We start from the raw sequence: 55386 nt of genomic DNA on the forward strand, positions 1-55386 counted from the left end.
TCCCGGAGAAATCCGCCCTTCGGCTCCGTCATGCGAAGCAGGCCGGTGATCTCGACCTCACCGTCGGGATTGCCGCCCCTGCGCGTCGACGCGTCGCGTCGCTCGGGGGGCACGAAGCCGCGATTGACCAGCACCAGCGTGCCGTCGCTGCTCTTCAGCGGCGTCAGCACCCAATAGCCCGGACCTTCCTCGGTGACGGCCTGAACGAGAGTCTCGCGGTCATGCAGGAAGCGGCCGCTGACGCTGACGTGTCTGTATTCATCGCTTGCGGCGCTGATGGTGGGCCATGACGCGGGCGCGGGGACCGGCTGCGCCGGGGCGTGAACGCGCTGCTCGACGCGGTCGATCAGCGCCAGCTTCCAGGCCCGGCGTTCGATCTGCCAGACGCCGAGCGCGACGAGAACTGCAAAGGCGATGAGCAAGAGGGCCGTGAGCCACAAGGAAGGGGCGCGCACAGCCTCGCTGCGCATCCCCCCTGGCTTGCTCGTCACGGTCCCGGTCTTGCTCACGTCGGAGTCTCGCTCAGTTCATTCCCGGCATCTGGTGCATCGGCATCATGTTGCTGTTGAGGTGGCTCATCACCCACAGCGAACCGGACAGCGCGATCACCACCATCACGATGGTGAAGATCAGCGCCATCATGCTCCAGCCGTTCTCGGAGGTCGTGTTCATGTGGAGGAAGTAGATCATGTGCACGACGATCTGAACGACCGCGAAGGCCATGATGACCAGCGCGGTGATTTGCTTGCTCGGAAGCGCCCCGCTCATCACCAGCCAGAACGGGATCGCGGTGAGCACCACCGAGAGCACGAAGCCGAGCAGATAGGTCGAGAACGTGCCGTGAGCGTGGCCGTCGCCGTGGTGATCATGGTCCGCATGGGCGGCGTGGGTATCGGTGTTCATCGCAGAACTCCCAGGAGATAGACGAAAGTGAAGACGCCGATCCAGACCACGTCGAGGAAGTGCCAGAACATCGACAGGCACATCAGGCGGCGGCGGTTGGCCTCGATCAGGCCGAACCTTTGCACCTGCACCATCAGCGTCACCAGCCAGATCAGGCCGCATGAGACGTGCAGGCCGTGGGTCCCGACCAGGGTGAAGAAGGCCGACAGGAAGGCGCTGCGCTGCGGCGTGGCGCCCTCGTGGATCATGTGGGCGAACTCGGTGAGCTCGATGCCGATGAACGCGGCGCCGAACAGGCCGGTGATCGCCAGCCACATCTGGGTCTGGCCGATCTTGTTCTGCTGCATCGTCAGCATGGCAAAGCCATAGGTGATCGACGACAGCAGCAGCATCGACGTGTTCACCGCGACCAGGTTCAGGTCGAACAGGTCCTTCGGCGCTGGCCCGGCGGCGTAGTTGCCGCCGAGCACGCCGTAGGTGGCGAACAGGATCGCGAAGATGAGACAGTCGCTCATCAGGTAGATCCAGAAGCCGAGCGCGGTGCTCCAGCCTTCCGGATGCGGATGTTCGTCGGCGAGATAGAAGAGCGGCTCGCCGGTCTGGGAGGGATTGACAGCGACAGTCATTTACTTGGCTCCGGCGAGCAGTTTGGTGCGCGCGTCCTCCGTCCGGATGATGTCTTCAGCCGGAATGTCGAAGTCGCGGTGATAGTTGAAGGTATGGCCGATCCCGACGGCGAGCATCGCGATGAAGCTCGCAGCCGCCAGCCACCACATGTACCAGATCAAGCCAAAACCCATCGCGGTGGCAAAGCCGGCGAGAATGATGCCGGTGCCGGTGCTGCTGGGCATGTGGATCGGCTTGAACCCGGTGAGCGGACGCTGATAACCGCGCTTCTTCATGTCCCACCACGCGTCATTGTCGTGAACGACGGGGGTGAAGGCGAAGTTGTAGTCCGGCGGGGGCGATGAGGTCGCCCATTCCAGCGTACGCGCGTCCCAGGGATCGCCGGTGACGTCCTTGAGCTGCTCGCGCTTGAGCAGGCTGACCGCGAACTGCATCAGCATGGAGAGGATGCCGATGAAGATGAAGAGGGCACCGATCGCGGCGATGACGAACCAGATCTGAAGCGAGGGATCGTCGAACACGCGCAGGCGGCGGGTCACACCCATCAGGCCGAGCACGTAGAGCGGCATGAAGGCGAGATAGAAGCCGGTGACCCAGAACCAGAACGACATCTTGCCCCAGAACGGGTCGAGCTTGAAGCCGAACGCCTTCGGGAACCAGTAGTTGATGCCGGCGAACGCGCCGAACACCACGCCGCCGATGATCACGTTGTGGAAGTGCGCGATCAGGAACAGGCTGTTGTGCAGGACGAAGTCGGCCGGCGGCACCGCGAGCAGAACGCCGGTCATGCCGCCGATCACGAAGGTCAGCATGAAGGCGATCGTCCACATCATCGGCAGCTCGTAGCGGATACGGCCGCGATACATCGTGAACAGCCAGTTGAACATCTTCGCGCCCGTCGGGATCGAGATGATCATCGTGGTGATGCCGAAGAACGAGTTGACGCTGGCGCCCGAACCCATCGTGAAGAAATGGTGCAGCCACACCAGGTACGACAGGATGGTGATGACGACCGTGGCGTAGACCATCGAGGTGTAGCCGAACAGCCGCTTGCCCGAGAAGGTCGAGGTGACCTCGGAGAAGATGCCGAAGGCGGGGAGAACCAGGATGTAGACCTCGGGATGGCCCCAGATCCAGATCAGGTTCACGTACATCATCGGGCTGCCGCCGAAATCGTTCGTGAAGAAGTTGGTGCCGACGTAGCGGTCGAGCGAGAGCAGCGCGAGCACGACGGTCAGGACGGGGAAGGAGGCGACGATCAGGACGTTGGTGCAGAGCGAGGTCCAGGTGAACACCGGCATCTTCATCATCGTCATGCCGGGGCAGCGCAGCTTGACGATGGTGCAGATCAGATTGATGCCGGATAGCGTGGTTCCGACGCCCGCGACCTGCAGCGCCCAGATGTAGTAGTCGACGCCGACATCGGGACTGTAGCCGATGTTCGAGAGCGGCGGATAAGCCAGCCAGCCGGTGCGGGCGAATTCGCCGATGAACAGCGAGGCCATCACCAGCACTGCGCCGCCGACCGTCATCCAGAAGCTGAAATTGTTCAGGAAGGGGAACGACACGTCCCGTGCGCCGATCTGGAGCGGCACGACGTAGTTCATCAGGCCGGTGACCAGCGGCATCGCCACGAAGAAGATCATGATCACGCCGTGGGCGGTGAAGACCTGGTCGTAGTGATGGGCGTTGAGATAGCCTTCGGAGCCGCCAAAGGCGAGCATCTGCTGGCCACGCATCATCAGTGCGTCGGCGAAGCCGCGCAGCAGCATCACGATGCCGAGGATCATGTACATGATGCCGATGCGCTTGTGGTCCACCGTGGTGAACCACTCGCGCCAGAGATAGCCCCAGAGGCGGAAATAGGTGAGGCCGCCGAGCAGCGCGGCGCCGCCGAGCGCGACCACCACGAAAGTGCCGACGACGATCGGTTCGTGTAGCGGCAGTGACTCGAAGGTGAGCCGGCCGAAGATGAGCTTGAGAAAATCAGGAGACATGCTGGATCTCTACTAGGAGTCTGACTTCGGACGCTGTCCGAGGAAGAAGGACGAGGACTTGAGCGGCGTGAACGACGGCCGCTTCAGGCCGGCGCCGATGAGCGGCATCGTGTCGGTCGGAGCCGTGATCGAGGCGGTGGTCCTGCCCTGCGGCGCATCCGGCGTGCAGGTGCCGGCGACGAAGCTCGGCTCCGGTCCAAGCGCGGTGCCGCGCCGGGCGTATTTGTCGTAGGCCAGCGGCAGCGTGTTGTTCAGGCCCTGATGGCCGGCGCCGCCCTTGGCGTCGATCGCCATCATCTCGCTCTGGCACATCTTGCCGGTCTCGACGCACATGTTGAGGATCAGGCGGTAGAGATCGGCATCGACGGAGCCCCAGCGGCGCACCGGCTCGTTCTGGCTGGGCTTTTCGAGCTGGAGATATTCGGCGCGGCCGAGCGAGCCGCCGGCCGACTTGGCGCTGGCGATCCAGGCGTCGAAGCCCTTGTCGTCGAGGCCCTTGAAGTTGAAGTGCATGCCGGAGAAGCCGGCGCCGCTGTAATTCGCCGAGAACCCCTTGTAGGTGCCGGGGTGGTTGACGACGGCGTGGAGCTTGGTCTCCATGCCCGGCATTGCGTAGATCTGGCCGGCGAGCGCGGGGATGTAGAACGAGTTCATCACCGAGGAGGCGGTGATGCGGAAGTTGATCGGACGATCGACGGGCGCGGCCAACTCGTTGACGGTCGCAATGCCGTAACCCGGATAGATGAAGAGCCACTTCCAGTCGAGCGCGACGACATCGACCTCGAGCGGGGCCTTGGACTGGTCCACGGCGCGGTCGGCATGAATGCGGCCGAGCGTGCGATACGGATCGAGCAGATGCGTGCCCATCCAGGTCAGCGCGCCCAGGCAGACGATGATCAGCAGCGGCGCCGACCAGATCACCAGCTCGAGCTTCGTCGAGTGGTCCCATTCCGGCTCGTAACGAGCGGCCGTGTTGGATTGGCGGTAGCGCCAGGCGAACAGCGCCGTCAGCGCCATCACGGGGAGGACGATCAGGAGCATCAGGACGGTGGAGATGATGACGAGGTCGCGCTGCTGGGCAGCGATGTCGCCGGCTGGCGCCAGCACGACATAGTCGCAGCCGCTGAGAGCGGCAGCCAGAGGTAGTAGCGCCAGGATCTTGAGACGAGACACGGGCCGAGCCTTTGAGAATGAGTTTCTTTTGCGGGGCCAACGGGTAGCTGCGGCGCAACAATCCGGACATTGGACAATTTGTCCAATGTTGCAGTGCGGAATGTTGGGACAGACAGGACCGGATTGCCTGGCCTTCAGCCGGGCGGTCGGCTTTGGTTTTCAGGACGTTAAGGGCGCACGAATGGCGACGGCACAGACCCCCGCAATGGCAGACCTCCACACGGGCGAGCACGGCCACGACCAGGCCAGTCCCGGCGAGATCGCTATCGGCGTCATCATCGGCCGCACCTCGGAATTCTTCGACTTCTTCGTCTTCGCGATCGCCTCGGTGATCGTGTTCCCGCGCCTGGTGTTCCCGTTCGCGAGCGAACTGACCGGCACCCTTTATTCTTTCATGATCTTCGCGCTGGCCTTCATGGCCCGTCCGATCGGCACCGTCATTTTCATGACGATCGACCGCGAGTACGGCAAGACGGCCAAGCTGGTGTCGGCGCTGTTCCTGCTCGGTACCGCCACCGTCGCGCTGGCGTTCTTGCCCGGCTATCACGAGATCGGCGTCGCGGCGATCTGGCTGCTGGCGCTGGCGCGCATCGCGCAGGGTCTGGCCTGGGGCGGCGCTTGGGACGGCATGGCCTCGCTGCTGGCGCTGAACGCGCCGCCCTCCCAGCGCGGCTGGTATGCGATGGTGCCGCAGCTTGGGGCGCCGCTCGGGTTGATCGTGGCGAGCGCGCTGTTCGCCTATTTCGCCGGCCTCCTCTCGGCCGACGATTTCTTCGACTGGGGCTGGCGCTATCCGTTCTTCGTCGCCTTCGCCATCAACGTCGTGGCGCTGTTCGCACGCCTGCGCATGGTGACGACGGAAGAATATGCCACGCTGTTCGAGACCCGCGAATTGCAGCCCTCGCGAATCTCCGAGACCGTCGCACGCGAAGGTCAGAACATCATGCTCGGTGCGTTCGCGCCGCTGGCGAGCTTCGCGCTGTTCCACATGGTTACGGTGTTTCCGCTGTCCTGGGTGTTCCTGTTCACCCGCGAAAGCCCGGTGCGCTTCCTGATCATCGAGATCGTCGCCGCCGTGTTCGGCGTCGCCGCGATCGTGATCTCCGGCATCATCGCCGACCGCGTCGGCCGCAAATCGCTGCTGATGGGATCGGCGATCGCGATCGCGATCTATAGCGGCTTCGCGCCGCAATTGCTCGATGCCGGCGCGTTCGGCGAGACCATCTATATGGTGATCGGCTTCATCCTGCTCGGCCTCTCCTTCGGCCAGTCCTCCGGCGCAATCGCCTCGAACTTCCGGCAGACATTCCGCTACACGGCTTCGGCATTGACCTCGGACATGGCCTGGCTGTTCGGCGCCGGCTTCGCCCCTCTGGTAGCGCTGCTGCTCGCCACCAATCTCGGCGTCATCGCCTCGGGTGCGTATCTGCTCTCGGGCGCGTTCTGGACCCTGCTCGCGCTCTGGCTCAGCGGCCAGCGCGAGGCCGGCGACATGGACGCGGGGCGGTAAGACTCAAGCGGTTGCCGGATAGCAGCGGACGTGCGCCTGGCGCACGTCAATCCGCCACGATCTTCACGCGATCGCGTACCTTCACCTGCGCGGTCCGATCGAGGCCGTTCAGCACGCGGAAGCGCTCGGCGGGATGATCGACGCCGGCCATGCGGTGGGAGAGCGATTCCACGGTGTCGCCGGGCTGCACGGTGATGACCTTGATGCGCAGCGGCCGCGCGGCCTGGATCTCGTCGAGTGTGAGACGGCGGAACGAGTTGACGGTCTCGCGCGCGTTGCGCTCGCTCTCGGTCGATTTCTGCCGTGTCGCGAAGATGAAGCGATAGACGTCGCTGCCAAAGCGCAGCGCATAGACCTTGAACTGCCACTGATCGCCCTTGGCGGTGGCGGACGCCGCCGGAAAACCGTTGATCGTGATATCCTCGGTCGACGCCTTCTCGACGCCCTCCATCCAGCCCGAATTCAGGTAGTCGCCGAGCGACTGTTCGGCCGGCACGCGCACCACGTCGAAGCGCATCGCCTGTGCGCCGCCCTCGCGCACGCCGATCACGGCCTGCGCGGTGTTGTCGAGCGTGAAATTCTCGGGCGCCTGGAAGGTGAAGCCGAGCTTCGGATGCAGGAAACGGCGGCCGCGGACAAAGCCTTCGCTGGGATCCTCGCCATAGACGAGGTTGTCGATCGCGGCGAGATAGCTTTCGCGGTCGCGCTCGGCGCCTTCAGGCGCAGTGTACTGCCGCGCGATATTCTGCGCGTTCTGCACGCGTTCCGGGGTTGCCGGATGTGACGAGGTGAAATCCTGCGCGCGCGGATCGAGCGAGCTCTTGCCGGCCTTCAGCTCTGCATTGCGCTCCATCGCCGAGAGGAAGCGCGCCGCGCCATAGGGATCGAAATGTGCCTTGGCGGAGATGCCGACCCCGATCCCGTCGGCCTCGAGCTCCTGCTTGCGCGAGAAGCTCGCCATGGTGAGCTTGGTCTTGGCCAGCGCCAGCGCAGTGAGATCGGGATCATTGCTCATGTCGGTGACGACGCGGGTGACGATCGCGGCCTGGCGGGCCTGGTCCTCGCGCATGGCGGCGTGCTTGGACAGCACATGCGCCATCTCGTGGCTGAGCACGGAAGACAATTCGGAGGTGTCGCTGGCGAGCGCGAGCAGGCCGCGCGTGACATAGAGCTGGCCGTTCGGCAGCGCGAACGCGTTCACCGCGCCGGAATTGAGGATGGTGACCTTGTAGCCCTGGTCGGGACGGTCGGAGGCCGCCACCAGCCGGTCGACGGTCTTGCTGACGAGCGCCTCGAGCCTGGGATCGTCATAGGTGCCGCCATAGCTCGCCAGGATGCGTTCGTGCTCCTTCTCGGTGGCGGGGGTTTGCGCCACGGCGGGCTTCGGCTTCGGCATCACGACGGTCGCCGGGGCCGCCGCGGTCTGGAACCGGCCCATATCGCCGCAACCGGCGAGAGCAGCCGCTCCCAGAACAAGGCACAGCGCGCCCGGCGCCGCCCGCAGGCGGCGGCGTTCAACCCATACGTGCCGTTCTAGCACCCCATCCACGTCGCTTAACCCGTGCCTGGCCTGACTTTAAGGCCTTACCCCTGCCGGCTCGTTTGCGCCCAGCAACTCGACCTGCCCCACGAGGCGCACATCGATGCGCGGCCCTGTATTCCCCTCAACCCAGCCCCGAACTCGAATACGTCGATTCTCCAGAGACTTAAGGCTGATGCCGGCGCCTTCGAACGCCGCCAGCGTGCGCTTTGAAATAGTCACGGCAAACCCGCGTGTCCAGCTCCGTCCGAAGTTGAGGTAGGTCGTTGCCCCAGCTTGCCGGACCGACAGGACTTTGCCTTCGACCACCGCAAAACGCCCGATCTCCGCCAAAATATCGTCCGGACTTTCCGTGTTTTTTATGGCCGACGGGTCAGCCCAGCTGCCCATTTTTTGGCGCCGTGCTGCGGCTTCCGACGCCATCAGGGCGGCCGCGCAGTCCTTGTCTGCGATCTCGGCGGAGACGATGGCGTCGCCCTGGGCGAGCAGCATGGCCTGCACCGGGCTATCGCTTCCGCCGAAGAAGACCAGCGCGCCCTGGCGGCCGTAGCGATCGGGCGCGTCGTCAGCGCTTCGCAGCGTCACGTTGCGGCCGATGAGCAGTGATGTCAGCGCCTGCTTCGTCGTTGCCGTCGGCTCGATCCCGGCAAGGCGGATTTCGCGGCCGTCGTCGAGCCGCATGCTGCGCGCATCGACGATCGCGGCAACGCGGCCTTCGCCTTGGGATTCGAACTGGCACGGATTGGCGAGCGCGGCGCTGCTCGCGGCGAGAAGACATACGACGACGAGATGAAGCAGTCGCGTCACGTGACCCGGAGAGGTTGCGTTGCGCGTTGATCTTAACTCGAACGATGCGTGAGGCGAAGACACTTCCTCACACTCCGTCATTGTGAGCGCAGCGAAGCAGATTCCCTCCGCGGAAAGATTCTGGATTGCTTCGATGCGCTCGCAATGACGCGGAGAAATCTTGCATCCTCGCCATTCCGCTTTGCGGAAATCATGTGCGGCGTTCGCGCTCTTGCAACCCCCTCGCGCTTTCTGCGCTGTTGCGCATGTGGCATGATTGCGGCAATAGCGATAGCGAACAGCTATCACCAAGAGCAATAACCAGGCCGCCATCAGAGTACGGCGCGATAAGGGAGATCGTTTTCGATGAAGAGAATTTTGCCGGGCATTCTTGCCGCCGCTTTTGCATTGAGTGCGAGTGTGGCGCAGGCCCAGGACAAGCCGCCGCTGAAGATCGGCGGCATCCTCGATATGTCGAGCCTGTATGCCGACATCACCGGTCCCGGCAGCGAGACCGCGGCCAAAATGGCGGTCGAGGATTTCGGTGGCGAGGTGCTGGGGCGCAAGATCCAGGTGCTGGCGGCCGACCATCTCAACAAGGCCGATCTCTCCGCCAACATCGCACGCGACATGCTCGACAACCAGGGCGTCGAGATGATCTACGACGTCGCGGCCTCCGCGACCGCGCTTGCCGCCGGCGAGATCGCGAAAGCGCGCAACAAGATCATCATGTTCAACGGCCCGGGCTCGATCCGTCTCACCAACGAGGCCTGTGGTCCCTACACGATCCACTACGTGTTCGATACCTACGGCCAGGCCAATGTGACCGGTCTTGCGGCTGTGAAGTCGGGTCTCGACACCTGGTTCTTCCTCACCGCCGATTACGCCTTCGGCCAGGACCTGGAGAAGGACACCAGCAGCGTCGTGACCAAGACCGGCGGCAAGGTGCTCGGCAGCGTGCGCCATCCGCTCAACACGTCGGATTTCTCCTCGTTCCTGCTGCAGGCCCAGGCTTCCAAAGCCAAGGTCATCGGGCTTGCCAACGCCGGCGGCGACACCGTCAACGCGATCAAGCAGGCGGCCGAGTTCGGCATCACCAAGGGCGGCCAGAAGGTCTCGCCGCTGCTCGCCTTCGTCTCCGACATCGATTCGATCGGGCTGGAGACCGCGCAGGGCCTGTTGCTGGCCGAGGCGTTCTACTGGGACCTCAACGACGACACGCGCGCATTCTCGAAGCGCTTCATGGAACGCACCAAGCGGGTGCCGACCTCGGCGCAAGCCGGCGTCTATTCCTCCGTCACACATTACCTGAAAGCCGTGAAGGCGGCCGGCACGACCGATGCCGCGGCAGTGATCAAGGTGATGAAGGAGACGCCGATCAACGATTTCTTCGCCAAGGGTGGCAAGATCCGCGAGGACGGCCGCATGATCCACGACATGTACCTGTTCGAGGTGAAGAAGCCGTCAGAGTCCAAGGGCCGCTGGGACGACTACAAGCTGCTCGCCACGGTGCCCGGTGCCGAGGCGTTCCAGCCGCTGGAGCAGTCGCGCTGCCCGTTGGTGAAGAAGTGACGGCGTGAGTCGTCGTGGCGACGAGCGCGCCCAACGGTAGGTCGTCATCCCGGGGCTCGCGCAGCGAGAACCCGGGATCCATCGGGCGGCAGTGACGGTTGAGGAACGGATTCCGGGTTCGCGCCAAGGGGCGCGCCCCGGAATGACGGAGCAAAACAGCAACAAGGGAGACGTCCTGTGAGCAACGACATGGTCCTGCAGAAGCTCGAAGGCGGGCTGCTCACCATCACGATGAACCGGCCGGAGCGGAAGAACGCGCTCAACCCGGACATGGTCGCCGGGCTGGTCGAGGCGGCGCGGCGCGCGGCCGACGATCCGGAGGTGCGGGCCGTGCTGTTCAAGGGCGCCGGCGGCTCCTTCTGCGTCGGTGGCGACGTCAAGTCGATGGCAGCGGGCCGCGCGCCGCTGCCGTTCGAGCAGAAGCTTGCAAATCTGCGCCGCGGCATGGAGGTCTCGCGCATCCTGCATCAGATGCCCAAGCCCGTGGTGGCGCAGCTCGATGGTGCCGCCGCCGGCGCGGGCCTGTCGATGGCGCTGTCATGCGACCTGCGCATCGCTTCCGAATCCTGCAAGATCACCACCGCCTTCGCCAAGGTCGGCTTCTCCGGGGATTACGGCGGGACCTATTTCCTGACGCAACTGCTCGGCAGCGCGCGGGCGCGCGAGCTCTATCTGATGTCGCCGGTGCTCACGGCCAGGGAAGCGCATGCGATCGGCATGGTGACCAGGGTCGTGCCCGACGCCGAGATCGATGCCGCCGCCCACGAGCTCGCGCTGTCGCTGGCACAGGGCCCGTCGATCGCGCTCGGCTTCATCAAGCGCAACATCAACAATGCCGAGCATCTGGCGCTGGAGGACTGCTTCGACGGCGAGGCGATCCATCACACCCGCTGCGGCGACACCGAGGATCACAAGGAAGCCGCCAAGGCCTTCGTCGAGAAGCGCAAGCCGACCTTCAAGGGCGCATGACCATGGCGCCCCATATGCGGCTGCGGCAGATCTGCCTGGTCGCGCCGCAGCTCGCGCCTGTCGTCTCCGATATCGCGGAGATCATGGGCCTGTCCGTCTGCTATCAGGACGGCAATGTCGCTAAATACGGCCTGGAGAACGCGCTGCTCCCGGTCGACACGATTTTGCTGGAGGTGGTTGCGCCGTTCAAGGAGGGCACTACGGCCGGCCGCTTCATCGAGAAGACCGGCGGCCGCGGCGGCTACATGGCGATCTTCTGCTGCGACGATCCGGACGCGCGCGGCCGCAACGCCAACGCGCTCGGCGTGCGAACCGCGAACGTCATCGACCATGCGCCCTATCACGGCGTTCAGCTCCACCCCCGCGACTGCCGCGCCGCCTTCATCGAGTTCAACCACACCGAAGGCAGCGACGACATTCTTGGCGCCTACCCGCCGGCGGGACCGGACTGGCAGAAGTTCATCCGCAAGGATGTGACGCAGGCGCTGACGGCGGTGGAGATGCAGAGCCCGAATCCGATCGAGCTTGCGGAGCACTGGGGCAAGATCATCGGCGTTGCGCCGACTGGCGCCGAACTGAAGCTGCCCAACGCAACCTTCCGCTTCGTGAAGGGCGCCAGCGAGATCATGAGCGCGTTGGAGTTTCGTGTGACTGACGTGGCGCAGGTGCTGCATGCCGCCAAGGCGAAGGGCCTCGCGGTTGCGGGCAAAGAGTTTCTGCTGGGCGGAGTGACGTTCCGGGTTGTAGCTTGAGCGGTTGCCACACACACCGCTGTCGTCCCGGACAAGCGAAGCGCAGATCCGGGACCCATAGCCACAGCGAGTGGTTTGGCGAAGACTCGGAGTTGTCAACTCGCGCTACAACCACTCCCTGTGGTTATGGGTCCCCGCTTTCGCAGGGACGACAGGGGAGTTTGTGGAAGCGCTAGAGGGACACGGCGAGACCCTGCCGCAATCACCGCCCTCTAAAATTCGCCACCCGCCGCTCTTCCGTGGCTTTCACGCCTTCCTTAAAGTCCTCCGTCGCGCGCAACCTGGTCTGCTCGGCGAGCTCGTGGTTGGTCGCGGCCATCACGCGGTCGGCGAGGCCAGCGCGCATCGTGGCGCGGGTGGAGAGCAGGCCGAGCGGGGAGCATTCGGCGATCTCGCCGGCGAGCTTCATCGCGGCCGCCTTGACCTGGTCCTGCGGCACCAGCTCGTTGGCGAGGCCCCACTTGTAGGCCTCCTCGCCGGTGACGCGGCGGCTGGTGTAGAACATCAGCTCGGCGTTGTTCTTGCCGATCAGCTCGGGCAGCGTCACGGTCAGGCCGAAGCCAGGATGAAAGCCGAGCTTGGTGAAATTCGCGGAGAAGCGCGCCTCGGGGCAGGTGACGCGGAAGTCGGCGGACACCGCGAGCCCCAGGCCACCGCCGATGGCCGCGCCCTGGACGGCGGCAACGATCGGCTTCTTGGCGCGGAAGATGCGGACGGCCTGGATGTAGAGATGGTTGATCGAGCCGAGACTGTCGGCCGGATCGCCTTTCTTCTCGGCCTCGCGCGCTTCCTGCGCCTGCCGAGCCGGATCCTGGAAATTGGCGCCGGCGCAGAACGCCTTGCCCTGCGCGGACAGAACCGAGGCACGAATCTCGATGTCGCGGTCGAACTCGTCGAGCGCATCCGCGATCTGGTTGATCAGCGAGATGTCGAAGAAGTTGAGCGGCGGGCGGCGGATCTCGATGGTGCCAACGTGCCCGACCTTCTCGACGCCGATGTCTTTGTAGGTGCTCATGATGATCCTCGATTGAATTAGCGCAGGCCCAATCCGCGGGCGATGATGCCGCGCAGCACCTCTGTGGTGCCGCCCTGGATGGTGAGCTTCGGTGCGGTCTTGATCGCGAAGTCGAGCTGCCGCTCCAGCGTCTCGCGGTTGGTCGCGGTCTCCTCGACGAAGGCGGCGAGATCGCGCACGCGATGCGGCAGCTGCTGCTCCCAGACCGTGCCGATGTCCTTCACGATGGACGCCTCGACCACTGGCTCCTTGCCGGCTTCCAGCATACCGGCCACCGAGACCGACATGCGCCGCATGGTGTGGAGTTGCGCCACCAGCCGGCCGATGCCCTCGGCGCTGCGCGTGTCCGGATTGGGGCCGACTGCGCGGACGAGCTCGGTCAGCACGTAATAGGTTTCGAGGAAGCGCTCGGGACCCGAGCGCTCGTAGGCGAGCTCCGAGGTCGCCTGCTTCCAGGCGCCGTCGATCTCGCCGAGCACATGATCGTCGGGAATGAAATGGTCGGTGAAGACGACCTCGTTGAACTCGTATTGGCCGGTGATCTGGCCGATCGGGTTCACCTTGATGCCGGGCTGCTTCATCTTGACCAAAAACTGCGTCAGGCCGTGGCGGCGGTTTTCCTTGGTCGGCGGCGAGGTGCGGAAGATCGCGATCATGTAGTCGGCGATATGCGCCGACGAGGTCCAGATCTTGGTTCCGTTGATGAGGTAGCCACCGTTGGTCTTGGTCGCACGCGTCTTCGCCGCGAACAAGTCGGAGCCGGAGTTCGGCTCGCTCATGCCGATGGCAAAGCAGATCTCGCCGCGGCAGATCCGCGGCAGGATATCCATCTTGATGTTTTCAGGGGCGTATTTCAGCAGCACCGGCCCGCTCTGGCGGTCGGCGACGAAGAAGCGTCGCGTCGGCGCGTTGGCCACGCGCATCTCTTCGGTCACGACGTAGCGTTCGAGGAAGGAGCGTTCCTGGCCGCCATATTTCTTCGGCCACGTCATCCCCAGCCAGCCCTTGGCGCCGACCCGGCGAGAAAATTCCGGTGCGTCGGTGTCCTCGCGGTTGGGCTTGTGCGGATCGAAGGTGCCGGCGGCGATTTCCTCGGCGAGGAAGGCGCGCACTTCCTTGCGCAATTGTTCGCATTTCTCCGGCAGGCGGATCGGATCGAAACGGAGGGCAGCGGTCATTGTTGTCTCGTCCCCTGATCAGCGCGACGCCACGAGCGGCCACAATTCGTCGGCGCCGCGGTTTGCGACGAGCTTGCCGAGCTCGACGGCCCAGTAGCTTTCCGAGCCGAAATCGTCCCGCCAGGCCAGCGCGCGCAGCGAATAGCGGTGCAGGATGTGCTCCATGGTGAAGCCGATCGCGCCATGGACCTGATGGGCGATGCCGCCGCCTTTCTCGGCGGCTTCCGCGCAGCGGATCTTGGCGGAGGCGGCTTCGAGATACACCTCGTCGTTGAAGGATCTTGCGTTGGCGATCGCGTCGGCGGCCGACGTCGCCGCCGCAAGCGCCGCGGCGGACTCGCCGGCAAGGCGCGCGAGATTGTGCTGCACCGCCTGGAATTTCGAGATCTTCTTCTCGAAGGCGACGCGCTCGTTGGAATAGCGCACGGAGATATCGAGCATGGACTCCAGCGCGCCTGCGATCTGGAGGCTGCGCGAGACGCCGCCCATCAGCATCAGCGTGGTCTGGTCGAAGCCCTTCGGCGCGGGTTTGATGGTGATGGGCTGGACCTTGTCGAGCGTCACGGTGTCGCTGTGGTCGTAGCCGACATTGAGCCCGGCCTCGATCCGCGCCTTGGCCGCATCGACCAGCGCGATGGAAACACCGTCCTTGCCGTGCGCCAGCACCGCGAAGTGCTTTGCTGTCTTCCCGAACGGCACGCCGCGGACGCGGCCGGAGAGCGCGCCGTCGGCATCGAGGCTGATGCGGTCCCTCGGCGATGCCGGCAACACTGTCATCTCGCCTTCGGGCGAGGCGATCCTGCCTTGCGCCAGCAGCCACCCCGCCAGCATGGTCTCGGCCAGGGGCACCGCGACCGCGAAACGGCCGGCGGCGTTCAGCAGTGCAAAGCCGTCGGCAAGGCTCGCGCCTGAGCCGCCGAGGTCATCGGACACCCAGGACAATGGCAGGCCCGCCTCGCTCAGCGCCTGCCACAGCGGCGCCTGCCACGAACCTTTCTTGTCGTTGTTGATGGTTTGCGGGTCGGCGAGATCGGCGAAGATCTTCTCCGCGGTCTCGACGACGATATTGTCACTCTCCGCCACAGCGTTCCCCGTGTCTTGCCATTGGCGCGTCCCGTTCCGTAGGTGGGTGCGCGGTCTCTTCTTGCGCCCGATGATCGAAAAAAGCCATGGCCCTGACAAGCGTTGATCGCAGGTCAGCCTGCGGCGCGGGCATGGGCGCAAGGGCCAATAGGAGGCTAATTCCGCTTAGCGGAGTTTGCTCGATTTGCAGGGCGCGGCAAAGTCGCTAAAGAGGACGCCAGCGTCAGAACAGGGGAAGGAATTCGGGATGGCAAAGGATAGTCTGTGCGCAATCGTGACGGGGTCGGCGTCCGGCCTCGGCGCGGCGACTGCGGCAATTCTCGCGCGGAGCGGGGCGCGGCTCGTCATCAACTATTCGTCGAGCCAGAAGGAGGCCGAGGCCACGGCTGAGCTCTGCCGCAAGGCGGGCGCCGCTGAGGTCCTGGTCGCGCAGGGCGACGTTTCCAAAGATGAGGACTGCCGCAAGATCGTTGCAGCAGCCAGCGGATGGGGCCGGCTCGACGTGCTCGTCAACAATGCCGGCACCACCAAGCATGTCGCTCACGCCGATCTCGACGGATTGTCGGCGGAAGATTTCCAGCGGGTCTACGGAGTCAACACGATCGGCCCGTTCCAGATGGTGCGCGCGGCGCGCAGCCTGCTCGAGGCCGGCGCCAAGGCTTCGGGGCGACCGTCCGCGGTGGTCAACGTGTCGTCGGTCGCCGGCATCAGCGGCGTCGGCTCGTCGATTGCGTACGCCGCGAGCAAGGGCGCGCTCAACACCATGACGCTGTCGCTGTCGCGCGCGCTGGCGCCGCTGATCCGCGTCAACACGGTGTGCCCCGGCTATATCGACACCCCCTGGTTCACCAAAGGCCGCGGCGAGGCGGGAGCCAAGCAGGTGCGCGACGGCGTGGTCGCCAAGGTGCCGCTGAAGGTGGCCTCGAGCGCAGAGGATATTGCCCAGCTCGTCTGCTTCCTGGCGATGCCGGCCTCCAGCAACATGACCGGCGAGGTCGTGCGCATGGATGCGGGGATGCATTTGATTACTTAGTTCGTCATTGCGAGCGCAGCGAAGCAATCCAGAATCCCTCCGCGGAAATTGTCTGGATTGCTTCGTCGCAAGGACTCCTCGCAATGACGGTGAGGAGGCGGTTTGCTTCTCTCATTGTCGGCGTCTTGGCGCTACCCCTTGATCACGCCGCTCGCCACCAGCCGGTGCCAGATGAACAGCACCACCACCGCGCCGATCGTGGCCGTGATGAAGCCGGCGCCCTGGTCGAGGCTGTAGTGCCCGATGGCCTGGCCGATGAAGGTCGCCAGAAATGCGCCGGCGATGCCGAGGATGGTTGTGAGGATGAAGCCGCTCGGATTGTTCGGCCCCGGCGCCAGCCAGCGCGCGATGAGGCCGGCGACGAAGCCGACGACGATGATCCACAACAGGCCGCCTATGCTCATGAGTGTGCTCCCCTTCCCGAGAACGAGTCGATCGGATTTCGACTAGATTCTGCTCGAGATCTCGTTCTCGTTCGGCAGCCGCCCATCCGGCGTCAGATGGTCGACCACCTGCGGCAGGTATTGGCTGAGACCGGAGAGTAGCTCCTCACGTGACAGGCCGCTCTGGGCGGACAGGCTGTCGATCTGGTCGGCGCCGAGTGCGCTGGCGAGATCGCCCGGCGCGATCGGCTTGTTCTCGCCCTTGCCGACCCAGGAGTTCGCGGTGTCGCCGTGACCGCTCTGCTGGAGTTGGTTGAGGAGATCGCCGAGCCCGCCGCTGAGTACGGTGCCGGCCGCGCCGCCAGCAAGCAGGCCGCCGAGGCCACCCTTGAGTGCGTCGCTCAGGCTGCCACCCCCACCCGCGTTCACCGGCGGAGGCGCGGGCGTCGGCGACGGTTGCGGCGCCGAGCCGGACTGGTTGTCGGTGAAATGCTTGAACGCCTTCCAGGCGAGCAGGCCGAGGAGCGCCATGGTCATCGGCGACATGCCGCCGGACGATTTCTCCGAGCTTGGCGTGCTCGGGCCGCGCGGGCCGTTCTGCATGCCGTTGAGGACGTCGAGTAGACCCATGGTGCTCTCCCGTTCGGCGAGTGCTCGCCGCTGACTTGCCCCCCGGATCGAAAACATATGGGGCACTCATGACGGTTACAAGGCGGCTGCGACGCGATGGGCAGCCGGCCTGGCCTCTGCTATCGAAGATGGGCCCTTCAGGTTGAGCAAGGCGAGTTTATGACAAATCCACCAATCGTAGTCGCCGGCGCGGGTGCCATCGGCTGCTTCGTCGGCGGCATGCTGGCCGCTGCGGGCCGCCGCGTCGCACTCCTCGTGCGGCCGCGAGTGAAGACCGAGATCGAACGGTTCGGCCTGCTTCTGACCGATTTCGACGCCTCCGAGAGGAGGCTCGGCGCGGGTCAGCTCGCGCTATCGGAGGACCCCGCGATCTTCCACAGCGCAGGTATCGTGCTGGTCACGGTGAAGAGCGCCGACACCGCCGATATCGCGGATCAGATCGCGCAGCATGCGCCGCAGGATGCCATCGTCGTCTCGCTCCAGAACGGCATCGGCAATGTCGCGGTGCTGCGCGAGCGGCTTGGCGGCCGCCGCGTGCTTGCCGGCATGGTGCCGTTCAACGTGATCGCGATGGGCGAGGGCCGTTTCCACCGTTCGACCTCCGGCGACATCCGCATGGGAGAGGATCCGGAGAACACGGCTGCGGCGCTTTCGGTTGCCGGTCTCGCGGTGCGCGCGAGCGCCGACATCGCCGGTGTGCAATGGGGCAAGCTGATCATCAATCTGAACAATGCGCTCAGCGCGTTGTCCGACATGCCGCTCGCCGCGCAACTGGCGAACCGCGACTGGCGCAGATTGTTCGCCGACCAGATGGCCGAGGGGCTCGCCGTGCTGAAGGCCGCCGGCATCACGCCGGTCTCGGCGACGCCGATCCCGATGGGCTGGTCTCCGGCCTTGCTACGGCTGCCGGATGCGATCTTCAAAGCGATTCTGGGACGCACGATGAAGATCGATCCCGAGGCGCGCTCCTCGATGTGGCAGGATCTGAAGCAGGGCCGCAAGACCGAGATCGACTATCTCCAGGGCGCGGTCATCGCGCTCGCCGAGCAGAACAATGTCAGCGTGCCGCTGATGCGCCGCATTGTTGCGCTGATCAAGGAGGCTGAGGCGGCCGGCAAAGGTCCGCTTCGTCTGACGCCGCAGCAGATCCGCGGGTAGCGCCCGAGGGAGGAACGCATGAAACGTCGCTTGGTAATCGGGCTCGCGCTGACCGCCTTCTGCGGCACATCGACGCTCGCCTATGCAAGGCCGCCGACGGTGATGAACTCACCTGGCTATGACAGGCGATTGCAGGAGAGCCGGTCGCAATTGGGGAGTTCGCCGATGGTGACGGAGCCGGCGACTGCGCCGGTGGCCAAACCGAAGCAGGGCAAGAAGAAGCGCACGAACTGAGGGTGGGAGCTGATCTCGATGCAACTCGTCATTGCGAGCGCAGCGAAGCAATCCCAGAATCGCGCCGCGGAAAGACTCTGGATTGCTTCGCTGCGCTCGCAATGACGGTCGTGGGTGCAGCTCAGCCCTTCTTCGCGGGCTTGCTCGGCGTCGGGTTGAACAGCTTCTTCAGATCATTCAAGCTTTCCGATAGCCGCGGCCATTCGCAGGAGAACGAGCCCTTGGTGCAGGGCGCGCCCTTCGGCCTCGGGCTTGCGGCCTGCTGCACCTTCGGCCGCTCGAGCGGGATCGGCACGCGCGCGGTCTCGGTGCGCAGCGCGACCTGTTGAAGCTGCTGCAACTGCTGTTCCTGCTGCTCGCGCTGCTGGCGGGCCATGGCTTGAGCCGCTTCGTTGCTGCGGCGCTGATTGGCGAGATAGGCGGTGTAGGCCTCGTCTATTTTCTTCTGCTCCTCCGGCGTCGGATTGGGGCCGGCGATATCGAAGGTGCGATCCTGGAGGAAGTCGTAATAGGAATAGCCGCCACCCGGCTTGCGGCGGCCGGCAAACTTGGCGTTGCAATCTGCAAGCGCGGATGTCTTCTCGGTCTTGGTTGCGGCTTTCTCGGCGGCGTCGGCGCATTCCTCGAAATCGACCGGCGCGCGTTTCCACCATTGCGCCTCGGCATGCGCATGCGTCAGCAGGAAAAATCCTGCTGCGGTCATGAGAAGCAGCGCCGCACGACGCGATGTAGCTACGGCCGACATTCTACGAGAGCATTCCTTGAAAGACTCAACCCGAACTGAGTCGAGACGGATTTTTGCCCCTTTCTCGCCGCCTTGTCACCCATGGAACTCGGTATTTTCATGGCCGGAATGCTGACATTTTGTGCTTGACGTGGCGCGGGAGTCACAGCGCCCTGCCGGCAGACTGTTACACTCATGCCGTGAGTGCCTCACCCCCGAGGCATCACCAAGAAGACGAAGTGGAAACGCCTGATGCTGCTGCCCCTGTCCGACGTGCCGCGCTGGTACGCTGAACGCAAACCGCATGGCACGATCGCCATCCGCCACGGGCAGGACACGCTGACCTGGGACGAGCTCGAGCGTGGCGCCAACCGGCGCGCCCGGGCATTCGCGGCCAGGGGCGTCAAGCCCGGCGATTTCGTCGCGATCGGCTTGCCGAACGGCAACGCGTTCTTCGAGACCTCCTTTGCGGTATGGAAGTGCGGGGCGACGCCGACCTCGCTGTCATGGCGGCTGCCGCGCGGCGAGGCCGCTGCCGTGCTCGACATTCTGAAGCCGGCGCTTGTGGTCGGCGGCGAGGCCGACTGGAATGCGCCCAACCGGCTGCCTGTGGACTTCGTGCCGGAAGGGTTCTCGGACGAGCCGCTCGATGCCCCGGTGGCGCGCTATTGGAAAGCGATGACCTCGGGCGGCTCGACCGGCCGTCCCAAGGTGATCCTCGATCATCAGCCGGCGGTGACCGACACGGTCGCCGCGCCGCCGCTCAACATCCCGCTCGGGGTTTCGCTGCTCAATCCCGGTCCGCTCTACCACAATGCGCCGTTCATCGTGTCGCATTACGCGCTGTTCGCCGGCGGCCAACTCACCGGCCTCGTCAAGTTCGATGCCGAAGAGACGCTGCGCCAGATCGAACGCGAGCGCGTGCAATGGGTCAATTTCGTGCCGACCATGATGCACCGGATCTGGGCGCTGCCGGAGAACGTGCGCAACGCCTACGATGTGTCGAGCCTGCAGACCGTCTTCCATATGGCCGCGCCGATGCCGCCCTGGCTGAAGGAGAACTGGATCGCCTGGCTCGGGCCCGAGCGGGTCTGGGAGCTCTATGGCGGCACCGAGCGCCAGGGCGCCTGCATCATCTCCGGCACGGAATGGCTGACGCACAAGGGCTCGGTCGGCAAGATCGGCGACATGGCGAAGCTTCGTATCATCGGCGAGGACGGCAATGATGTTGCGCCGGGCGAAACCGGCGAGATCTACTTCCTCAACAACGACGGCAAGGACGCCACCTATCACTACCTCGGTGCCGAGCCGAAGCGCCGCGCTGACGGCTGGGAGTCGCTCGGCGATATCGGCAGGCTGGATGCGGAAGGCTATCTCTATCTCGGCGACCGCCTGGCCGACATGGTCTTGCGCGGCGGCGCCAACATCTATCCGGCTGAGGTCGAGGCCGCGGTTTCCGCCTGCCCCGGCGTGCGCTCCTGCGTGGTGGTGGGACTGCCCGATCCGGAATTGGGTCAGCGCGTGCATGCGATCATCGAATCAGAGCCTGATGCGGACGGCCAGGCCATCGCCGACGGCATGGCCGAATTTTTGAAGGACCGGCTCAGCCGCTACAAGCATCCTGAGAGCTTCGAGTTCGTCGGCGCTCCGCCGCGCGATGATTCCGGCAAAGTCCGCCGCACGCTGTTGCGCGATGAGCGCGCAGCGTGGATGAGGGAGGGGCGCGCCTTCCGGATTTGGCCGGCGAAGGCGCGGGCGCACGTCGAGTAAGACAGATACGGAAGGACTGACATGACGATCACCATCGCAGCGAGCAGCGTGCCAAAGCCGCCGGCCGATATCATCGAGGGTTTCAGGGGCGCGCCGACTTCGGTGATTTCGGACAATCTCGCCCGCTTGCCGGGCGCGGTGGGGCTAAGGCCCTATCATCGCGGCGGCAAGCTGGTAGGGACGGCCTTCACGGTGCGCACCCGGCCCGGCGACAATCTCGCCATCCATCGCGCGCTCGAGCTGGTCGGCCCGGGTGACGTCATCGTGGTCGACGGCGGCGCCGACGAGACGCGGGCGCTGGTGGGCGAGATCATGAAGAACATTGCGCAGTGGCGCAAAGCCGAAGGCTATGTGATCGATGGTGCGATCCGCGACGTCGCGGCTTTCGCGGCCGACGACTTTCCCTGCTATGCGCGCGCGGTGATCCATCGCGGTCCCTACAAGAACGGCCCCGGCGAGATCAACGTGCCTGTCAGCGTCGGCGGCAGCGTGATCTCGCCCGGCGACATCGTGGTCGGCGACGAGGACGGCGTGGTGTCGTTTCCCGCCGCCGGTGCCGCCGCGCTGCTGGATGCGGTACGCGTGCAGGTCGCGCGCGAGGAGGAGACGCTGAAGGCGATCCGCGAGGGCCGCTACCAGGGCTCGTACGGAAAGTCCTGATCGGACGAGAACGAAGCGGAGGATGCCGTGAGCCAGAAGGACGAATTCCACAACATCGACGATACCAGCGACGGGCTTTTCCGCGAGCTCGCAAGTGGCGTGACCACGCGCATCTTCTCCGGCGAGCAGGCGATGCTCTCGGTGGTGACGCTGGCGCCGCATGCGCAAGGTACGCTGCATCATCACCCCGAGGAGCAATGGGGCGTGCTCCTCGACGGCTCCGCCATCCGCGTCCAGGGCGATGAGGAAATCCCGGTGAAGAAGGGCGACTTCTGGCGCACGCCGGGCAACGTGCCGCACACCATGCGCGCCGGCCCGGACGGCGCCCGCGTGCTGGACATCTTCAGTCCGCCTCGGCCAGAATACAGAAAAGCAGGGTCGGGCTTCGGAACGACCTGAAGCGCTCGGCGCTTCAGGTATCTATCTGGAGCATGATCTTTCCGGAAAGCTGCTAGCTTTCCGGATCATGCTCGAGCGCCAAAGAGCAAACAAAGCCGGGCGCAAAATCACAGGGAGGGGACAATGACGATCACAAGACGCACGTTGCTGGCCGCGCCCGCCATTCTCGCCGTGGCGCCCGCGGCTGCACAGGCCGGAAAGATCACGCTTGTCGTGCCGTTCCCGCCGGGCGGCTCGACCGACGCGATGGCGCGGCTGCTGCAGAGCAACCTACAGACAAAACTCAATCGCATCGTGGTGGTCGAGAACAAATCCGGCGCGGCCGGTGCGCTCGGCGCGGCGCAGGTCGCCAAGAGTCCGGCGGACGGCTCGACCTTCCTGGTGACGTTCGATTCCCACGCGGTGATCCCGGCGATTCTCGATAAGCCGCCGGTCGATGTCGAGCGCGAGCTGATGCCGGTGCTGCTGATCGGCACCGCGCCTTACGTGATCGCCGCGGGCGCCGGCCGTCCCTACAGGAGCTTTGCCGACGTGGTCGCGGCCTGCAAGGCGACGCCCGGCGCGGTGAAATATGCCTCGGTCGGCATCGGCACGCTCGGCCATCTCGCCATGACGGTGCTCGGCAGCAAAGCCGGCGTCGAGATCATGCACGTGCCCTACCGCGGCGGCGGCCCTGCGATGAACGACGTGCTCGGCGGCCATGTCGACCTGATCGCGGGATCGGCCGCGCTGGTCGCAGCCCAGCTCGGCACCAACATGCTGCGCCCGATCCTTCAACTCGGCCGCGAGCGGTTGCCGGCCCTGCCGGACACTCAAACCGCGATCGAGGCCGGCTTCCCGGATTTCGAGACGCTCGCCTGGTGGGGCATCTTCGCCCCCGCAGGCACGCCGACCGAGATCGTTTCGGCCATGGCGACGGCCTCCAAGGAGATCCTGAACGAGCCTGCGACCGCTACCCAGCTCAAGGAGACGCAGCACATGACGCTGCTGCTCCAGGAGGGCGCCGCCTTCAAGACCTTCTTCGACAAGCAGGTCGCCTATTGGGGCAAGGTGGTGAAGGACAACAACATCAGGGCGTAGGGCTGCTGGCACTCATCCGCACACGGATGCGGCGCTGCAGGCGTGTCGGGCACCAAGCCGGCCTAAATTTGTTGCAATAAGTCGATGGGCCGTCTCGGTGAATTGCCGGCGCTCGGTCTGCTACCCCCGGTATAAAGGCGATTTCGGCCTGTTTGCGAGAAGCAGCCCTCAACCGGAAGGCGCTGCGCGGCCAATCGCAGACCTTGCATTTGCCCGCCGATAGCTGTTTGCTATCCTTCCACCTGGCGGTTGTGCCTGCCCAGAGTTGTTGAGCTGTGATGATCAGAGTCGACAACACGTCCCCGGAAGGCGGCTCGGATCAGAGTCGACCAAGGCGGCACAGCGCCGCCACGGTATTCATTGATGTCGTTGGCTACTCGCGGCTGATGGGAGCGGACGAGGAAGGCACGCACAAGCGGTGGATGTCGTTGCGAGCCGACGTCATCGAGCCGCGTGTTGCCTCGTGCGGCGGCGATGTGATCAAGAGCACAGGGGATGGCCTGCTTCTGGAGTTCGAGCAGCCGGTTGACGCGATCCGCTTCGCGCTCGACACTCAACTGCATCTGGCCGAAGCTTCCGCTGGCGCAAGCGAATCGCTGCAACTGAGGATGTCGGCAAATGTCGGCGACGTCATTGCTGAGCGCGACGACATCTACGGCGACGGGGTGAATATCGCAGCCCGCCTCCAGGAATTTGCCGGCGCGGGCGGCATTGTGATTTCCGGCGCCATTCACGATCGCGTCAAGGATGATGTGCACTACCATGCCGCCGATCTCGGCTTCCTGACGCTCAAGAACATCGAGCGGCGCGTTCGCGCATTCAAGATATCGCATCAGCAGTTGCGTCCTCCGACCGTCTCGGTAGCTCACGCGCTCAAACCGTCAGTCGCGGTATTGCCCCTCCAGATGCTCGGACTTGAGGCAAAGGATGCCTATCTCGCGCAGGGAATTGTCCACGACATCGTCGCTTCGCTGGCGGGTATTCGCGAGCTGTTTGTCGTATCCAGCACATCGACGCTGGGATTCAGCGATCCTACGATCGACCCGGCTGCCATCTGCCACCGCCTGGGTGTGCGATACCTCGTGACCGGAACGCTGACCCGTCAGGGTGAGCTGTTGCGGATGCGGGTGCAATTGATCGATGTCGATACCCGCTCCATGCTGTGGACCAATCAGTACGAAGCGTCGATCGCGCAGCTCTTCGATGTGCAGGAGAAGATCGCGACCAGTATCGCATATGCACTGCTTCCGCACATTCATATCTCCGAGCTGCAGCGTGCCGAGCGCAAGGTTCCACAGAGCATGAACGCTTATGATCTCGTTCTGCAGGGAATGTACCGACTGTACCGCCTCGGCCACGATGACATGATTGCCGCGCGTAGCTTGTTCGAGCGTGCCTTGGAATACGATCCGCACTATGCCGCGGCCTATGCATTAATGGCCAAGTGGTACATCCTGCACATTGGTGAGGGTCATTCCACTGACTTCAAGGCCGATTCGGCAGAAGCGCTCAGACTTGCGTCGCGGGCGCTCGAGTTCGAGCCGTCAGATCCTGTTGCGCTCGCCATTTTCGGACACATCAATTCCTTTCTGTTCGCCGCGTATGACCGTGCTCTCGATGCTTTCGACCGTGCCATCTGGGGAACGCCCAATTCTGCCATTGCGTGGTCCCTGAGCGCATCGACCTATTGCTATCTCGGTGACGGCCCCCGTGCAGTGGCGCGAGCGTCCTATGGTGTGTCGCTGTCGCCGCTGGATCCGTACGCCTATTTCTATCAGTCGGCGCTCACCAACGCGCACTACACCAATGAAACCTTCGACGAGGCCGTGCATTGGGGCACGAAGGTCATGGCAGCTGCTCCGCGGTTTGCCGCGAATTTGCGGCTTCTTGCCGCGAGCCTCGTGGCCGCCGGTTCTATCGAGCGGGCGCGCGAAGTTGGCGCCGCGCACATGAGGATCGATCCCTCGTTCTCAGTTGAGAAATATTGCAGTTGGTATCCAATCAAGCAGCCGGACCGGCTCGCTCTACTTGCTGAACGATTGATTGAAGCTGGGTTGCCTCGCTGACGGCGCGATAAGTGCACCGTGGCCCTTGGTGGCCGCCCATAACATTCAGGATCCCACAAAACAGCTCTGGAGGATGACATGGGGATGGGAATGGGAATGGGAATGGCCTTCGGTGCCACGCCACCCGAGCTCGGCTTCCGACCCCTGACCTTGCAGTACGACCTCGGGCCGAACACGGACCCGAGCTTTCCGGAGAAATTGCTGCCCAAGGAATGCTGGAAAGACAGGATCGGCCCATGGGATCCCGACGTCCTTTGTCTGCTCTCTCTCACGGAGTTCATAAGGGATACCGATTGGGACACGATCCACACGGACCTCGCCGCGGAGCGGCCGACTCTGCTCGCCTGGGACCCGAGCAAGCCGGACTATCAGGATTTTGTGGCCGGCGAGATCCTGCAACTTCAGCTGCTCATGCAGACCGATCGCGAGCGCTACATGGGCGAAATCGTTGCGCAGCATGACAATGCGCCCGGATACTGGGTGAGCCTGATGGCGGCCAATAATCGTGAGCACCACTATACGCTGGTGATCATGAATCTTGCCGTTCGCATCGGCCAGATCGTGGCGGCCTTTTACAAGGACTACTACAAGCGACCGCGGCCATCGTACGCCTGCCCAGGCTTGCTGCCGGCCTTCGGCCCACCAGCACATGCTTCATTTCCAAGCGGTCATTCCTTGCAGAGCTGGCTCATGTCTCTGTTTCTGGAGGAGGTCGCGTGTTCCTACAAGTGTGAACTCGAATGGCTTGCTGACAGAGTCGCAGTGAACCGCGAGCGAGCGGGGGTGCACTATCGAAGCGATACCGAGGCGGGAAAGTTCATTGCCGAAAAGTGCAAGGCAAAGATCATGGCTCTGCCTGTCAGCTCCAAGACCAAGATGCTTTTCGAGGCGGCCAAGACGGAGTGGAAGCCAGTAACAACGGCGCCCGCGCCCGCTCCGGTTTAAGCGGCATTGCCGGAGGTCATGACGGCCGATCTTGCGGCAAACGCCGGTCCAGACCGGCGCAGGCTCTACGAAAGGGTCCACTCCCGATAACCGAGATTGTTGTCGGCGCGGACAAGATCCGCGACGACCACGGGACCGGTAGCACATGGCAGGGTGGACCCCGTATCGATGTTGCTGCGGTCGCCCGCGACGGTCGCGCGGGCGAGCAAAGCGTTTCTCTTCCCGGCCTGTGGTGTCCATCTGAAGGGTCCGAATTTCACCGGAGCCCCATTGGGTACGTAGCGCTGCGTCGTGTCGCCATCGAGCAGCTCCCAGCCGGTCGATGCGGTATTCCAGACATCGGCAGCATCGTCAGTGGCCGCGAACACGCTGACCGTCGCGCCGTTTGCCGGCTGGGCGCCGCGGTTGCGGAGAATGACGTAGATATAGTTGACATAGCCCGGGCGCGGCGCCTCATGTGGCGCGCCGTCACCCTCGCTGTGCTGGACCCATAGAACCTCGGGAAGCGCTGACCAAGTGTCGCTGTATTGGTATTCTCCCTTGCGTCCATCGTCGACGTAAATATCGATCGGCGGTGCGCTGCCCGGCTTGTTTTGGCCGGGCGAAGAGGTCTGATACAGGCCCTGTTGCTCGAAACTCCAGCGGACAACCTTGTGCAGCATTCCGCCGTGCCGTGTCGATCCCTCATAGTCGAGATCGGGCGTGCCGACATCCGCGTCCATGAGGGCGGTCGCGAACTGGGTCGCTTCGCCTGTCGGCTCCGTTTCAACGGCCCCGAGCGAAGCTATGGCGCGGACGATGAGGTAAGCAGTGTAATATGCGGCCGCCCGGCGGCGCTCGAGGTCCGGCTCGCGTGCCGGATTGCTGCGAACCGCATCACCCCCCGCGGCGAGATAGAGCCGGAACAGGGTGCTCGACAGGATCTGCTCGGAAATGTAGCCGGCGGGATCACGGGCGCCGTAAGTGGGTGCGGGTTTCTCATAGAGCGTACCGCTCCAGCCCCAGCCTTGCTCGACCTTGCGGTCGTGCCGCCGCAACGGCAGCTGGACAAAGGGGAACGTCACCCCACGCCAGGCCTTCGGGAGCTTCGACGCCGGATCACACATGATCGCTCCGAGCGCGTCGCCGGCGCTGTGAGCGAAATCGAATTCGGTCGAGCCGGTCGCGGCAAGGATCAGGACATGACAGAACTCGTGCCATACGAAGCGCACGTCCGCGACGAGCCCCAAGGGGTGCTTCCAGGTGTCCGAAAGATCTGCGAGGGCAAACAGCATCGCGACGTTCCAGGGCCGCTGTGCGGTGTCGCCCAGAAACGGCGTCACGTAGGCATTGATGCCGCGGCCGTCATGTGCGCCGGACCCCGCCAGGAGCTTGGCTCGATGGTCGACGGTCAGGGGCAGCCTGACATCATGGAAGTGATCTTGCAGGCCGAAGCCGAATCCGCGGATCAGTCGCATCATGGAATCGCAATGACAGTAGGCGCTGACCGCGGCGAATTCATTCGTTCGAGCCGAGAAGGCGAATGGGGGTACCTGCTCCGGCGGATCGTATTTCTCGCCGAGCGCGGCCGGCTTGCGCACCGTTACCCGCGGACCGGACAGCCTGCGCTGTCCGCCGCCGGCGTGTTCGAGGTCAAGCAGTGCCACGGGGTCGCGCTGTTGGTCGAGAGTGGTGCCGCCGCTGTCAGGTCGTATGTGGAACGTGCCTGTCTTGCTGGAGGGATCACTAAGGAAGGCATACCCGGCGCACGCCGACGCGATTGGGGTCTTGCGGATAAGCCTTGTCGCGAGAGGATCAAAGACGACCCGGTGCGCAATCGAGTCGCCGTTTGCCACCGGCAGGAAAACCGTGGCGCTGGCCGCCAAGCCAAGCCCGCCATTCTCGTACACGGTGCTGGGCTCGCTTCGATGATACGTAACGAGTCGTCCCTCTGCGATTGCGTCCGGCGACACAAAGCCCAGGACAGGGCCGAGCCAGCCTGCGATCTTTTCCGCGTCAAGGCTGTCGGCCCACTCCGGATTGAAATCGCGAAACGCCCTTTCAACGAAGCCCGGCTTGATCGACAGGTTGGCATTCATGAGCAATGTTGATCGGGCACTGGTGATTTGCCACCGGCCGGTCTGCCGCCCGTAATGTGCGACGACACGGATGCTGCCACCCTGAACATCGGGGACGAAATTAAAACCCTTGACCTTGGTCGGAAGTGTTTGCTGACACCAGACGACCGTCGTCTCGATCTCGCCATTGCGCTTCAGTTCGCGGCGCTGTGACCATCGAAATCCTGATTTGTCGGATCGGCCCGGTCCGTTGGAATCGGCCGTGTGGTCGAGGTGGTCCAAATCGTGGTGGCTGAGCGGCAGCAAAGGCGGATCGGTGTCGGACGCCAGCCTCAGATACGCGACTGCGGCTTGCTGCGCTGACACGTCAGGGTCGGCCACTGCTGGCGTCTGCAGATGGCGCAACTCACGAACAACCCCGTCCGCATCCTTCTCAATCAGAAGATCTGGTTCTTGCGGAAGATTCATAGCTCACCTCAAGGGGTCTCGATCTCCGGCACGACGGGAGGCAAGCATGCATCGGGCGGTGACCCAAAGCAAGGTTCGTTCCTCCAGGTGGAAAAGTAGTGGAAGAACAGACCTCTATGTCCACCGCCTCGTCACGCCCCGCGCAACGGCCGCGCGAAGCTGAGTTCATGGCCGTCGGGGTCGGTGAGATGGAAGTAGCGCTCGCCCCATTCGGCATCGCGGGGCGTGGTCGACGGCTGCCATCCCGCAGCGCGCGCCTGCTCGTAGGTCGCGTCCACGTCGGCGACATGGAAGATGACGCGGCCCCACCAGGACCAGCGCCTGTCGTCCGGCTGCGCCGTCAGGTTGAGATAGCCGCTGCCGGCGCGAAAGCTCGTGAATGCTGCGGCTTCGCCGCCATACAGCAGCTCGAACCCGAGCGAGCGGTAGAAGTGCACGGCGCGCGCCATGTCGTGGGTGCCGAGCGTGATGGCGCTGATGCTGTCGATCATGTGAGCTGCTCCGCCAGGAGGGATTGGGCCGCGATTGTACAGCCGCCTTGTTCAGCTTGACGATGGTCCGGCCCGCCTTGCGGCTTGGCGAACCGCATCCTGCTCTGCTATGAGGGGGCCGAACCTGCAACTGTGGGGTTCCGCGGTCCCGTAGCTCAGCCGGATAGAGCGGCGGTTTCCTAAACCGTAGGTCGGAAGTTCGAGTCTTCCCGGGATCGCCATTTTCATCTTTCCTCTCGTATCGCGTATCAGGCCGAGATCCGCGCGAAGCGCTTGCGATATTCGGCGGGCGTCACGCCGACGTGGCGGGCAAATGCACGGCGCAGCGTGTCCGCGTCCGCAAAGCCGCAATGCAGGGCCACCTGCTTGGGCGCTTCGTTTCCAAGCTCCAGCAGGCGCCTCGCCGCGTTGACGCGGGCTTCCTCGACCCAGGTCGCAGGGGTGGTTCCGACTTCGGCACGGAATAGCCGCGCAAAGTGACGCGGGCTGATGTTTATGCGCGCTGCGAGGCTCGCGACGCTGTGGTCCAGTCCGGGATTGGCGGCGACCCAGCGCTGCAGCTCCTGCAGTGCGGCACGGCCGGCGGGGACGGTCTCGCCCTTGCGGCTGAACTGCATTTGCCCGCCCGGGCGCTTGAAGAACATGACCAGCTGGCTCGCAACCTTCATCGCCGTCTCGCGCCCGAGATCCTCCTCGACGAGGGCGAGCGCGAGATCGAGCCCCGCAGTGACACCGGCAGCCGTGCGAAGCTTGCCGTCGGTGATGTAGATCGCGTCCTTGTCCACGGTGACTGACGGGTATTTCTCGGCAAGTCGGTCGGCGACTGCCCAGTGTGTCGTAACTCGTCTGCCGTCGAGGAGGCCCGCCGCTGCAAGGAAGAAGGCGCCGCTGCAAACCGACCCGAAGCGCCGGGACCTGGTCGCCCGCCGGCGGAGCCAATCGGTCACGACGCCGTCAGCCGGCACGTCGCCGGCATGCGGGCATCCCGCGATCAGCAATGTGTCGATGCTCTCCTGGAAGCCGCGATCGATGATCCGGTCCGGCATCAGTCGCACGCCTGAAGAGCTGCGGATCGGTCCGGGCTCCGTCCCAGCCACCAAGAGCACATAGGCCTGATGGCCGGCCTGCACGTTGGCCTCGGCGAAAACGTCGAGCGGACCCGCCACGTCGAGATGCTGCACCCCGGGCAACGCCACGATCACAACTGTCCTCGGTTTCGGCTTCGCGCTCATGTCCGCCTCGGTCGGTATTTGTCTGTTTTAGACGTGTTACGTAAATTGAAGACAGAATAGCCCGGCTTTAGCTTGCGGGCGAGCAGAGATTTCAGGAGATCCTCATGCCAGAGATTGCCAAAGCCGCCGCCATTCCCGACAGCAAGCTTGCGCGCGCCATCACCCACTACATCCGTGACACCGAGACGGATCTGCTCTTCAACCATTCCAGCCGCGTCTATCACTTCGGCGCGCTCGCGGGCATTCGGCGCGGGCTGAAATTCGACCGCGAGCTGCTCTATGCCGGCGCGATGTTTCACGACATCGGCCTGATGCCGGGCCATGGCAGCAAGCACGAACGGTTCGAAGTCGACGGCGCGCACGCCGCTCGTGACTTCCTGCGCAGCCATGGCATCTCCGAAGCCGACGCCTACACGGTCTGGACCGCGATCGCGTTGCACACGACGCCGGGCGTGCCGCAGCACATGCATCCCGTCGTCGCTCTGGTGACCGCCGGCGTCGAGATGGACGTTCTCGGCCTCACCTACGAGGATTATTCCAGCGACGAACGCGAGGCGGTGGTGGAGGCTTTTCCGCGAACGCCGCACTTCAAGGAGGACATCATCCAGGCGTTCTATGACGGCATCAAGCACAGGCCGGATACCACCTTCGGCAACGTCAAGGCCGACGTCATCGCCGACAAGGAGCCGCATTTCCATCGCGGCAATTTCTGCAGCGTCATCCGCGGCTCGCATTGGCACGGCTGAGCCGGCGTTCGGCGCCGCCGCGCGGCCCTACCGCTTCTTTCTTCAAACCACCGATCGGGAATCATCACATGAGCGACAAGCCACCCCATCTCACGCACGCGACCGGCGCTCCCGTCAGCGACAACCTGAACATCATGACCGCCGGGCGTCGTGGCCCCGCCCTTCTGCAGGACGTCTGGCTGATCGAGAAGCTGGCTCATTTCGACCGTGAAGTGATCCCCGAGCGGCGGATGCATGCCAAGGGATCGGGCGCCTTCGGCAGCTTCATCGTAACCCATGACATCACCCGCTATACCAAGGCGAAGATCTTCTCGCAGATCGGAAAGCAGACGCCGATGTTCGCACGGTTCTCGACCGTCGCCGGTGAGCGCGGCGCGGCCGACGCCGAGCGCGACATCCGTGGCTTTGCGCTGAAATTCTACACCGAGGAAGGCAACTGGGACATGGTGGGCAACAACACCCCCGTATTCTTCTTCCGTGATCCCCTGCGCTTCCCCGATCTCAATCACGCGATCAAGCGCGACCCGCGGACCGGGATGCGCAGCGCCGACAACAATTGGGATTTCTGGACGCTGCTGCCGGAGGCGCTGCATCAAGTCACCATCGTCATGAGCGAGCGCGGCATTCCCAAGAGCTATCGTCACATGCACGGGTTTGGCAGCCATACCTACAGTTTCCTCAACGCTGCCAATGAGCGGACCTGGGTGAAGTTTCACTTCCGCACGCAGCAGGGCATCGAGAACCTGACGGATGCCGAGGCCGAGGCGCTCGTCGGCAAGGACCGCGAGTCTCATCAACGCGACCTGTTCGGGAGCATAGAACGCGGCGATTTTCCGCGCTGGACCATGTTCGTGCAGGTCATGACGGATGAAGAAGCCAAAGCGTTTCCGTTCAACCCCTTCGATCTGACCAAGGTCTGGCCCAAGCCGGACTTTCCGCTGATCGAGGTCGGTTATTTCGAGTTGAACCGGAATCCCGAAAACGTCTTTGCCGAGGTCGAACAGGCGTCCTTCTCGCCGGCTCATGTCGTGCCCGGCATCGGCTTCTCGCCCGACAAGATGCTGCAGACTCGTCTGTTCTCTTATGGAGACGCTGCGCGCTATCGGCTCGGCGTCAACCATCACCTGATTCCGGTCAATGCCCCAAAATGCCCGTATCACAGCTACCATCGCGACGGCGCAATGCGGACGGACGGCAATTTGGGGAGAACGCCGGCCTATTTTCCTAACAGTCACGGCGAGTGGACCGATCAGCCCGATCTCAACGAGCCACAGCTGGAGATAGACGGCGCCGCCGCCCACTGGGATCATCGCGTCGACGACGACCACTATCAGCAGCCCGGAGACCTGTTCCGCAAGATGAGCGCGGCGCAGCGGCAGGTCCTGTTCGACAATACGGCACGCGCCCTCGGCAGTGCAGCCGTCCACATCCAGGAGCGCCACATCGCGAACTGCACGAAAGCCGATCCGGCCTATGGCGGCGGTGTCCGCCAAGCGCTGATGCGCCTTGCCACGGTTCGCTCGGAATAGGTGTATCGACAGCACCCCGGAAGAGAGGCATCTGCGTCGCAGGTCGGCGCGTGGCACTTACCGGGATCGCCGATTTGTCATGGGTCTTCGTCTCCGTTTACCAGGGACTCCGGCGCAAAAATTGCTAGAAGGATAGGGATTCCCTCTCTTCGGCTGACCAGTCGGCCGCCTCATAGCCACATCAGGAGACCATGATGCCTTTCGACCTCATCCTGCGCGGGGGCCGCGTGGTCGACCCTTCGCAGAAGCTCGATGCCGTGACCGATGTCGCCTTTGCCGGCGGCAAGGTCGCCGCCATCGGCACCGGGCTCAAGGCCGATCCCGGCACGGAGGTGCGCGACGTTTCGAAATACATCGTCACGCCGGGGCTGATCGATCTGCACACCCACGTCTATTGGGGTGGCACCTCGCTCGGCATCGATGCCGAGGAATTCTGCCGTCTCTCCGGCGTCACCACGGCGGTCGACACCGGCAGCGCCGGGCCGGGCAACTTCGCCGGCTTCCGCAAGCACGTCATCGAGCCGAGTCAGGTCCGCATCCTCGCTTACCTGCACGTCTCCCATGCCGGTATCTTCGGCTTCTCGCACCGGATCATGGTCGGCGAGAGCGAGGAATTGCGGCTGATGAATCCCATCGAGGCGGCGAAGGTGGCCGATGCCAACCGCGACCTCATCGTCGGCATCAAGGTGCGCGTGGGCTTGCACTCCTCGGGCACCTCCGGGGCCGTGCCGCTCGACATTGCGCTGGAGGTTGCGAACGAGGTCGGCATGCCGCTGATGGCGCATATCGACCACCCGCCGCCGAGCTATGAGGAGGTGCTGGCCCGCCTGCGGCCCGGCGACGTGCTGACCCACGCGTTCCGTCCCTTCCCCAACACGCCGGCGACGGCGCAGGGCACGGTGAAGAAGGCAGTGCTTGACGCGCGCGAGCGCGGCGTGCTGTTCGACATCGGCCACGGCAAGGGCTCGTTCGCCTTCAAAACCGCGCGCGCCATGCTCGCCAACGGCTTCTATCCGGACACGATCTCCTCCGACATCCATCAGCTCTGCATCGACGGCCCGGCCTACGACCAGGTGACCACCATGTCCAAGTTCCTGTGCATGGGCATGGAGCTGTCCGACGTCGTCGCGGCCTCGACGGTGAATGCGGCAATGGCGCTGCGGCGCCCCGAGCTCGGCAGCCTCAAGCCGGGCAGCGTCGGCGACGCCACGCTGATCTCGGTCAGGCAGGGCCAGTTCGATTATGAAGACGTCGTCGGCGAGCGCCTGATCGGGGATCGCAAGATCGTCTCCGAGGGCGTCGTCATCGGCGGCTGCTGGTGGCATCCGAATTGAGCGGCCCACGATCGAGAGCGTGCACAGGGCGCGCTATCAGTCGCGTCCAGCCTCCATGATCGCATGGGCGAGCCGCGCCGGATCGGAGAAGCACAGCTCATGGCTTCCCGGCACCTGCACCAAACGGAACAGGCCGAGCTTCTCCGACAGACGCGGATGCCAGCCATAGCTGTGCGGTAGCGCGGTGTCCTCGGTGCAGTTGATGTAGGATTTGGCCAGCGGCATCTCGGCCGGATTGGTCTTGAGCGCGATCTTGTCGGTGAAGGTCGCCAGCGGATGCGGGTTGAGGACCTCGTAAGCCTTCTGCGCCAGCGCGATATCGGCATCGTTGATGAAGGCTTCGCGCCAGATCGGGAAGGGCAGCACCACCGAGCCGTCGCCGCGCTCGGCCGCGATCGCGTCGAACAGCCCGATATAGTGCGGCGGCACCATGTCGTTGAGACATTCGCCATTGTTGGGCACGAAAGCATTCCAGTAAACCAGGCGGCGGATGCGCTCCGGCGCGAGATCGGCAACGCCCGTGATGACCATGCCGCCATAGGAATGGCCGAGCAGGATGACGTCTTTCAGATTGTTCTCGGCAAGGTAGTCGACGATCGACTGGATCGCTTCCGTTAGCCCTGTGGTCTTGGCGTCGCCCGGACGGTTGCCCTTGATGGTGGGGGTATGGACCTGATGACCGGCCGCGCGGATCGTCGCGGCGACAGGCTCGAACTCGGCTCCGGTGTGCCAGGCTCCGTGGACGAGAACGTAGGTCGACATGTTGTGGCTCCTCCCGAGGGTGTGGTTAGATCGAGGCTGCGCGGCCTTTGGCCGGTGCGGCGCGGCCGTACGTCGATTGTGGACCGGCGGCTGATTTGCCGCTTGGCTGGGAGTGAACCGGATTGGTCTTGGAGTGAACCGATGCAGCAGATCGAGCGCGCCATTCCGTCACGTCAATCGGCCTGGAATACTGCGGGCGTGCGGCCGACCGAGCAATTCGCCTATTATCGCGAGGCGATCTGCCAGGCCTTCATGAATCTGACGCCGGAGCCGGCGGCCGCAGCCGGCTTTCCGGCCAGCGTCGAGCACGTCCGTCTCGGCGATGCCGCGATCAACCGCGTCAGCTTTCCCGAACATGTGGTGCGGCGCTCTGCGGCCGACATCGCGGCATCCGACCGCAGTTGCTTCTACCTCAACCTGAAGCTGGCCGGCCGCTGTCGCATCCAGCAGGGGGATCGCGAGATCAGCCTGTCGCCCGGACAGGTCGGCATCTTCGACAGCGATCGGCAGTTCGCGCTTCTGCACGACCGCGGGCCACAGTTGCGCGTCGCCTCGTTCTGGGTGCCGGCTGAGCTCTTGCGCGAACGGTTGCCGGCCTCGTTCGATGTCGGAGCAGCGCGCGTCTCCGACGATCCCTATGTCGGCCATCTCATCGCCGAGACGGCGCGCACGCTCAGCGACGGGGCGCTGCGCCTAACCGAGGATGAGGGCGTGCGGTTGTTCCGGGCGTTGATCGAGCTGGTCGCCGTGAGCCTGTCGCGGCGCAGCCGGGCAGGCGCCGCGGAGGCCGAGGGTCTCGCCGACGCAACCACGCTGGCGGTGAAGCGTGCCATTCAACGGCGGCTCCGCGAGCCCGGCCTTGCGGTTGCCGATATCGCCGAAGCCGTAGGCATCAGCGAGCGCTACGTGCATAAACTGCTCGCGCGATCAGGCTCCAGCTTCACCGATTACGTCATCGACCACCGGCTCGACGGCGCAGCCAGGGATCTCAGGAATCCTGCGATGGCGGCCCGTGCGATCGGCGCCATCGCGTTCGACTGGGGCTTTTCGGACCTCTCCCACTTTACGCGGCGCTTCAAGCAGCGCTTCGGCTGCCGGCCGAGCGACTGGCGCGCGCGATGATCTACAGCGAGCTGGTCTACAAGGATCTGGCGATCAGCAGCTTCATGATCTCGTTGGTGCCGCCATAGATCTTCTGGATGCGGGAATCGATGAAGATGCGCGAGATCGGGTATTCCTGCATGTAGCCGTAGCCGCCGAACAGCTGCAGGCATTCGTCGGCGGTCTCGACCTGCTTCTCCGAGCACCAGTATTTCGCCATCGAGGCCGTGACCGTGTCGAGATCTTTTGCGATCAGGCGCTCGATGCACCAGTCCACGAAGACGCGCCCGATCATCGCCTCGGTCTTGCGCTCGGCCAGCGTGAAGGCGGTGTTCTGGAAATCCATCAGCGGCTTGCCGAACGCCTTCCGCTCCTTGGTGTAGTCGGTGGTGAGCTTGACCGCGCGCTCCATCGAGGCGACGGCGCCGACCGCGAGTGCGAGGCGCTCCTGCGGCAATTGCTGCATCAGCTGGACGAAACCCTGGCCTTCCTCCTTGCCGAGCAAATTCTCCGGCGGCACCGTGACGTTGTCGAAGAACAGTTCCGACGTGTCGGAGGCATGCAGGCCGATCTTGTCGAGATTGCGCCCGCGCTTGTAGCCGTCGGCACCCGCGGTCTCGACCACGATCAGCGAAATGCCCTTGGCGCCGGCATCGCCGGTGCGCGCGACCACGATGACGAGATCTGCGGCCTGGCCGTTGGTGATGAACGTCTTCTGGCCGTTGATGACGTAGGAATTGCCCTGTTTCTTCGCCGTGGTCTTCACGGCCTGGAGGTCCGAGCCGGTGCCGGGCTCGGTCATGGCGATGGCGCCGACCATCTCGCCGGAGGCCATCTTGGGCAGCCAGCGCTTCTTCTGCTCCTCCGAGCCGTAATTGAGGATGTAATGCGCGACGATGGCGCTGTGCACGGAGACCCCGGTCGTCATCTCCGGCACCGTGCTTTCGAGGTCTTCCAACACCGCTGCGTCATAGGCGAAGGTCGCACCCAGGCCGCCATATTCCTCCGGCACGCTCGCCAGCAGCGCGCCCATCTCGCCGAGCCCGCGCCAGGCAAAGCGGTCGACCATCTTCTGCTCGCGCCATTTTTCGGCATGCGGCGCCAGGTCCTTGGCGAGATATTTCCGGAACTGGTCGCGGAACGTGTCCAGCTCTTCGGTCATCCACGACGATCGGTATTGCATCAGCCCCTCGCTCTCAGACAATCAGGCCGCCACCGGCGACCACCACCTGGCCGCTGATATAGTTGGATTCCGGGCTGCAGAACAGATAGACGGCGTCGGCTGCCTCTCCCGGCGTGCCACCGCGGCCGAGCGGGATCATGCGCGACATGGCTTCGAGCATGTGCGGCTGCACGCCCACCTTGATGTCGCGGCCGGCGACGTCGATGGTCTTCTGCTGCGCCTCGATCGGTTGGGTCAGACGGGTGTTGATGAGGCCGAAGGCGACGCAATTGACGTTGACCTTGTAGCGGCCCCACTCCTTGCACATGGTTCGGGTCAACCCGATCAGCGAGGCCTTGGCCGAGGAATAGCTTGCCTGTCCGGCGTTGCCGTAGAGGCCTGCGATCGAGGAAATGTTCACGACCTTGCGGAACACCTCGCGCCCCTCCTCGGCTTCCTTCCTGGCAAAGACGCGGATCGGCTCGGCCGCCGCGCGCAGAATCCGGAACGGCGCGACGAGGTGGACGTCGAGCATGGCCTGAAACTGCTCGTCCGTCATTTTCTGGATGGTGGAATCCCAGGTGTAGCCGGCATTGTTGACGATGATGTCGAGCCCGCCGAACTTGTCCAGCGCGGCGCCGACGAAGCGGTCGGCGAAGCCCGTTTCCGCGACGCTGCCGTTCACGGCGGCGGCGTCTCCGCCGAGCGCCTTGATCTCCGCGACCACGGCGTTCCCCGGTTCGGCATCGAGGTCATTGACGACGAGCTTGGCGCCCTCGTGCGCGAGCTTGAGTGCAATCGCGCGTCCGATGCCGCGGCCGGAACCGGTGACGAGCGCGACCTTTCCCTGCAGTTTTGCCATTTTGAATGAGTCCTCTTGCTGTTACAGCGCGACGATTGCGCTGCCTTCGAGCTTGACCTCGCCGCGATCGTCCCTGGTGGTGAGCGCGAGCCGTGCGCGGCGCTCGCCATTCTCGGCGAAGATCTCGGTCACGGTGCCTTCGCAAGTCAGCTTGGCGCCGAGCTGGGTGATGGCGACGAACCGGGTGGCGAAACTGCGGAGCTTTGACGGCGGCACCGCGTCCGTGAGCGCCTGCCCGAGATAGGCCATCACCAGCATGCCGTGGGCGAACACATCCGGGAATCCGGCCGCCTTGGCAAAGTCGATATCGACGTGGATCGGATTGTGATCGCCCGATGCGCCGCAATAGAGCGCCAGCGTGTGGCGGGTGATCGGCGGAAAGACCTTGTGGACGATGCGGTCGCCGGCCTTGATGTCTGCGGATGCCATCACGACGCCACCTTGTTGCGGACGACGATGGTGCGCGCGGTATCGGCGACATGCACGCCGTCCTGGTTGGTCACCTCGCATCGGATGCCGATCAGCGTCATCGCGCCGCCCTTCTTCTCCGTCACGCTGGCCACACGCGGTCGAAAGGTCAGGGTGTCGCCGACCAAAACCGGCGCGTGATAGAGGAAGCTTTGCTCACCATGCAGCACGCTGCCGAGATCGATCCCGAGCGCGTTGAACATGTCGAACGGGTCCTCGACGTCCAGCATCTCCAGGCAGAACAAGTAGGTCGGCGGCACCGGCATGCCGGTGAATCCGGCCGCCCGCGCCGCATCCGCGTTGCGGTAGACCGGGTTCTGTTCACCCAGCGTATTGAGGAAGTAGCGGAGACGGCCGGGCTCCACGCGCGCGGTGACGGGCGTGAAGCTGCGCCCTACGGCGGACTGATCGACCATGTATGTCAGTGCCGCTTGTAGAGCGTAACGACGCAGGCGCCGCCGAGGCCCAGATTGTGCTGCAGCGCGACCTTGGCACCCTCGACCTGCGTGGGACCTGCCGTGCCGCGCAACTGCCGCGTCAGCTCGTAGCATTGCGCAAGTCCCGTGGCGCCGAGCGGGTGTCCCTTCGACAGCAATCCGCCGGACGGATTGGTCACGATCCGGCCGCCATAGGTGTTGTCGCCGTCATTGATGAACTTGCCGGCTTCCCCCTCGCCGCAGAGGCCGAGCGCCTCGTAGGTGATGAGCTCGTTGTGGGCGAAGCAGTCGTGCAGCTCGACCACGTCGAGATCGTCGGGCCCGATGCCGGCGCTTTCATAGACGCGGCTTGCCGCCTCTTTGGCCATGTCGTAGCCGACCAGCTGCATCATGTCGCCGGCCTTGAAGGTCGAGGGCGTGTCGGTGGTCATGGCCTGCGCCGCGATGCGTACTTCTTTGCCGATGCCATGCTTGTCCGCAAACCGCTCCGACACCAGCACGGCGGCGGCGCCGCCACAGGTCGGCGGGCACGCCATCAGGCGCGTCATCACGCCCGGCCAGATCACCTGATCGTTCATGACGTCGTCCGCGCTGACTTCCTTGCGGAAGAGTGCGAGTGGATTGTTCTTGGCGTGACGGCTCGCCTTGGCGCGCACTTTGGCGAAGGCCTCGAGCGGGGTGCCGTATTTCTTCATGTGGCTGAGCCCGGCGCCGCCGAAATAGCGCAGCGCCAGCGGAATGCCGGGGGCGTCGATCAGCTGGTCCGCAGCCGCGTCGAACTCCTCGAACGCGCTGGGGCGATCGGTATAGACGCTGCCGAGCGCGCCGGGCTTCATCTGCTCGAACCCGACCGCCAGCACGCAATCCAGCGCGCCGCTCGCGATCATCTGCCGCGCCATGAACAGCGCGGTCGACCCGGTCGAGCAGTTGTTGTTGACGTTGACGATGGGGATGCCGGTCATCCCGACAGGGTAGAGCGCGCGCTGCCCGCAGGTGGAATCGCCGTAGACGTAGCCGACATAGGCCTGCTCGACCTTCTCGTAGCCGAGGCCTGCGTCGTCGAGCGCGAGCTTGGCCGCCTCCGTCCCCATCTCGTGATAGGGCGCACTGGCGCCCGGCTTGGCAAAGGGGATCATGCCGACCCCTGCGACGACCACGTCAGACATGGCTTCCTCCAAACAAATTACCCATTGGACTTTTTCTTACCCACGGGTAACATATCGACCGATGTCCTCCGGAGTCAACCGATCCAGCATGGATTCAGCGCCGCCCGTTCCACCCTCATCGCCGCCGTCTTCGCCCTGGCTGCCGTTCGAGAGCCGGCGCCGCGCCCGCGATGAGAAGCGCGAGGCGGTGCTGCGCGCCGCCGTGCAGCTCTTCCTCGAGCAGGGCTATCATCGCGTGACGTTGAGCGAGGTCGCCGAACGGCTGAACATCACCAAGCCCGCGCTCTATAACTATTTCCGGGGCAAGGACGAGATCCTGTTCGAATGCTGGTCGATGGGCGCCGAGCTCGTCGACAGCGTCATTACGGAGATCAACGCCGGCGGCGGTTCGGGCCTCGCCAAGCTGCGCAAGCTGGTGCACGCCTATGCCGGGCTGATGGCGACCGATTTCGGCGCGAGCCTGGTGCGTTTCGACCTGCGCGATCTGGCCGAGCGGAACGCCGCCGTCGCGCGCGCCGCCAAGAAGCGGATCGACGCCACCTTCCGGCGCTACATTGCCGGAGGCATCGACGACGGTTCGATCAGGCCATGCGATCCCAAGCTTGCAGCGTTCGCGATCGCGGGCGCGCTCAACTGGATCGGCCACTGGTACCAACGCGACGGCGGGCTGTCGCCGACCGAAATCGCCGACGAGTTCACGGTTCGGCTGACGGAAGGCATGGCGACCGAGGGCCGGCAGCAGACGACAAAAAAGACGCCGAGGGTGCCGAAAGGGCGCAACTCAGGACGCAAAACGACAGGGAAGAAGCGCACAGGAGGAGGAACGCGATGAACGTCACGCACGGGCTGCGGCGCGCGCTGCAGATCAATCCGAAGGGGCTCGCCACCGTCTATGGCCAGCGGCGCCGCAACTGGGGCGAACTCGGCGAACGCGTCGCGAGGCTCGCCGGCGGCCTGCGCACGCGCGGCGTCCGCGACGGCGATCGCGTCGCCGTGCTGTCCTTCAACTCGGACCGCTATCTCGAGCTTTATCTGGCGACCGGCTGGGCGGGCGGCGTGATCGTGCCGCTCAACATCCGCTGGAGCGCCCTTGAGAACGAGGACGCGCTGCGCGACTGCCGCGCCTCCGTTCTCGTGGTCGACAAGGCCTTCGCACAGGTCGGCGCGCAGCTCGCCGGCGCCATTCCGGGGCTGAGGCTGATCTATGCCGACGACGGCGATGTGCCGGCGGGCATGGAGAGCTATGAGGATCTGATCGCGGGCAGCCCTCCGGTCTCCGATGCCATGCGCAAGGGCGAGGATCTCGCCGGCATCTTCTACACCGGCGGCACCACGGGACGTTCAAAGGGCGTGATGCTCAGCCACCACAATCTGATGGCCAATGCGCTGAATGCCCTCGGTGAAGGATTGTTTCCGGCGAGCACGACCTATCTGCACGCGGCGCCGATGTTTCACCTCGCCAACGGCGCGGCGATGTATTCGCTGCTGCTCTCCGGCGGCTCGAACGTGATCGTTCAGGGCTTCACGCCCGAAGGCGTGATGGCTGCGATGCAGAACGAGCGTGTCACCGACGTGCTGCTGGTGCCCACGATGATCCAGATGTTCGTCGATCACCCCGCGATCGGAAGCTACGACCTGTCGTCGCTCAAGCACATCATCTACGGGGCCTCGCCGATCAGCGAGGCGGTGCTCGACCGTGCCGCGCGCGCACTGCCGCATGTGCGCTTCACCCAGGCCTATGGCATGACCGAACTGTCGCCGATCGCGACGCTGCTGCACGCCGATGAGCATGTCGGGGAGGGGCGGAGAAAGGGGCGCCATCGCGGTGCCGGCCGCGCCACGCTCGGCTGCGAGGTCCGAATCGTCGACGAGAACGACCGGCCTGCGCCGACGGGCGCTGTCGGCGAGATCGTGGTGCGCGGCGACACCGTAATGATGGGCTATTGGGAACGGCCGGAGGAGACCGCGCGCGCCGTCGTCGACGGCTGGATGCACACCGGCGATGGCGGCTACATGGACGAGGACGGGTTCATCTATGTCGTCGACCGCGTGAAGGACATGATCATCTCCGGCGGCGAGAACGTGTACTCGGTCGAGGTCGAGAACGCGCTGGCGCAGCATCCGTCGGTGCTGCAATGCGCCGTCATCGGAATTCTCAATGAGCAATGGGGAGAGCAGGTCCATGCCGTCGTGGTCAGACGCAGCGGCGTGGAGGTTTCGGCGGGCGAGCTGATCGAATTCACGAAGACGCTGATTGCGGGCTACAAATGTCCCCGCAGCATCGAGATCACGGAGACACCGCTGCCGCTGTCGGGCGCGGGCAAGGTGCTGAAGCGCGAGCTGCGCCGGCCGTTCTGGGAAGGTCGGGAACGGCGGGTCAGCTGACGGCTCTCGCTCGCGTTGGGGCGCTGATGCCTGCGACGAGCACGCAAAGTTTCAGGTTTTCAGATCGCGGTCGCGCGGGTACCATTGGCGCGATTCATCGGGAACGTTCAGTCTTGGTCGAGACGCGCGAGCTCAAGCTCGACATCGAGCGCATCGGTACGGTCTCGGCGATCCTGACGCAGCCGGACCGTGCGCGCGCCTGCTACGTGCTGGCGCACGGCGCCGGTGCCGATATGCGGCATTCCTTCATGGAGAAGGTCGCAGAAGGTCTCGCGAGCCGCAGTATTGCGACCTTCCGCTTCAATTTTCCCTACATGGAAAGGAAGCAGGGGCGCCCCGACCAGCCCGCAGTCGCGCACGCCGCCATCCGCGCGGCGGCCGCGGAGGCGGCGCGGCTCTGCCCCGGCGTGAAGCTCGTCGCCGGCGGAAAGTCGTTCGGCGGGCGCATGACCTCGCAGGCGCAGTCCAAGGCTGCATTGCCTGATGTCAAAGGGCTCGCCTTTCTCGGCTTTCCCCTCCATGCCGACAAGAAGCCGTCGAGCGAGCGCGCCGAGCACCTCGCCGGCATCGCAATCCCCATGCTGTTCCTGCAAGGCACGCGCGACGGGCTTGCCGACCTGAGCTACCTCAAGCCTGTCGTCGAGAAGCTCGGCCCGAAGGCGACGCTGCATGAAATCGAAGGCGGGGATCACTCGTTTGCGGTGCTGAAGAAGTCCGGCCGCAGCAATGACGAGGCGCTGACGGAGGTGCTGGATACGCTCGCGACCTGGATCGACGAACTCGCCTGAACCTCACGCCGCATAAAGCCCCTTGTCGCGCGCCTTCTGGATCGCGAGCGCGGCGATCAGGTCGAGCGTCGGCGTCGACAGGCCGGCGGTGCGCGCGAAGGCTTGCGGCGCCTTCACCAGCACGTCGATCTCCATGGCGCGGCCAAGCTCGTAATCCTGGAGCAGCGACGGCTTGTGATTGGGGGCGGGGCCGCTGCGGGTCACGCGCTTGACTTCGGGGATGAAGTGCTGCGCGATCTCGTTCGCCTCGTTCAGCATGCGCGGAATCACCTCGGCAAAGGCCGGGTCGTCGCGCACGCCGCGCGCGGTCTGGCCGGTGAGCAGGCACAGCACCGAAAGCGACATGTTGGTCAGCAGCTTTGACCAGATCGCCTCGCGGATCTCGGCCACCGGCGGCGATTCCAGCCGGGCGTCGTTGAGGACGTTGCGCAGCCTCGTGATGCGCTCGCAATTGCGATCGTCGCATTCGCCGATCAAGACGCGATTGCGGTCCGGAGTGAGGTTCTGCACCACGCCCGGCGCGGTCACCTCGTTCGAGGAGAAGATCACGCCCCCGATGATCCGCTCTTTCGGGATGCAGGCGCGCAGGCGTCCGCCGGGATCGAGGAAGGAAATGTCCGGCGGCGTCGGGTGCCGCGGCGGCAGGCCGATGCCGTACCACCAGGGAATCCCGTTCTGCGCGAATACGATCGCGGTATCGTCCTGAAGCAGCGGCTTGATGCAGCCGACCAGCCCCGGAAGCGCGGTGGCCTTCAGCGTCGAGATCACGACGTCCTGTGGGCCGAGCTGGGCCGGATCGCCGGATGCGTTCACCCTGGCGCCGACCTCGGAATCGCCGACGCGCAGCTTGAGCCCATTGGCGCGAGCCGCCTCCAGATGCGCCCCCCGCATGACGCACGAGACCTCGTGGCCGGCGCGCGCCAGCCGCACCGCAATGTGGCTGCCGACGGCGCCCGCGCCAAAAATGCAGATGCGCATGATGATGTCCCGTACCTATCCCATGGTGCCGCCCCGACGCCAGCATGACACAAGCCGCCATGCGATGGACGCGGCCGCCCCACGCCGTAAAGATATGGATCAGGATGCGCCCTCTCGGCCATAGTGCGCGGCAAACAAGCCGGAGGATCGCCGATGACCGCCAACCCCGTCCCGTGGACTCTCGACGAGCGTGGGGTTGCGACCGTCACGTTGAACCGGCCGGAGGTCAACAATGCCTATGACGGCGCCCTGATCGCGGGCGTGCTCGCGGCCATGGACGATCTCGGCAGAAAGCCGAACCTGCGCCTCGTCGTGCTCCGGGGTAACGGCAAGCATTTTCAGGCCGGCGCCGACCTCAAATGGATCAACGGCGTGCGGCCGCAATCGGCTGAAGCGAACGAGGCCGCGTCGCGGGCGACGTTCGAGGCGGTGCAGCGGCTCAACACGCTGCCGATCCCGACCGTCGCGCTGGTGCAGGGCGGCTGTTTCGGCGGCGGCACCGGCGTGATCGCGGCCTGCGATGTCGTGATTGCCGCCGATAACGCCCTGTTCTCGATCACGGAGGTGCGCTGGGGCCTGACCGCCGCGATCATCATCCCGCAGCTCTGCGACGCCATCGGTGTGCGACAGGTTCGCCGCTATGCGCTGACCGGCGAGCGCTTCGGCGCCGAGGACGCCCGTCGCATCGGTCTCGTCCACGAGGTGGTGCCGCTCGCCGATCTCGAGGCCGCAGGCAGCAGGGTAGTGGAGCAATTGCTCGCCAACGGGCCGGAGGCAATGGCTGAAACCAAGAAACTCGCGCTGGAAAGCTCGTTCGGCGGCATGGCGGTGGACGATGCCACCTACAAGCGGCTCGTGCAGCTGCATTCACTCAAGCGCCAGAGCACGGAGGCGGCGGAGGGACTGGCCTCGTTTGCGGAGAAGCGTGCGGCGAATTGGGGCGGCAACAAAGGCTGAATGTCAGCAGCCGCGGCAGATATTGCTGATGCTGCGATTCACGGCGTCGTCGTCCTGGCGCAACTGGCGCAGTGTTTCGAGCGTCTTGCCCTCGTCGGTCGCTGGAGACGGCTTGCGCCTTGCAGCCAGCTCTTCCTCCTGACGCTTGTAGCAGGCCTCGCGGTCAGGCTTTTCCCGGATGAAGCGGCAGTTTTGCTCCACCGCCGAGGCGGCGGTGGTTGTGATCGTGAGAACGGTCAGGGCCGCGAATGCGCATATCACAGATGTCGAATTCATGGCGGCTCTTCTCTCAGTTCCACCGGACGAGAGCAACTGCAAACCGCACTTGGCAAGGCTCACAGTGACGACGCAAGTGACGCCTTCAGCAGGGTGAGCAGCGCCTGGACCGCAGCGGCGTTGCGGCGCCGCTCGGGAATCGCGGCCTTCACCCACAATTCCGGAATCGGAAAGTCGCGCAGCACCGGCTTGAGCGTGCCGTCGCGCAAAGAGCCCGCCACGAGATAATGCGAGATCAGCGCGATGCCGTTGCCGGCGATCGCGCTGCGCGCCAGCACATGACCCTCGTTGGAGGACAGCAGCGGGCTGACCTGGATGCTGATGCGGCCGCGCGGCCCGTCGAAGATCCATTCGGGGCCGGTCGGCAGGAAGCTGAGGCAGCGATGCTCGACGAGATCACGTGGATGTCTGGGCGTGCCATGTTTCTTCAGGTAGGCCGGCGAGGCGCAGAGCAGCCGCTTCAGCGGACAGAGCGGCTCGTCGATCACGCCGCCGAACGAATGCGGGAAGGCGCCGATCGCCATGTCAAATCCCTCCGTGACGGGATCGACCGGACGGTCGATCAGCACGATCTCGAGCTTGAGCCGCGGGTTCTGGGTCTGGAAGGCGCTGAAGGCATCTGCGAGGCGCGCCACCGTCAGCGAGGTCGGGGCCTTGATGCGCAGATGATCGACGAGGTCGTGGCCCTTCTCGCCCATGCGCGAGAGCAGGTCGGTGGCGTCGGCCACGACACCACGCGCGCGATGCACATAGCGCTGGCCTGCTTCGGTCAGCCGCAACTGCCGGGTCGAGCGGTGAAACAGCGGCGTGCCGATCCGTGTCTCCAGCTGCGTGACGCGCTTTGCGACCACCGAGGTCGAGACGTTGAGCTTTCGCCCGGCAGCGGAAAAGCCGGCTGCATCCGCGGTGGCGAGGAAGGCCTGCAGGTTCACCAGGACGTCCATGTCGGCCTTTCTCGATTTGCGAAAGTTGATCGCGTATTTTGGTGGATTGTAGCTTGCTGCGCGTTAATTCATAGTCGTCCTCAAGCAAGAGATTTGGGAGCGGACGCGCCATGCGGGCCACGATGATCGAAGAACCGGCACGACAAGTGCCGCTCTACGGCGAATTTGAAGTCGTCGTGCTCGGCGGCGGCCCGGCTGGCATCGTCGCGGCAGCCGCAGCGGCGCGCGCGGGGCGGAAGACGCTGCTGATCGAGCGCTACGGTTTTCTCGGCGGTATGGGCACCGCGGCCGGCGTCACCAATTTCTGCGGCCTGCACGGCAATGTCCATGGCGAGCACCGGCGGCTGGTGCAGGGCATGGCGTCGGATCTGCTGGCGCGGATTGATCGGCTGAACGGCCTCAACACGCCGCATCTGATCCTCGGCAAGGTCTTCGCGCAGGCTTATGACACCGCCGCGTACAAGATCGCCGCCGACGAGCTTCTCGCCAGCCACAAGGTGCGCATCCTCTTCCATGCGCTCGGTGCCGGCGTCGTGATGGGCGATGACCGCCGCATCGACGCGCTGCTGGTCGAGACCAAGGCCGGCCGGCAGGCAGTTCGCGCCGAGATCTTCATCGACTGCTCGGGCGACGGCGATCTCGCCATCTGGGCCGGTGTACCGTTCGAAATCGGCGACGAGCACGGCCATCCGCTATACCCCTCGATGATGCTGCGTCTCAACGGCATCGATCCCGAGCGAGCGGGCGAAGCCTGGCGGACCATCCCGCAACTGATGGAGAAGGCGCTCGCCGCCGGCACCCACACATTCCCGCGCAAGAGCGCCATCGTGCGGCCGCAGAAATCCGGCATCGAATGGCGCGTGAACTTTACGCAGGTCGCGCGCGAGGACGGCCATGCCATCAACGGCATCGAGCCCGACGATCTCACCCGCGGCGAGATCGAGGGCCGCAAGCAGGCGCTCGCCGCGTTCGAGTTCCTGCGCAGCACCGTGCCGGGCTTTGAAAAATCCTACATCGTCGACCTGCCGCCGCAACTCGGCATCCGCGAGACCCGTCGCATCAAGGGCGGCTATCAGCTCAGCGGCGAGGATGTGCTCGGCTGTGCCTCGTTCGAGGATTCGATCGGCGTCAACGGCTGGCCGATCGAGGCCCATGTTCCCGGCGATGTCGTCTTCACATTTCCGCCAATTCCGGAATCGCGCGGCTACAACGAGCTGCCCTACCGGATGCTGGTACCCCAAAGCGTCGACAATCTCCTGGTCGCCGGTCGCTGTGCCTCCATGACACATGAAGGCCAGTCGGCAGCGCGTGTCTCCGGTGCCTGTTTTGTGATGGGCGAGGCCGCCGGTTCCGCCGCCGCGCTGGCGCTCTCCGGAAACCGGATCCCGCGTGACATCCCCATTGAAAAATTGCAGGAAACGTTGAAACAACAGGGCGCCTTCATCGGACGGGATCAGGCACTGCCCGAAGGCCTGTAGCGGACTGCAAGACAACGACGGCGGAGGAATTGGAATGATCGGGATGGCGCGGCTCGCGATAGCGGGCCTGGTGGCGATCATGGCGATGGGCACGGCGCGGGCCGAGGATGCGCTGAAGGCCAGGATCGGCGTGCTCCGCCTGTCGTCCTCCGCCCCCGTCTTCATTGCGCAGGACAAGGGCTATTTCCGCGACGCCGGCTTGGCGGTCGAGCTCAAATTCTTCGATGCGGCGCAGCCGATCGCGGTGGCGACGACCTCAGGCGATGTCGATTTCGGCGTCACCGCCTTCACCGCGGGTCTCTACAATCTCGCCGGCAAGGGCGTGCTGAAGGTGATCGGCGGCATGAGCCGCGAGAAGCCCGGCTATCCCCTGATCGGCTATTTCGCCAGCAACAACGCCTATGCGAGCGGTCTGAAGACGCCGAAGGACCTCGCGGGCAAGCGCGTGGCGGTGACGCAGGTCGGATCGAGCTTTCACTACTCGCTCGGCCTGCTCGCCGATAAATACGGCTTCAAGCTTGCCGACGTGAAGATCGTGCCGCTGCAATCGCTGTCGAATGCGGCGGCCGCGCTCAAGGGCGAGACCGTCGATGCGGCGCTGCTGCCGATCTCCACCGCGCGAAAGCTGATGGACGAGGGCGGCGCGAAGTTCCTGGGCTGGGTCGGCGACGAGACGCCGTGGCAGTTGGGGGCGGTGTTCGCCTCGCCGAAGACGCTGGCCAACAAGGCGCTGGTGACGAAGCTGCTCGGCGCGCTGGCCAGGGCCGACCGCGAATATCACGACGTCATCCTCGCTGCGATGAAGGACGGCGTCGCCCCCATCAACGAGCAGACAAAACCGCTCTTGGAGATCATCGCGAAGTACACCAACTTGCCGGTCGAGCAGGTGGTCGGCAACTGCGCCTATGTCGATCCCGACGGCAAGCTCGACGTCAAGAATGTCGACAACCAGATCAAATGGCTCCAGGAGCAGGGCTTCGCGGACAAGGGCTTTGATGCCGATGCGATCATCGCCAAGGATTACGTGAAGGCGGACTAGCCATTCTTGACATTCCGGGGCTCGCGAAGCGAGAACCCGGAACCTCGAGGTTCCCCGGTGTGCAATTGCGCACCTGAGGTCTGATCCTTCGATCATCCCGGAACGACTGAGAACAGGATCGACGAGCTCTCATGGACCTGATCGCCAACCACATCACCCACCGCTTCGACGATCTCGCCGTGCTCGACGATGTCTCCTTCACCGTCAGCGCAGGCGAGGTGGTGGCGATCGTCGGGCCCTCGGGATGCGGCAAGAGCACGTTGCTGTCGATCCTGGGCGGGTTGCTGCAGCCGACCTCCGGCGCGGCGGAGCTGCGCGGCGCGCCGCCGGCGGACAGTCTCAATCCGTTGACCTTCGTGTTCCAGGATTTCGCGCTGCTGCCCTGGGCTACGGTCGAGGAGAACGTCGAATTCCCGCTGCTGCACGCCCAGCTCACCGCTGCGCAACGCCGCGCGCTGGTCGAGGATGCCCTGCGCCGCACCGGCTTGACCGATTTCCGCACCACCTATCCAAAGCAGCTTTCCGGCGGCATGCGCCAGCGCGTCGGCATCTCGCGCGCGCTTGCGGTGAAGCCCGCGATCCTGCTGATGGACGAGCCGCTCTCGGCCCTGGATTCGCAGACCCGCGAGCTCTTGATGGAAGACTTTGTCCGCCTGCTCGCCGATGGCGGCATGGGCGCGGTTTACGTCACCCACAATCTCGAGGAAGCCGCCCGTCTCGCCGACCGCATCGTGGTGCTGTCGCGGCGGCCGGGACGCATCCGCGAGGTCGTGGCCGTGCCGATGACGCGAGCGGCGCGCGCCGAAGTGGCGGCGCGCGAAAGGCTGCTTGCGCTTCAGAACCAGATCTGGTCGCTGATCCGCAACGAGGCGATCGACGCTGAACGCGAGGTCCAGCATGCTTGATCGCGCGCCGGCCGAAATTGCGAAGGACACTGCGACCCGGCGCGTCCGCTTCCGCGGCGCCGGCTTCGTTCCCGCCAGCAGCCGTTTTGGCGGCTGGATCGCGCTCGCGCTCGTCATCGCCATCTGGGAGGCTGCCGGCACCACTGGCCTTGTCAATCCGCTGTTCCTGCCGGCGCCCTCGGCGATCGCGCGCGCGATCTATCAGCTCGCGGTGTCGGGCGCGCTCTGGCAGCACGTCTCGGCCTCGCTGCTGCGTATCGGCGTCGGCTGGCTGCTCGGGACCGCTGCGGGTATCGCGGTCGGCTTCGCCATCGGCCTGTCGCGGCTTGCGCGCGGCGTCGGCATCACCTTCATTTCCGCACTGTTCCCTATCCCGAAGATCGCGCTGCTGCCGCTGCTCATCCTCTGGCTCGGCATTGGCGAGGAGCCGAAGATCGCGACCATTGCATTGGGCGTGTTCTTCTCGACCGCGATCTCGGTCTATAGCGGCGTCGATGCCGTGCCGCGCAACCTGATCCGCATGGCGCAGAGCTTCAACGTTCCCTTCGCCACGATCGTGCGCAAGGTGATCTGGCCCGGCGCACTGCCCGCGATCCTCGCCGGCTTCCGTATCACCGCCTCCGTGGCGCTGCTCCTCGTCGTCAGCGCCGAGATGATCGGCGCGCAATACGGCATCGGCGCCTTCGTGCTCCAGGCCGGCAACCTGATGCAGACCGATCAGCTGCTTGCGGGCGTGGTGATCCTGTCGGTGTTCGGGCTCATGGTGGGGAAGGTGATCGGCTGGCTGGAGACGAGGCTGTTGCACTGGCGGTGAAGTATACTCCGTCATTGCGAGCGCAGCGAAGCAATCCAGACTGGTCACCGCGGATACAGTCTGGATTGCATCGTTGCTACGCTTCTCGCAATGACGACGTGGCTGGCACCAGAGCTCACGCGTTCCCGCGATCCTCGCGGAACAGATCCAGCTTCTGCTGCACCGGACGGTCCGAGAAGCTGAACAGCACGGCGTCTTCGTCCGCCTCGTGCGTCACCCAGTGCCAGCTCGGCACCACGAACAGATCGCGGGGCCCCCATTCGAAGACGGCGTCGCCGATGCGGCTGCGGCCCTTGCCCTCGATCGGGCAGAACACCGTCGCATCGGTCGAACGATAGCGCGCGGTCTTGAAACCCTTCGGCAGCAGCTGGATGAAGGTGCCGATGGTCGGCATCGCAAAGTCGCCGGTCTCGGGATTGCTGAACTTCAGCTTCAGCCCGTGGCACGCGTCCCACTCCTGGCTCAGGCGCGCCCTTTCCAGGGCTTCGCGGGTGTAGGCATAGGGATAACTGAAGATCGGCGACGTCTTCGACCTCCGCTTCGCGTCGACCGGGAGCAGATTGTAGCCGTAGCGGGCAAAGCTGTCACCGGCAGGCTTCCTGATCTTTTGCTGATCCTCTTTCGAGCCTTCCGCAAAGGAGCAATCGAAGAACTGCACCAGGGGAATGTCGAGGCCGTCGAGCCAGAACATCGGCTCGTTCGTTTCGTTGGAATGATCGTGCCAGGTCATCGACGGCGTGATGATGAAGTCCCCTGGCTCCATCGCGGTGCGCTCGCCGTCGACTGCAGTGTGGGCGCCCTTGCCTTCGAGCACGAAGCGCAGCGCCGACTGGCTGTGGCGGTGCGCGGGCGCGACGTCGCCGGGCACCACCATCTGCACGCCGGCATAGAGCGAGGTCGTGATCTTGGATTGCCCGCGCAACCCCGGGTTCTCCAGCACCAGAACGCGCCGCTCGGCTTCCTTGGCGGTAATGAGCTTGCCGGCCTCCGTCATGTAGTCGCGGATGACGTCGAACTTCCAGAGGTGAGGACGGCAGGCGCTCTTCGGCTCCGGCGTGATCAGGTCGCTCATCACCGTCCAGAGCGCGGTGAGATTTTCGCCGTCGATCTTCTTGTAGAACGCCTCGCGTTCCGGCGTCCTGGTCACGGCTTCCATGGTTGCTGCTCCCGATCGTTTGTTAATTGACAGTATACTTACGATCCAGGTAGCGTCAATGTGACGAATGACAATCACCGTCGTCATTCCGGGGCGATGCGTTAGCATCGAACCCGGAATCTCGAGGTTCCGGGTTCTCGCGTCGCGAGCCCCGGAACGACAAGAAATATGGGAGGCTCTCCATGAAGCTGCACGGCTATTTCCGCTCCAGCGCCGCCTATCGGGTGCGGATCGCGCTGAACCTGAAGGGGCTCGGCGCCGAGCATCTGCCGCACCATCTGCGCAAGGGCGAGCAATGCGCGCCCGCTTATCTCGCCATCAATCCGCAAGGCCTGGTGCCGTCGCTGGAGAACGATGTGGGAGCAGTGCTGACCCAATCGGTGGCGATCATCGAATGGCTCGACGAGACGCACCCCAATCCGCCGCTGCTGCCGAAGGATCCGCTCCGCCGCGCCAAGGTAAGGGCGTTCGCGCTGGCGATCGCCTGCGACACTCATCCGGTGCAGAACCTGAAAGTGCTGGCGCGGCTGCGCGAGCTCGGCCTGCCCGAGGAGAAGGTGCAGGACTGGGCGGCCTGGGTCAATCGCGAGGGCCTGTCGGCCTGTGAGACGCTGATCAGGGACGAACCGGGCCCATTCTGCTTCGGCGATGCGCCGACGCTTGCCGATCTGTGCCTCGTGCCGCAGCTCGGCAATGCGCGCCGCTTCGGCGTCGATGTCTCGGCCTATCCGCGTCTGCTCAAGGCCGAGGCCGCGGCAAAGGCGCTGCCCGCCTTCGCCGATGCCGCACCGGAGAAGCAGCCCGATGCCGAGTAAGCCTACCCCTCCGATCACGATCGACGCGGTCTATGCCGCGCCGGGCTATCTGTTCCGGCGCATGCAGCAGATCGCGGTCTCGATCTTCATGGAGGAGTGCAAGGCGTTCGATCTCACCCCCGTGCAATATGCCGCGCTGATCGCGATCCATACCCATCCCGGCATCGACGCGACGCGGCTTTCGGCGGTGATCGCCTTCGACCGCTCCACGCTGGGCAGCGTGATCGAGCGGCTTGAAGCCAAGGACTATATCGAGCGCAAGCCGGCGCCGGAAGACAAGCGGATCAAGCTGCTGTATCTGACCAAGTCGGGCGCCGCGATCCTGCGCGAGATCATCCCCGCCGTCGAACGCGCGCAGGCGCGCATGCTGGAGCCGCTGAAGCCCGCCGACCGCAAGGCGCTGATGGGTCTGCTGGCGCAACTGGTCGATCTCAACAACGAGGCCTCGCGGGTGCCGCTGCGGGCGGAGGATGCACTGGAGCATCTGGGGAAGGGCGGGTGAGGGGCTGCCAATGTCTCGTGTCCCGGACGCGCTGCAGCGATCTTGCGCTGCTGCGCAGAGCCGGGACCCAGGACATTGGACGCGCGGCGCTGAAGTCTAGGCCCCGGCTCTGCAGCGCACCGCTTCGCGCTGCACTGCGTCCGGGGCACAGCACCGCGGCTACGGCCGAGCCGTCGCCCTACATCCGCAGCAACGCCTGCCGGTCGATCTTGCCCGTGCCCGTCTTCGGCAGTTCGTCGATGAAAATCACCTCGCGCGGATATTTGTACGGCAGCAGCTTGCCTTTTACATAGTCCTGCAATCGGCGCGTCGCTTCGCTTGGATCGTTGGCGCGGCGGTTCATCACCACCACCGCCTTCAGCGTCATGCGACGGTCCGGCAATTCGGCGGCGAACACCGCGCATTCGCGGATGTCGGGGTGGTCGGCGAGACACAGCTCGACCTCGAGCGGATAGACCCACTGGCCGGAGATCTTGATGAGATCGTCGGCGCGGCCGCGGAAGAAGTGGAAGCCATCGGCATCGCGGACGAAGCGGTCGCCGGTGTAGATCCAGCCGCCCTCGCGAATGGTTTCCGCTGACTTGTCCGGCCGGTTCCAGTACAGCGGCGTGTTGGAATCGCCGCGGACCCACAAGATGCCGTCCTCGTTGTCGCCGACCTCGTTTCCGTCCTTGTCGCGCAGCGCGATCTCGTAGCCGGGCACGCGCAGGCCGGCGGCGCCGAGCTTCTTCTGCCCCTCGCGGTTGGAGAGATAGATGTGGAGCACCTCGGTCGAGCCGAGGCCTTCGACGATCTCGAGTCCCGTGAGCGTCTTCCAGCCGTTGAAGACCTCGGCGGAGAGCACCTCGGCGGCGGAGAGCGCCATGCGCAGCGACGAGAAATTCGTCTTGTCCGCGCCTTCGGCCTTTGTCAGCGATGTATAAAGCGTCGGCAGGCCGAAGAAGACGGTCGGCTTGTATTGTTCGATCGCCGCGAAGATCGATGCAGGCTTCGGCTGGCCCGGCAAGAGCAGTGTCGCCGCGCCGGCCGAGAACGGGAAGGTCACGGAATTGCCGAAGCCGTAGGCGAAGAAGATCTTCGGCACCGAGAAGCAGATGTCATCTGGCGTCAGCTTCAGCACGTTCCGCGCAAAGGCGGCATCGGTGTAGGCCATGTCGTGCTGGAGATGCACGATGCCCTTGGGCCGCCCGGTCGACCCGGAGGAGTACATCCAGAACGCCATCTCGTTGCGATGCGTCGGAGCTTCCGCCAGTTCGGGCGGGAACTGCGCGAGCCAGCCTGCCGCCGCGAACGCCGCGGGCGCGGCGTGCTCGCCTACTGCACCATTCACGACGATCAGCGTATGGAGCTTCGTGTCCTTGCAGGCTTCCGCATTGAAGCGCGCCGCGAACTCGGCATCCGCGACCGCGACAGTCGCGCCGGAATCGGCGAGATAGAATTGCAGGAGGTCTGGCGGCGTCAGCGTGTTGATCAGGAGTGGCACGAAGCCGGCCCGCACCGCGCCGAAGAAGGCGGCCGGATAGGCCGGCGTATCGTCGAGGAACAAGAGCACGCGATCGCCGCGCTCGAGGCCGAGCGAGGCAAGACCGTTGCCCCAGCGGCAGGCTTCGCCGCAGAGCTCGGCATAGGTCCGCGTGCCCGCCGGACCCATGAGCGCGCGATTGTCGCCGCGGCCTTTGGCCAAATTGTCGAACAGCACGCGGCTGGCGTTGTAAATTTCAAGAACGGCAAAGCCGATCTCGCGCGCGCCCGGGCTGTCCGCAGGCACCTGGTCGCGGATCTCGCTGCTCATGGCGTATCTCCGGCATTCCTGGCGGCCTCGTAGCGGGCCATGAAGGCCGGCGACATCGCGCGTAGCCGGGAATCGTCGATGCGGCCGGAACGGGTGATGTAGCTGTAGGCGAAGTCCAGCAGGGGAAGCTTCATGTGCTCGGCGAAGTGTTCGTACCAGAACGCACTCGTGCGCGCGGCATCGACGAGCTTCTGCACGATGGGCTTGCGCGCGGCCTGGTAGCGGTGCAGCGCGGTCGCAAGATGCGCATCCGACTCCAGCGCCTTGACCAGCGCGATCGCGTCCTCGATTGCGAGCCGCGTGCCCGAGCCGATCGAGAAATGCGCCGAATGCAGCGCGTCGCCGAGCAGCACCATGTTCTTGAACGACCAGTGCTCGTTCCAGACCCAGGGAAAGTTGCGCCAGACCGATTTGTTGGAGATGAGGCAATGGCCGCCAAGCGTGTCGGCGAACACCTCCTCGCAGACCCCCTTGGACTGCTCGACGTCCTTGTAGGCGAAACCATAGGCCTGCCATGTGGCGTGATCGCACTCGACCAGGAAGGTGCTCATGGTC

55 protein-coding genes and 1 tRNA gene (2 of these 56 running past the window's edge) are annotated in these 55386 nt (G+C 64.7%); 28 read left to right on the forward strand and 28 right to left on the reverse strand.

Going from position 1 to position 55386, the window contains the following annotated elements; all coding sequences use genetic code 11:
• The 5 genes in view from EHH60_RS28820 to cyoA are tightly spaced (at most 13 nt apart) and all read right to left on the reverse strand, a layout consistent with a single transcriptional unit that may run on beyond the window.
• Positions 1-509, reverse strand: the 5' portion of a protein-coding gene (locus tag EHH60_RS28820) for an SURF1 family protein (protein WP_124162760.1). It extends 343 nt beyond the left edge of the window; the window shows 509 of its 852 coding nt (coding positions 1-509); its start codon is at positions 507-509; the stop codon falls past the left edge of the window.
• Positions 510-522: 13 nt separating this feature from the next.
• The gene (gene cyoD / locus EHH60_RS28825; protein ID WP_124162761.1) at positions 523-903 is read right to left on the reverse strand and encodes a cytochrome o ubiquinol oxidase subunit IV; all 381 of its coding nucleotides are present in this window, start codon (positions 901-903) and stop codon (positions 523-525) included.
• A complete protein-coding gene (cyoC, locus tag EHH60_RS28830) occupies positions 900-1529 on the reverse strand; it encodes a cytochrome o ubiquinol oxidase subunit III (protein ID WP_124162762.1) in 630 nt (209 codons plus the stop codon). The genes cyoD and cyoC overlap by 4 nt, the downstream gene beginning before the upstream one ends.
• Complete coding sequence (gene cyoB / locus EHH60_RS28835; RefSeq protein ID WP_124162763.1) at positions 1530-3527, reverse strand: cytochrome o ubiquinol oxidase subunit I; 1998 nt, start codon at positions 3525-3527, stop codon at positions 1530-1532. It abuts the gene before it with no gap.
• 12 nt (positions 3528-3539) lie between these two features.
• Positions 3540-4700 carry a ubiquinol oxidase subunit II gene (cyoA, locus tag EHH60_RS28840; RefSeq protein ID WP_124162764.1) on the reverse strand — a complete coding sequence of 387 codons (1161 nt, stop codon included), beginning with the start codon at positions 4698-4700 and terminating at the stop codon, positions 3540-3542.
• A 181-nt stretch (positions 4701-4881) separates the two neighbouring features.
• Between cyoA and EHH60_RS28845 the strand changes: the two genes are divergently transcribed.
• A complete protein-coding gene (locus EHH60_RS28845) occupies positions 4882-6210 on the forward strand; it encodes an MFS transporter (RefSeq protein WP_124162765.1) in 1329 nt (442 codons plus the stop codon).
• Between the two features lie 46 nt (positions 6211-6256).
• Here EHH60_RS28845 and EHH60_RS28850 read toward each other — a convergent pair whose 3' ends face one another.
• A complete protein-coding gene (locus tag EHH60_RS28850; RefSeq protein ID WP_245454615.1) occupies positions 6257-7648 on the reverse strand; it encodes a M48 family metalloprotease in 1392 nt (463 codons plus the stop codon).
• A gap of 138 nt (positions 7649-7786) precedes the next feature.
• Positions 7787-8638, reverse strand: coding sequence for a thermonuclease family protein (locus EHH60_RS28855; RefSeq protein ID WP_124162823.1), 852 nt, complete (start codon positions 8636-8638; stop codon positions 7787-7789).
• Positions 8639-8902: 264 nt separating this feature from the next.
• On the opposite strand from EHH60_RS28855, the gene EHH60_RS28860 reads away from it, so the two are divergent.
• The 3 genes from EHH60_RS28860 to EHH60_RS28870 all read left to right on the forward strand — a co-directional run bounded on the left by EHH60_RS28860 (position 8903) and on the right by EHH60_RS28870 (position 11829).
• Positions 8903-10108, forward strand: coding sequence for an ABC transporter substrate-binding protein (locus EHH60_RS28860; protein WP_124162767.1), 1206 nt, complete (start codon positions 8903-8905; stop codon positions 10106-10108).
• Positions 10109-10285: 177 nt separating this feature from the next.
• Entirely contained in the window at positions 10286-11077 is a 792-nt protein-coding gene (locus tag EHH60_RS28865; protein ID WP_124162768.1) for an enoyl-CoA hydratase, read from the forward strand.
• A gap of 2 nt (positions 11078-11079) precedes the next feature.
• Entirely contained in the window at positions 11080-11829 is a 750-nt protein-coding gene (locus tag EHH60_RS28870; protein ID WP_199752146.1) for a VOC family protein, read from the forward strand.
• A gap of 202 nt (positions 11830-12031) precedes the next feature.
• On the opposite strand, the gene EHH60_RS28875 is transcribed toward EHH60_RS28870, so the two are convergent.
• Genes EHH60_RS28875 through EHH60_RS28885 form a run of 3 tightly spaced genes read right to left on the reverse strand, consistent with a single transcriptional unit; the run spans position 12032 to position 15105 of the window.
• A complete protein-coding gene (locus tag EHH60_RS28875; protein ID WP_124162770.1) occupies positions 12032-12844 on the reverse strand; it encodes an enoyl-CoA hydratase/isomerase family protein in 813 nt (270 codons plus the stop codon).
• Between the two features lie 17 nt (positions 12845-12861).
• The gene (locus EHH60_RS28880) at positions 12862-14022 is read right to left on the reverse strand and encodes an acyl-CoA dehydrogenase family protein (RefSeq protein ID WP_124162771.1); all 1161 of its coding nucleotides are present in this window, start codon (positions 14020-14022) and stop codon (positions 12862-12864) included.
• An 18-nt stretch (positions 14023-14040) separates the two neighbouring features.
• Complete coding sequence (locus EHH60_RS28885) at positions 14041-15105, reverse strand: acyl-CoA dehydrogenase family protein (RefSeq protein ID WP_124162772.1); 1065 nt, start codon at positions 15103-15105, stop codon at positions 14041-14043.
• A gap of 247 nt (positions 15106-15352) precedes the next feature.
• Here EHH60_RS28885 and EHH60_RS28890 point away from each other — a divergent pair, with 247 nt between their 5' ends.
• Complete coding sequence (locus EHH60_RS28890; protein ID WP_124162773.1) at positions 15353-16138, forward strand: SDR family NAD(P)-dependent oxidoreductase; 786 nt, start codon at positions 15353-15355, stop codon at positions 16136-16138.
• Positions 16139-16269: 131 nt separating this feature from the next.
• On the opposite strand, the gene EHH60_RS28895 is transcribed toward EHH60_RS28890, so the two are convergent.
• A complete protein-coding gene (locus tag EHH60_RS28895; RefSeq protein ID WP_199752121.1) occupies positions 16270-16542 on the reverse strand; it encodes a GlsB/YeaQ/YmgE family stress response membrane protein in 273 nt (90 codons plus the stop codon).
• 42 nt (positions 16543-16584) lie between these two features.
• Positions 16585-17151: a YidB family protein gene (locus EHH60_RS28900; RefSeq protein ID WP_199752123.1), complete on the reverse strand. Its 567-nt coding sequence runs from the start codon at positions 17149-17151 to the stop codon at positions 16585-16587.
• Between the two features lie 159 nt (positions 17152-17310).
• Between EHH60_RS28900 and EHH60_RS28905 the strand changes: the two genes are divergently transcribed.
• Positions 17311-18309 carry a 2-dehydropantoate 2-reductase gene (locus EHH60_RS28905; RefSeq protein WP_124162775.1) on the forward strand — a complete coding sequence of 333 codons (999 nt, stop codon included), beginning with the start codon at positions 17311-17313 and terminating at the stop codon, positions 18307-18309.
• Between the two features lie 18 nt (positions 18310-18327).
• Positions 18328-18543: a hypothetical protein gene (locus EHH60_RS28910; protein WP_124162776.1), complete on the forward strand. Its 216-nt coding sequence runs from the start codon at positions 18328-18330 to the stop codon at positions 18541-18543.
• Between the two features lie 121 nt (positions 18544-18664).
• Here EHH60_RS28910 and EHH60_RS37715 read toward each other — a convergent pair whose 3' ends face one another.
• Positions 18665-19288 carry a hypothetical protein gene (locus EHH60_RS37715; protein WP_199752125.1) on the reverse strand — a complete coding sequence of 208 codons (624 nt, stop codon included), beginning with the start codon at positions 19286-19288 and terminating at the stop codon, positions 18665-18667.
• Positions 19289-19519: 231 nt separating this feature from the next.
• Here EHH60_RS37715 and EHH60_RS28920 point away from each other — a divergent pair, with 231 nt between their 5' ends.
• The 6 genes from EHH60_RS28920 to EHH60_RS28945 all read left to right on the forward strand — a co-directional run bounded on the left by EHH60_RS28920 (position 19520) and on the right by EHH60_RS28945 (position 26187).
• Positions 19520-21037, forward strand: coding sequence for an AMP-binding protein (locus EHH60_RS28920; RefSeq protein WP_124162777.1), 1518 nt, complete (start codon positions 19520-19522; stop codon positions 21035-21037).
• A gap of 21 nt (positions 21038-21058) precedes the next feature.
• The gene (locus EHH60_RS28925; protein ID WP_124162778.1) at positions 21059-21697 is read left to right on the forward strand and encodes an RraA family protein; all 639 of its coding nucleotides are present in this window, start codon (positions 21059-21061) and stop codon (positions 21695-21697) included.
• Between the two features lie 27 nt (positions 21698-21724).
• Positions 21725-22096 (forward strand): dimethylsulfonioproprionate lyase family protein, encoded by a 372-nt coding sequence (locus EHH60_RS28930; RefSeq protein ID WP_124162779.1) that lies wholly within the window; start codon positions 21725-21727, stop codon positions 22094-22096.
• Positions 22097-22219: 123 nt separating this feature from the next.
• Positions 22220-23176 (forward strand): tripartite tricarboxylate transporter substrate-binding protein, encoded by a 957-nt coding sequence (locus EHH60_RS28935; protein ID WP_124162780.1) that lies wholly within the window; start codon positions 22220-22222, stop codon positions 23174-23176.
• Between the two features lie 278 nt (positions 23177-23454).
• Complete coding sequence (locus EHH60_RS28940; RefSeq protein WP_124162781.1) at positions 23455-25242, forward strand: adenylate/guanylate cyclase domain-containing protein; 1788 nt, start codon at positions 23455-23457, stop codon at positions 25240-25242.
• Positions 25243-25344: 102 nt separating this feature from the next.
• Complete coding sequence (locus EHH60_RS28945; RefSeq protein WP_158626785.1) at positions 25345-26187, forward strand: phosphatase PAP2 family protein; 843 nt, start codon at positions 25345-25347, stop codon at positions 26185-26187.
• A gap of 65 nt (positions 26188-26252) precedes the next feature.
• Here the strand turns inward: EHH60_RS28945 and EHH60_RS28950 are convergent, their stop codons facing one another.
• Together EHH60_RS28950 and EHH60_RS28955 are read right to left on the reverse strand one after the other, a co-directional pair.
• Complete coding sequence (locus EHH60_RS28950) at positions 26253-28712, reverse strand: hypothetical protein (protein ID WP_124162783.1); 2460 nt, start codon at positions 28710-28712, stop codon at positions 26253-26255.
• A 131-nt stretch (positions 28713-28843) separates the two neighbouring features.
• The gene (locus EHH60_RS28955) at positions 28844-29203 is read right to left on the reverse strand and encodes a VOC family protein (protein WP_199752127.1); all 360 of its coding nucleotides are present in this window, start codon (positions 29201-29203) and stop codon (positions 28844-28846) included.
• A 144-nt stretch (positions 29204-29347) separates the two neighbouring features.
• Here EHH60_RS28955 and EHH60_RS28960 point away from each other — a divergent pair.
• Positions 29348-29424 (forward strand) — tRNA-Arg (locus tag EHH60_RS28960).
• 27 nt (positions 29425-29451) lie between these two features.
• On the opposite strand, the gene EHH60_RS28965 is transcribed toward EHH60_RS28960, so the two are convergent.
• The gene (locus EHH60_RS28965; protein WP_124162785.1) at positions 29452-30435 is read right to left on the reverse strand and encodes a GlxA family transcriptional regulator; all 984 of its coding nucleotides are present in this window, start codon (positions 30433-30435) and stop codon (positions 29452-29454) included.
• 104 nt (positions 30436-30539) lie between these two features.
• Here EHH60_RS28965 and EHH60_RS28970 point away from each other — a divergent pair, with 104 nt between their 5' ends.
• The 3 genes from EHH60_RS28970 (at position 30540) to EHH60_RS28980 (ending at position 34044) form a co-directional block, all read left to right on the forward strand.
• A complete protein-coding gene (locus EHH60_RS28970; protein WP_124162786.1) occupies positions 30540-31181 on the forward strand; it encodes an HD domain-containing protein in 642 nt (213 codons plus the stop codon).
• A 68-nt stretch (positions 31182-31249) separates the two neighbouring features.
• Entirely contained in the window at positions 31250-32710 is a 1461-nt protein-coding gene (locus EHH60_RS28975) for a catalase (RefSeq protein WP_124162787.1), read from the forward strand.
• Between the two features lie 194 nt (positions 32711-32904).
• Complete coding sequence (locus EHH60_RS28980; RefSeq protein WP_124162788.1) at positions 32905-34044, forward strand: amidohydrolase/deacetylase family metallohydrolase; 1140 nt, start codon at positions 32905-32907, stop codon at positions 34042-34044.
• A 36-nt stretch (positions 34045-34080) separates the two neighbouring features.
• Here the strand turns inward: EHH60_RS28980 and EHH60_RS28985 are convergent, their stop codons facing one another.
• Positions 34081-34806 (reverse strand): alpha/beta hydrolase, encoded by a 726-nt coding sequence (locus EHH60_RS28985; RefSeq protein WP_124162789.1) that lies wholly within the window; start codon positions 34804-34806, stop codon positions 34081-34083.
• Between the two features lie 141 nt (positions 34807-34947).
• Between EHH60_RS28985 and EHH60_RS28990 the strand changes: the two genes are divergently transcribed.
• The gene (locus tag EHH60_RS28990; protein ID WP_124162790.1) at positions 34948-35928 is read left to right on the forward strand and encodes a helix-turn-helix domain-containing protein; all 981 of its coding nucleotides are present in this window, start codon (positions 34948-34950) and stop codon (positions 35926-35928) included.
• 16 nt (positions 35929-35944) lie between these two features.
• Here EHH60_RS28990 and EHH60_RS28995 read toward each other — a convergent pair whose 3' ends face one another.
• From EHH60_RS28995 to EHH60_RS29015, 5 genes are read right to left on the reverse strand one after another with little or no spacing between them, the layout of a single operon-like run.
• Complete coding sequence (locus EHH60_RS28995; RefSeq protein ID WP_124162791.1) at positions 35945-37090, reverse strand: acyl-CoA dehydrogenase family protein; 1146 nt, start codon at positions 37088-37090, stop codon at positions 35945-35947.
• A gap of 13 nt (positions 37091-37103) precedes the next feature.
• The gene (locus tag EHH60_RS29000) at positions 37104-37931 is read right to left on the reverse strand and encodes an SDR family NAD(P)-dependent oxidoreductase (RefSeq protein WP_124162792.1); all 828 of its coding nucleotides are present in this window, start codon (positions 37929-37931) and stop codon (positions 37104-37106) included.
• Between the two features lie 21 nt (positions 37932-37952).
• A complete protein-coding gene (locus tag EHH60_RS29005) occupies positions 37953-38360 on the reverse strand; it encodes a MaoC family dehydratase (protein WP_124162793.1) in 408 nt (135 codons plus the stop codon).
• A complete protein-coding gene (locus EHH60_RS29010) occupies positions 38360-38815 on the reverse strand; it encodes a MaoC family dehydratase N-terminal domain-containing protein (protein WP_124162794.1) in 456 nt (151 codons plus the stop codon). Before EHH60_RS29010 ends, EHH60_RS29005 begins: the two co-directional genes overlap by 1 nt.
• A 5-nt stretch (positions 38816-38820) precedes the next feature.
• The gene (locus EHH60_RS29015; RefSeq protein ID WP_124162795.1) at positions 38821-40002 is read right to left on the reverse strand and encodes a lipid-transfer protein; all 1182 of its coding nucleotides are present in this window, start codon (positions 40000-40002) and stop codon (positions 38821-38823) included.
• A gap of 88 nt (positions 40003-40090) precedes the next feature.
• On the opposite strand from EHH60_RS29015, the gene EHH60_RS29020 reads away from it, so the two are divergent.
• The 3 genes from EHH60_RS29020 to EHH60_RS29030 all read left to right on the forward strand — a co-directional run bounded on the left by EHH60_RS29020 (position 40091) and on the right by EHH60_RS29030 (position 43175).
• Positions 40091-40834 (forward strand): TetR/AcrR family transcriptional regulator, encoded by a 744-nt coding sequence (locus EHH60_RS29020; RefSeq protein ID WP_124162796.1) that lies wholly within the window; start codon positions 40091-40093, stop codon positions 40832-40834.
• Positions 40831-42387, forward strand: coding sequence for a long-chain-fatty-acid--CoA ligase (locus tag EHH60_RS29025; protein WP_124162797.1), 1557 nt, complete (start codon positions 40831-40833; stop codon positions 42385-42387). Before EHH60_RS29020 ends, EHH60_RS29025 begins: the two co-directional genes overlap by 4 nt.
• Before the next feature lie 113 nt (positions 42388-42500).
• The gene (locus EHH60_RS29030) at positions 42501-43175 is read left to right on the forward strand and encodes an alpha/beta hydrolase family protein (RefSeq protein ID WP_245454616.1); all 675 of its coding nucleotides are present in this window, start codon (positions 42501-42503) and stop codon (positions 43173-43175) included.
• A gap of 3 nt (positions 43176-43178) precedes the next feature.
• Here EHH60_RS29030 and EHH60_RS29035 read toward each other — a convergent pair whose 3' ends face one another.
• Positions 43179-44153: a ketopantoate reductase family protein gene (locus tag EHH60_RS29035; protein ID WP_124162799.1), complete on the reverse strand. Its 975-nt coding sequence runs from the start codon at positions 44151-44153 to the stop codon at positions 43179-43181.
• A gap of 153 nt (positions 44154-44306) precedes the next feature.
• Between EHH60_RS29035 and EHH60_RS29040 the strand changes: the two genes are divergently transcribed.
• Positions 44307-45110 (forward strand): enoyl-CoA hydratase-related protein, encoded by an 804-nt coding sequence (locus EHH60_RS29040; RefSeq protein ID WP_124162800.1) that lies wholly within the window; start codon positions 44307-44309, stop codon positions 45108-45110.
• Positions 45111-45113: 3 nt separating this feature from the next.
• On the opposite strand, the gene EHH60_RS29045 is transcribed toward EHH60_RS29040, so the two are convergent.
• Both EHH60_RS29045 and EHH60_RS29050 read right to left on the reverse strand, forming a co-directional pair.
• Positions 45114-45386 (reverse strand): hypothetical protein, encoded by a 273-nt coding sequence (locus EHH60_RS29045; RefSeq protein ID WP_124162801.1) that lies wholly within the window; start codon positions 45384-45386, stop codon positions 45114-45116.
• A gap of 59 nt (positions 45387-45445) precedes the next feature.
• Positions 45446-46330 carry a LysR family transcriptional regulator gene (locus tag EHH60_RS29050; protein WP_124162802.1) on the reverse strand — a complete coding sequence of 295 codons (885 nt, stop codon included), beginning with the start codon at positions 46328-46330 and terminating at the stop codon, positions 45446-45448.
• A gap of 110 nt (positions 46331-46440) precedes the next feature.
• Here EHH60_RS29050 and EHH60_RS29055 point away from each other — a divergent pair, with 110 nt between their 5' ends.
• The 4 genes from EHH60_RS29055 (at position 46441) to EHH60_RS29070 (ending at position 50566) form a co-directional block, all read left to right on the forward strand.
• Positions 46441-47808, forward strand: coding sequence for an FAD-dependent oxidoreductase (locus EHH60_RS29055; RefSeq protein ID WP_124162803.1), 1368 nt, complete (start codon positions 46441-46443; stop codon positions 47806-47808).
• A gap of 34 nt (positions 47809-47842) precedes the next feature.
• Entirely contained in the window at positions 47843-48847 is a 1005-nt protein-coding gene (locus tag EHH60_RS29060) for an ABC transporter substrate-binding protein (RefSeq protein ID WP_124162804.1), read from the forward strand.
• Positions 48848-48978: 131 nt separating this feature from the next.
• Positions 48979-49752: an ABC transporter ATP-binding protein gene (locus EHH60_RS29065; protein WP_124162805.1), complete on the forward strand. Its 774-nt coding sequence runs from the start codon at positions 48979-48981 to the stop codon at positions 49750-49752.
• Positions 49745-50566 (forward strand): ABC transporter permease, encoded by an 822-nt coding sequence (locus EHH60_RS29070; protein ID WP_124162806.1) that lies wholly within the window; start codon positions 49745-49747, stop codon positions 50564-50566. The genes EHH60_RS29065 and EHH60_RS29070 overlap by 8 nt, the downstream gene beginning before the upstream one ends.
• 115 nt (positions 50567-50681) lie before the next feature.
• Here the strand turns inward: EHH60_RS29070 and gtdA are convergent, their stop codons facing one another.
• Entirely contained in the window at positions 50682-51722 is a 1041-nt protein-coding gene (gtdA, locus tag EHH60_RS29075; protein WP_124162807.1) for a gentisate 1,2-dioxygenase, read from the reverse strand.
• A gap of 182 nt (positions 51723-51904) precedes the next feature.
• Between gtdA and maiA the strand changes: the two genes are divergently transcribed.
• Positions 51905-52537: a maleylacetoacetate isomerase gene (maiA, locus tag EHH60_RS29080; RefSeq protein WP_124162808.1), complete on the forward strand. Its 633-nt coding sequence runs from the start codon at positions 51905-51907 to the stop codon at positions 52535-52537.
• A complete protein-coding gene (locus EHH60_RS29085; RefSeq protein ID WP_199752129.1) occupies positions 52527-53039 on the forward strand; it encodes a MarR family winged helix-turn-helix transcriptional regulator in 513 nt (170 codons plus the stop codon). The genes maiA and EHH60_RS29085 overlap by 11 nt, the downstream gene beginning before the upstream one ends.
• A gap of 178 nt (positions 53040-53217) precedes the next feature.
• Here the strand turns inward: EHH60_RS29085 and EHH60_RS29090 are convergent, their stop codons facing one another.
• Together EHH60_RS29090 and EHH60_RS29095 are read right to left on the reverse strand one after the other, a co-directional pair.
• Positions 53218-54831, reverse strand: a complete 1614-nt coding sequence (locus EHH60_RS29090) for a benzoate-CoA ligase family protein (protein WP_124162810.1) — start codon at positions 54829-54831, stop codon at positions 53218-53220.
• Positions 54828-55386 carry the 3' end of an FAD-dependent monooxygenase gene (locus EHH60_RS29095; RefSeq protein WP_199752131.1) on the reverse strand. 581 nt of this gene lie beyond the right edge of the window, so the window shows 559 of its 1140 coding nt (coding positions 582-1140); the start codon falls outside the window, past its right edge; the stop codon is at positions 54828-54830. The genes EHH60_RS29090 and EHH60_RS29095 overlap by 4 nt, the downstream gene beginning before the upstream one ends.

This window comes from Bradyrhizobium sp. RP6 (assembly GCF_003837805.1).
Taxonomy (GTDB): domain Bacteria; phylum Pseudomonadota; class Alphaproteobacteria; order Rhizobiales; family Xanthobacteraceae; genus Bradyrhizobium.

Excerpts from the sequence above, each read along its gene's own strand:
- cyoD (WP_124162761.1), bottom strand. The coding sequence starts at position 903 with ATGAACACCGATACCCACGCCGCCCATGCGGACCATGATCACCACGGC.
- cyoC (WP_124162762.1), bottom strand. The coding sequence starts at position 1,529 with ATGACTGTCGCTGTCAATCCCTCCCAGACCGGCGAGCCGCTCTTCTAT.
- cyoB (WP_124162763.1), bottom strand. The coding sequence starts at position 3,527 with ATGTCTCCTGATTTTCTCAAGCTCATCTTCGGCCGGCTCACCTTCGAG.
- EHH60_RS28845 (WP_124162765.1), top strand. The coding sequence starts at position 4,882 with ATGGCGACGGCACAGACCCCCGCAATGGCAGACCTCCACACGGGCGAG.
- EHH60_RS28850 (WP_245454615.1), bottom strand. The coding sequence starts at position 7,648 with ATGGGCCGGTTCCAGACCGCGGCGGCCCCGGCGACCGTCGTGATGCCG.
- EHH60_RS28855 (WP_124162823.1), bottom strand. The coding sequence starts at position 8,638 with ATGACGGAGTGTGAGGAAGTGTCTTCGCCTCACGCATCGTTCGAGTTA.
- EHH60_RS28860 (WP_124162767.1), top strand. The coding sequence starts at position 8,903 with ATGAAGAGAATTTTGCCGGGCATTCTTGCCGCCGCTTTTGCATTGAGT.
- EHH60_RS28870 (WP_199752146.1), top strand. The coding sequence starts at position 11,080 with ATGGCGCCCCATATGCGGCTGCGGCAGATCTGCCTGGTCGCGCCGCAG.
- EHH60_RS28875 (WP_124162770.1), bottom strand. The coding sequence starts at position 12,844 with ATGAGCACCTACAAAGACATCGGCGTCGAGAAGGTCGGGCACGTTGGC.
- EHH60_RS28880 (WP_124162771.1), bottom strand. The coding sequence starts at position 14,022 with ATGACCGCTGCCCTCCGTTTCGATCCGATCCGCCTGCCGGAGAAATGC.
- EHH60_RS28890 (WP_124162773.1), top strand. The coding sequence starts at position 15,353 with ATGGCAAAGGATAGTCTGTGCGCAATCGTGACGGGGTCGGCGTCCGGC.
- EHH60_RS28895 (WP_199752121.1), bottom strand. The coding sequence starts at position 16,542 with ATGAGCATAGGCGGCCTGTTGTGGATCATCGTCGTCGGCTTCGTCGCC.
- EHH60_RS28900 (WP_199752123.1), bottom strand. The coding sequence starts at position 17,151 with ATGGGTCTACTCGACGTCCTCAACGGCATGCAGAACGGCCCGCGCGGC.
- EHH60_RS28905 (WP_124162775.1), top strand. The coding sequence starts at position 17,311 with ATGACAAATCCACCAATCGTAGTCGCCGGCGCGGGTGCCATCGGCTGC.
- EHH60_RS28910 (WP_124162776.1), top strand. The coding sequence starts at position 18,328 with ATGAAACGTCGCTTGGTAATCGGGCTCGCGCTGACCGCCTTCTGCGGC.
- EHH60_RS37715 (WP_199752125.1), bottom strand. The coding sequence starts at position 19,288 with ATGTCGGCCGTAGCTACATCGCGTCGTGCGGCGCTGCTTCTCATGACC.
- EHH60_RS28920 (WP_124162777.1), top strand. The coding sequence starts at position 19,520 with ATGCTGCTGCCCCTGTCCGACGTGCCGCGCTGGTACGCTGAACGCAAA.
- EHH60_RS28925 (WP_124162778.1), top strand. The coding sequence starts at position 21,059 with ATGACGATCACCATCGCAGCGAGCAGCGTGCCAAAGCCGCCGGCCGAT.
- EHH60_RS28935 (WP_124162780.1), top strand. The coding sequence starts at position 22,220 with ATGACGATCACAAGACGCACGTTGCTGGCCGCGCCCGCCATTCTCGCC.
- EHH60_RS28940 (WP_124162781.1), top strand. The coding sequence starts at position 23,455 with ATGATCAGAGTCGACAACACGTCCCCGGAAGGCGGCTCGGATCAGAGT.
- EHH60_RS28945 (WP_158626785.1), top strand. The coding sequence starts at position 25,345 with ATGGCCTTCGGTGCCACGCCACCCGAGCTCGGCTTCCGACCCCTGACC.
- EHH60_RS28950 (WP_124162783.1), bottom strand. The coding sequence starts at position 28,712 with ATGAATCTTCCGCAAGAACCAGATCTTCTGATTGAGAAGGATGCGGAC.
- EHH60_RS28955 (WP_199752127.1), bottom strand. The coding sequence starts at position 29,203 with ATGATCGACAGCATCAGCGCCATCACGCTCGGCACCCACGACATGGCG.
- EHH60_RS28965 (WP_124162785.1), bottom strand. The coding sequence starts at position 30,435 with ATGAGCGCGAAGCCGAAACCGAGGACAGTTGTGATCGTGGCGTTGCCC.
- EHH60_RS28970 (WP_124162786.1), top strand. The coding sequence starts at position 30,540 with ATGCCAGAGATTGCCAAAGCCGCCGCCATTCCCGACAGCAAGCTTGCG.
- EHH60_RS28975 (WP_124162787.1), top strand. The coding sequence starts at position 31,250 with ATGAGCGACAAGCCACCCCATCTCACGCACGCGACCGGCGCTCCCGTC.
- EHH60_RS28980 (WP_124162788.1), top strand. The coding sequence starts at position 32,905 with ATGCCTTTCGACCTCATCCTGCGCGGGGGCCGCGTGGTCGACCCTTCG.
- EHH60_RS28985 (WP_124162789.1), bottom strand. The coding sequence starts at position 34,806 with ATGTCGACCTACGTTCTCGTCCACGGAGCCTGGCACACCGGAGCCGAG.
- EHH60_RS28990 (WP_124162790.1), top strand. The coding sequence starts at position 34,948 with ATGCAGCAGATCGAGCGCGCCATTCCGTCACGTCAATCGGCCTGGAAT.
- EHH60_RS28995 (WP_124162791.1), bottom strand. The coding sequence starts at position 37,090 with ATGCAATACCGATCGTCGTGGATGACCGAAGAGCTGGACACGTTCCGC.
- EHH60_RS29000 (WP_124162792.1), bottom strand. The coding sequence starts at position 37,931 with ATGGCAAAACTGCAGGGAAAGGTCGCGCTCGTCACCGGTTCCGGCCGC.
- EHH60_RS29005 (WP_124162793.1), bottom strand. The coding sequence starts at position 38,360 with ATGGCATCCGCAGACATCAAGGCCGGCGACCGCATCGTCCACAAGGTC.
- EHH60_RS29010 (WP_124162794.1), bottom strand. The coding sequence starts at position 38,815 with ATGGTCGATCAGTCCGCCGTAGGGCGCAGCTTCACGCCCGTCACCGCG.
- EHH60_RS29015 (WP_124162795.1), bottom strand. The coding sequence starts at position 40,002 with ATGTCTGACGTGGTCGTCGCAGGGGTCGGCATGATCCCCTTTGCCAAG.
- EHH60_RS29020 (WP_124162796.1), top strand. The coding sequence starts at position 40,091 with ATGGATTCAGCGCCGCCCGTTCCACCCTCATCGCCGCCGTCTTCGCCC.
- EHH60_RS29025 (WP_124162797.1), top strand. The coding sequence starts at position 40,831 with ATGAACGTCACGCACGGGCTGCGGCGCGCGCTGCAGATCAATCCGAAG.
- EHH60_RS29035 (WP_124162799.1), bottom strand. The coding sequence starts at position 44,153 with ATGCGCATCTGCATTTTTGGCGCGGGCGCCGTCGGCAGCCACATTGCG.
- EHH60_RS29040 (WP_124162800.1), top strand. The coding sequence starts at position 44,307 with ATGACCGCCAACCCCGTCCCGTGGACTCTCGACGAGCGTGGGGTTGCG.
- EHH60_RS29045 (WP_124162801.1), bottom strand. The coding sequence starts at position 45,386 with ATGAATTCGACATCTGTGATATGCGCATTCGCGGCCCTGACCGTTCTC.
- EHH60_RS29050 (WP_124162802.1), bottom strand. The coding sequence starts at position 46,330 with ATGGACGTCCTGGTGAACCTGCAGGCCTTCCTCGCCACCGCGGATGCA.
- EHH60_RS29055 (WP_124162803.1), top strand. The coding sequence starts at position 46,441 with ATGCGGGCCACGATGATCGAAGAACCGGCACGACAAGTGCCGCTCTAC.
- EHH60_RS29060 (WP_124162804.1), top strand. The coding sequence starts at position 47,843 with ATGATCGGGATGGCGCGGCTCGCGATAGCGGGCCTGGTGGCGATCATG.
- EHH60_RS29065 (WP_124162805.1), top strand. The coding sequence starts at position 48,979 with ATGGACCTGATCGCCAACCACATCACCCACCGCTTCGACGATCTCGCC.
- EHH60_RS29070 (WP_124162806.1), top strand. The coding sequence starts at position 49,745 with ATGCTTGATCGCGCGCCGGCCGAAATTGCGAAGGACACTGCGACCCGG.
- gtdA (WP_124162807.1), bottom strand. The coding sequence starts at position 51,722 with ATGGAAGCCGTGACCAGGACGCCGGAACGCGAGGCGTTCTACAAGAAG.
- maiA (WP_124162808.1), top strand. The coding sequence starts at position 51,905 with ATGAAGCTGCACGGCTATTTCCGCTCCAGCGCCGCCTATCGGGTGCGG.
- EHH60_RS29085 (WP_199752129.1), top strand. The coding sequence starts at position 52,527 with ATGCCGAGTAAGCCTACCCCTCCGATCACGATCGACGCGGTCTATGCC.
- EHH60_RS29090 (WP_124162810.1), bottom strand. The coding sequence starts at position 54,831 with ATGAGCAGCGAGATCCGCGACCAGGTGCCTGCGGACAGCCCGGGCGCG.